This is a genomic window from Amycolatopsis antarctica, from assembly GCF_002262875.1.
In the GTDB taxonomy this organism is placed as follows: domain Bacteria; phylum Actinomycetota; class Actinomycetes; order Mycobacteriales; family Pseudonocardiaceae; genus Amycolatopsis; species Amycolatopsis antarctica.
This window is the reverse complement of sequence record NZ_NKYE01000004.1, coordinates 1-56520: the sequence shown is the minus strand read 5'-3', so window position 1 is coordinate 56520 and position 56520 is coordinate 1. Positions and strand designations below refer to the sequence as shown.

Below are 56520 nucleotides of genomic sequence, written 5' to 3'. Positions count from 1 at the left end.
TCCACGAGGCGGTTTCCTTCGCCTGCTCGATCTGGCTCTGCCGCAGGGACTCCAGCGCTTCGGCGACCGAGACGGGTTCAGGCTGCGACCACATGTCGAAGTCCTTGTTGACCGACACGGAGAGGCTGCCGCCGAGCAGTCCGGAGAACCAGCCGCGGCCCACCTCGGCGTCGGCGGCACCCGGTGCGGTGCCCTTCATCTCGGGCATCGGGCCGTCGTCCACGGAGATCGAACCGCCCGGCAGGTCGACCTCGATCCCCGGCACGTCGGGCAGGTCGTGGGTGACGTTGCCGAGTCCGTCGATCTGGATGCCGCCGCTGGCGGAGATCCCGACACCGTTGGCCTTCAGGCCGCCGCTGCCGGTGATGCCGCCGCTGACCGTCCCGTCGAAGGACACGTTGACCTCGCCCTTCACCGAGGCCTCGCCGATGTCCTCCTGGCCGATCTTGCCGTTGACGGCCGCGTTGAGGCCTTCCTCGGGGGCGGCGATGCCGGTGAACTGGGGGGCGGCGGGCTCACCGACCTTGAGGCCCGCGCCGACGTGCAGGGTTCCGCTGTACGGGTCGTAGGCGACGATGCCGGTGCCGCTGACGCCGGAACGGACGGGGACGTCGCCCTGCACACCGATCGCGCTCGGCCCGGGCGAGTTCTCGAAGAACGATTCGCCGCGCGCTTTCATCTCACCGACGACCTGATCCCGGCGTGAATCGTCGATACCGGGGTTCGCCAATTCATTTCCGAGTTCGCTGCGTGTCATCGATTCGACGTCTCGCGGTGACTCCGCGTAACTCGCGCCCGGTCCGACCACCAGCACCAAGATCGCCGAGGCGCTGAGAACCTTCGCCCCGACGGTCGTTCGCCTGCCCATGCGCCACCAGCCCCATGTTCTGTTCCGGAAGGGTCCACGAATCGTGGACGGAACGAACATTAGCGCGATTCCCGGAGGTGGGTTGGAAAACAACCGGAATGGCCGATTGAGTGATATCCGGGTAACGATACGGCGTCAGCCGGACAATCGGGAGCGCATCAGGAAAACGTTGTACGGCCCCCATTGTGAGAGCAGGAAGCAGAGATCCGTGCCCTCGGAGAACCACGGGTGCAGGTAACCGCCGTAGAGGGCGGGGTATTCGGCGCCGGAGACCACCACCTGCCCTTCGGTCCACGGCCCGTGCAGCCGTTCGGCCATACGGAGCACTATCGCGCCGCGCGCCTCGTCCAGATGCATCGCCATCCACTGTCCGAAGTGGACGTTGTAGGCCACGGACAGCTCGCCGACGGGGCCGCTGAACACCGGTGCGGCGAGGAACTCGTCGCGCACCCAGCCGTTGCCCGTCCAGTACGTGTAGGCCCTGGCGTCGGCGACGGAGCCCGGATCGACGCGGGCCAGATGCGCGTCGCCGAACCGGCCGTTGGTGGTGCCGAGCAGGTAGACGTGGTCCTCGTCGCGGGTGAACGCCCCGATCTGGAACGGGTGGTCGCGTTCGGCGCGGTTGATCCAGCAGGCCCGCTCCGGCTTCGCCCAGGTGACGCCGCCGTCCCCGGACACGGCGATGCCCGCGTAGTTGGTGGTCCAGTGCCCTGGCCTGCCCCACTGCTTGACCGACATGTACTGCACGTACTGGGTGCCGTCCACCGCGATGCCCGCGTTCGGGATCACCGTGGCCTCGTCCCGGCGTCCGGGATCGCGGGCGATGACCTGGGTGGCCAGGCCGTCCGCGCCGGGAACGACCGCGTCGAGCACGAGGCCACCGGAGAGGTCCTGCCGTTCGCTGGTGAAGGCGAGTACGTTGCACCGCCAGTCGGCGTGGTCGGGCCCGCCGCCGTGGCCGCCCCAGCCGGGACCGTAGGTGTCGCCGAAGAGCACGAACACCCGGCCGTCGCCACCGTCCCACATGATGCCGAGGTCGGTCGCGTGGATGCCGAAGCGCTCGTCGGTGCGGCCTGCCGACCCGGCCCCGGTCACCCGGCCGACCCTGGTCGTCTCGATGACTCGAACCATGCCGTTCACGGTACGCATGGACACGCACGGGGCCGGGCAAGTGAGAATGACCCGATGCGGTTGATGCGCAGGTCGCTGCGCTCCGGGGTGGACGCGGGCGAGGCCCTGCTGCGGCTCGGCGAGCGCTCGTGTGATCTGGGGCTGGCCCCTCCCGCCGCGCTGTGCGGGGAGTGGTTCGGTTCCCGCGCGGTGCTGGCTCCCGCGCTCGCCGCGGTCCCGGTCGGCGCGGATGAAGCCCTCGCGATGTTCACCGGCCTGCCCGAGGTCGCCGGTGCGGTGCCGGGCGCGGTGGGCGGCGGCTGGTTCGGCTACCTGTCCTACGACCTCACCGATCCGTCGGGGCGGGCGGGTCCGCTGCCGGTCGCGGTGCGCGGCTGGACCGATCACGTGCTGCGCCTCGATTCCGGCGGCCGGTGGTGGTTCGAGGCGCTCGTCGCGGACGGGCAGCCGGATCCGGACACGCTGGCCGGTGACCTCGCGGCGCTGCTCGACGGACCGGCCGCCAAACGGGCGGGATGGACCCCGGTGCGGCTGCGCAGGCCGCCTGCCGAGGGCCACCGGCGGGCGGTACGGGCGTGCGTGGAGGCGATCGCGGCGGGCGAGCTGTACCAGGCGAACGTCTGCGCCCGGTTCGACGCGCCGTTCGACGGTGCGCCGATGGAACTGTTCGCCGAGGGCGCCGGACGGCTGCTGCCCCGGCGCGCGGCGTACCTGGAGGGCGACTGGGGCGCGGTGGCGTCGATGTCACCGGAGCTGTTCCTGGCCCGGCGGGGGGATCGGGTTCGCTCGACGCCGATCAAGGGCACCCTGCCGCGGCGCGGACCCGCCGACGACGGGCTCGCGCAGCGACTGCGCCGGTCGGCGAAGGACGTGGCGGAGAACGTGATGATCACCGACCTGGTGCGCAACGACCTGGGCCGGGTGTGCGCGGTGGGCTCGGTGCGCGTGCCGGAGCTGCTGCGGGTTCGCGCCGCGCCCGGCGTCTGGCATCTGGAGTCCACTGTGGAGGGACGAACGCTGGTGCCGGACACCGAACTGCTACGGGCGACGTTTCCGCCGGGATCGGTCACCGGGGCGCCGAAACTGCGGGCGCTCGACCTGATCGCCGAGCTCGAACCGGTGGCCAGGGGGGTCTACACCGGCGCGATCGGGCTGGCCTCGCCGGTGGCGGGGCTGGAGCTCAACGTCGCGATCCGGTCGTTCGAGCTTCACGCGGGCCACCTGCACGTCGGCGTCGGTGGCGGCATCACCGCGGGCTCCGATGCCGTGGCCGAGTGGGAGGAGTGCCTGCACAAGGCCGCACCGCTGGACGACCTGCTCGACGCGCCGCCCCGCTGAGCGGCGCACGGCCGTGCGGCGCAGCGTCAGGGGGAATCCTTGCGGGCGAGCAGGACCGCGTCGTAGAGCTCCTTCTTCGACACCCCGGTGGCCTCCGCGACCTCGGCGGCCGCGCTCTTGAGCCGCTCGCCCGCGTCGGCACGGGAACGGACCTCGGCCACCAGATCGGCCACGCGCACCTCCGGCGGCGCGGCGCCGTCGAGGACGACGGTGATCTCACCGCGTACGCCCTCGGCGGCCCAGGCCGCCAGCTCCGCGAGCGTTCCCCGGCGGCACTCCTCGTAGGTCTTCGTCAGCTCCCGGCACACCGCGGCCCGCCGGGCCGGCCCGAGTACCCGCACGGCGTCGTCGAGCAGGCTCCCCAGCCGGTGCGGCGACTCGAACAGCACCGTCGTCCTCGGCTCGGTCTCCAGGGCCGCCAGGAAGCGCTGCCGCTCGCCGGGCTTGCGCGGGGCGAACCCCTCGAAGCAGAACCGGTCCGAGGGCAGGCCGGACAGCGCGAGCGCCGTGGTCACCGCGGACGGCCCCGGCAGGCAGGTCACCGGCAGGTCCTCGGCGACGCAGGCGGCCACCAGGCGATAGCCGGGATCGGACACGCTCGGCATGCCGGCGTCGGTCACCAGCAACACCGTCCGCCCGTCGCGGATCGCGTCCAGCAGCCGTGGCAGGCGGGCGGTCTCGACGTCCTCGTAGAAGCTCACCAGCTTGCCCGTCATCGTCACCCCCAGCGCGGTGGCCAGCGAACGGGTGCGGCGGGTGTCCTCGGCGGCGATCACCTCGGCCTCCCCCAGGGCCGTGACCAGGCGCGCGGAGGCGTCCCGGGAATCGCCCAGCGGGGTGGCGGCGAGCACCAGCCCGCCGCGCTCGGTCGGGGTCTCGCGCCGGGTGCTCACCCCGGGAAGCCTAGGTGTAACGCCCGTGGCATCCGGCGGCGGCGCCGTACCGCGGGGACGCACCACGAACTCACGGCGGTACGCATAACATCGACGCCCGTGACCGCTCTGCTCACCCGCTCGTCCGGCGACGGCGTGCGTCCCGGCGGGGATGCCGTCCGGCCGCCGACCGATCGCGAGGCAACGCTGCTGGGCACCCCCATGCCCGCCGACCGGCTGCGCGGCTGGATCGTCACGATCACCCTCGTCGTCATCGGCGGCTTCCTGCGCCTGCAGAACCTGGGCTTCCCGACCGACAAGGGTGCCCCGGTCTTCGACGAGAAGCACTACGTACCGCAGGCGTGGCAGATGCTGCGCAACGGCGGCTACGAGGACAACTACGGTTACGAACTCGTCGTCCACCCACCGGTGGCCAAGCAGCTCATCGCGATCGGCGAGTGGCTCTTCGGCTACAACGGCTGGGGCTGGCGCTTCACCGCCGCGATCGCGGGCGCGCTGATCATCCTGCTGGTCGTGCGCATCGCCCGCAGGCTCACCCGCTCGACGCTGCTCGGCGGCATCGCGGGCGTGCTGGTGATCTGCGACGGCGTGCTGCACCTGCAGTCCCGCACGGCGATGCTGGACATCTACATCGCCGTCTTCGTGCTCGCCGCGTTCGGCTGCCTGCTGCTCGACCGGGAACAGGTGCGCGGCAGGCTCGCCGAGGCCGTTCGCGAGGGCTGGGTGAACGAGACCCCCTTCGGGCCGAGGCTCGGCTTCCGCTGGTGGCGCTTCGGCGCGGGCGTGCTGCTCGGTATCACCACCGGCGTCAAGTGGTCCGGCATGTACTACGTCATCGCGTTCGGCCTGCTGTGCGTCGCGTTCGACGTCGCGGCCCGGCGCGCCGCGGGGGTGGCCAGGCCGTGGGTCGGCATGCTGCGCCGCGACCTGCTACCCGGGATCTGGGCGATCGGCGTGGTCGCCGTGCTCGTCTACCTGAGCACCTGGTGGGCGTGGTTCGCCAGCGAGACGGCCACCGACCGGCATCTGGTGGAGATCGACGGCATGGCGTCCGGGCCGTTCGGTTTCGTGCCGGAGGCGTTGCGCTCGCTGGTCGGCTACACGTTCAACGTCCTCGACTTCCACTCCGGTCTCTCCACCCCGGACGGCGACCCGCACCCGTGGGAGTCGAAGCCGTGGACGTGGCCGATGGGGCTGCGGCCGATGCTCTACTACTACGAGTCCGGTACCTCGGCGACGGGCTGCGGGCAGGCGGAGTGCGTCCGCGCGACGATGCTGATCGGCACCCCGGCGATGTGGTGGCTTGCGCTGCCGGTGCTGGCCTGGGGTGCGTGGCGGTCGATCTTCCGGGCGGACTGGCGCTACGCCGCGGTGCTGGTGGCCTACCTGGCGGGACTGCTGCCGTGGTTCGTCAACCTCGACCGCCAGATGTACTTCTTCTACGCCACGCCGCTGGCCCCGTTCCTGATCCTCGGGCTGACGCTGGTTCTCGGGCAGATCCTCGGCAGATCCGGCGTCGGGTTCGAGCGCCGGGGCACCGGTCTGCTCGTCGTCGCGCTGTACGTGGGCCTGGTGGTGGCCAACTTCGCCTGGCTGTGGCCGGTCCTCAACGGTGACTCGATCACCACCGAGCACTGGCAGTCCGAACTCTGGTTGCCGTCCTGGCGCTGACCGCCCGCTCAGCACGCGGCCCGGCCACCCGGGCGGCGGCCTGTCCGTTCTGTCCGGTGGACAGGTTTCCCGTCGTGATCCCCGGGTATCGGCCCTGACCAGGTAATCCGACTTTCGTCTTCGCTCGATGGGCCTATTGCGCAGACCGCCGCGCTCGGTCACTTTGGTCTAGACCATTAGCGCCGACTTCCCTCCCACGCCGAAACCCCGCACGCCGAAGGAGCCGAGATGCCGAGCCGGAAAACCCTACTCGCCGCCATCGCCGCAGCGTCGCTGCTGACCGGTGGCCTTTCCGTCACCGCGGCGGCCGCCGCCCCCGCCCCGGCGGATCCCGCACCGTCCGCCGCTGCCGTGCCGAACAAACACCTCACCGGGTACTGGCAGAACTTCGTCAACCCGGCCACCCCGCAGAAGCTGTCCGAGGTCTCCGACAACTTCGACGTCATCGTGCTGTCCTTCGCCGGACAGGACACCTCCCGCCCCGGCGGCATCACCTTCGGCGTCGACCCCGAGCTGTCCACCGCGCTCGGCGGCTACACCGACGACGACCTGAAGGCCGACATCGAGGCGAAGAAGGCCGCAGGCAAGTCCGTGGTGCTCGCCATCGGCGGCGAGCGCGGCAACGTCGACTTCTCCAGCCCGGAGAGCGTCACCAACTTCGCCGCCGACTTCTCCGCGATCGCCGCCGACTACGGCATCCAGGGCCTCGACATCGACCTCGAACACGGCTTCGACGTGCCGAACGTGGCCGCGGCGGTCACCCAGCTCCGCGAGGAGATCGGCGAGGGCTTCCTGCTGACGATGGCGCCGCAGACGATCGACCTGCAGCCCACCGGCACCTACATGCAGCTCATCGCCGAGGTGAAGGACCTGGTCACCGTCGTGCACCCGCAGTTCTACAACTCCGGCAGCATGAACGGCTGCGACGGTTCCGTCGTCGCGCAGGGCGACGTCGACTTCATCACCGCCCAGGCCTGCCTGCTGCTCGACGTACTCGAGCCGGAACAGGTCTCGCTCGGCCTGCCTGCCACCTCGCAGGCCGCCGGCAGCGGCTACGTCGAGCCGAGCATCGTCATCGCGGCGCTGGACTGCCTGACCAAGGGTGAGAGCTGCGGCGACTACAAGCCGGAGACGACCTGGCCGGGCCTCGGCGGCGTGATGACCTGGTCGACCGCGTGGGACGCGGGCAGCGGCAACTCGTTCTCCGACCCGATCCGCGCCCACCTCGACGCGCTGGGCTGATCCGCCCCGGCGCGTGGTTCCGGTCCGCGAACGGGCCGGAACCACGCGCTCAGAACGCCGGAAAAGCCGCGCCGGAAGGATGGAACGGCGCCCGGACACCGCGGAACGCGCTCGTCGCCTCGGCCACGGCACCGGCCCGCAGCTCGGCGACCCGTCCCGCGGCGGCGAGCGTGGCCATACTCGTGCCGCCGAGGAAGACCGCGCCCAGCTCGGCCACGGACAATCGCAGGTCGGCAGTCGCCCGGGTGCGCTCGCAGGTGGCCTCGCCGCCGTCGGAACGCAGCCGGAAGCGCCCGGCATTCCATGGGCAGAAGTCGTCCGTCACCTCCAGGACCACGTCCACCGGTCCCGCGTAGCGACGGGACACCAGCGCACGATCGACATCGACCAGCCGCACCCACAGGTTGTCGACGACGGTGGAATCCAGTCCGCGCGAGTCGAGCAGCAGGTGCGGCAGCGGTTCGTCGACGGCGCCGTCGAAGCTGATCCGGAAGTGACCGTCGATCTCGACGAGGAAACCCCAGACGGCGGCGTAGGCACGCGGGGTTTCCGCCGCCGACTCGATCACCACCACCTCGCTCAGGTCCCGGCCGTTCTCCCAGCACGGGCGGAGCCGGTAAAGCGCGTACCCGGTGGGGATGCCGTCCGGTTCCTCGTGGACGGCGAAGCGCAACGCGGTCGCCCCATGCCGCACGTGCTCCGCATCGTGCAGGCGGGCGTCCCAGAACCTGGCCGGGCGGTCCAGCATGCCGACCGCGTTGGGCCGGACCGACTCGTAGACCTTCTCGATGGCTGTCCGCGCCTCGTCCCGGTCGAGCAGCCGGATACGGCCCGGCCCGCGATCGACGTCGTCGCGGAAGACCATCGACCGCTGCTCACCCCGGCACCGGGCCAGGTACGAGGCGACGCCGTAGCCGAACCGTCCGTAGATCCCGGCCTCGGAGGCGTTGAGCGCGGCGACCGGCTCCGCCGCGGACTCGTGCAGGCCGGTGAGCTGCTCACGCATCATCGACCTGAGCAGGCCTCGCCGCCGATGCGTCGGCGCGACCGCGACCAGCGTGACGCCCGCGACCGGCAGCACCGTACCGGGAACGGTCATGGACCGGGTGAGGATCGCCGCTCCGGCGATGGGCGCGCCCTCATCGAACGCGACGAGGGTGCGATCCAGCTCGAGGGTGAACCGCGCGTCCCGCAGGCCGTCCTCCCGCCAGTCCTGGCCGTAGACGCCCGCCGTCATCCGGGCCCACGCCTCGAACTCGGGCCCGTTCAGGCGACGCAGCGGGTAGCGATCGGTCATTGTCCAGTCGTATCGGCTACGCCGCCCGCTCCGCAATTCCTTTCCGGGCAGTCCCGGCGTCAGGGGCGGTACTGCGGTGGGCGCTGCTGACGCGGCGGGACGACCTGCGTGCGCTGCGAAACCTGCGGCACGATCTGGGTGACCGGCCCGCTGGTGGACGTGCCTGCCCTGGAGAGCCAGCCCTCGACCTCGTTGCGCACGGCGTTGAGCGTGGGCCTGCGGCGCGGCTCGGCGTCCAGCGAGGCGACGAGCAGCCGGGCGTGCGCGCTCTCCCTCGGCAGCTTCGAAGGCCCCTCCGCCCTGGCTGCCGCCATCAGCGCGGCCATCGGCGTCTCCCGGGTACCGCGCGGCGGGTAGCCGGACAGGGCGTAGCTGACCGTGGCGGCGAGCTGCCAGGCGTCCGAGGCCGGGCTGGCCGCCGCGCCCGCCGCCGTCTCCGGCGCGGTGAAGTCCGGCGTGCCGATCATCATCCCGGTGGCCGTCATGCTGGAGTCGCCCTTGCTGCGGGCGATGCCGAAGTCGATCAGGTGCGGGATGCCGGTCGGGTCCACGATGACGTTCGACGGCTTCACGTCCCGGTGCAGCACGCCCTTCTCGTGCGCGGCGACCAGCGCACCCGCCATCGTCGCCCACAGCCGTCCGGCGCGGGTGTCGTCCAGCGGGCCGACGGTGTCCACCGCGGCGCCGAGCGGCTGGCCATCCAGGTACTCCATCACCAGCGCCAGCCCGTCCGGCTCCTCGACGAGGTCGTAGACCCGCACGCAGTTCGGGTGGTTGATGGTGGCCAGCGCACGAGCCTCGCGCTGCATCCGCTCCTCGGTGTCCCGGTCCGGCGCGTGCGCGATCTTCAGCGCCACGGTACGGCCGAGCTGGTTGTCCACCGCCTGCCACACGGTGCCGAACCCGCCGTGGCCGAGCCTGCGGATACGGCGGTAGCGGCTGCTGCCCGCCTGGCCGGAGCCGAAGGGCACCGGTACCGGGCCGGGCGCGGCGGCCAGTTCCTGCTGCTCCTGCACCGGGGCCACCGAGGTCGCCGGGTACTGCTTCGCCGGTGCGGGAGGCGGCTGCTGCGGTGGCGGTGGCGGCGGGGTTCGCTGCGGTTCGGGTTGCGGCGGCGGGCTCGGATCCTGGTGCGAACGCTGGATCGTCGACCAGCTCGGCGCGCCGACCAGCGCCACCGGGATGATGCCGAGCACGGCGATCGGCAGGAACCCGAGCCACAGGTGGACGGCGGTGTTGGCGCCGACGTTCACGCTGCACAGCACCATCGCGACGAACGGGATCCAGAGCAGGCGGCCCGGCCACTTCGGCCCGCGGCGCAGGGCCGTGCGGGCCTGCAGCATCACGAAGACCAGCGAGAGCGCGGGGAGCCCGACGAGGGCCCCGACGTAGTAGCCGTAGGCCAGCTTGTTGCCGGAGGGGTAGAACAGCGTCTCGTAGACGTTCTGGCCGCTGCCCAGGTACTCCTTCTGGACGCCGATGAAGGAGCAGTACTCACGGTCGAGCGTCGCGGTCTCGCCGATCGAGAGGCCGGAGGAGGACCCGGTGAACACCGCGCGGTAGGTCTCCGACACGCCCGTGTTCAGCAGCCACGGGATCAGCAGCACGGTGACCAGGCCGATCCCGGCGAACACGGCGATCGTCGCGCCGTTGTACCGGTTGCCGGTGCCCTTGCGGATCACCGCCACCACGACCGCGCCGAGCACGGGGAACAGTGCGATCAGCGCGCCGGCCGCGCTGGTCGCCCACACCCAGTCCCCCGGGCAGAATCCCGGCTGGAAGAGCTGGTGCGCCAGCGACAGCAACGCGCTCGCGAATGAATCCACCCCTCGCTCCTAACGAAGTCGTCTCCTGGCGGGACCACGGAACCACAGTATGTCGGCTCCCCCCACGGCAGGCCGCGACCGCCCACCGGGCGTCGCCTTCCCGGGCCGTGGACCACCCGGTTCTCCGGCCCGGCCTCCTCCGCTGCTTGATCCCCGTCGCGGGTCCATGATGGGCTCACTCGAGGACGAGGACGAGGAGGCCGTGATGGGCGCGTACGCGGAGAGCTTCCGGCAGAGCCTGGCCGACCCCGAAGGGTTCTGGCTGGACGCCGCCCGCCTGATCGACTGGACGCGCGCGCCGACCCGCGCCCTGGACGACGGCGCCGCGCCGCTCTACCGCTGGTTTCCCGACGGGGAGCTGAACACCTCCTACAACGCCCTCGACCGGCACGTCGAGAACGGTCGCGGCGACACGGCCGCCCTGATCTGGGACTCGGCCGTCACCGGCACCCAGCGCACCTACAGCTACCGCGAGCTGCGCGACGAGGTGGCCACCTTCGCCGGGGCACTGGCCGGACTGGGCGTGGGCAAAGGCGACCGGGTGATCATCTACATGCCGATGGTGCCCGAGGCGGTGATCGCCATGCTCGCCTGCTCGCGGATCGGCGCCGTGCACTCCGTCGTCTTCGGCGGGTTCGCGCCGAAGGAACTCGCCGCCCGCGTCGACCACGCCAAGCCGAAGGTGATCGTCGCGGCGTCCTGCGGCATCGAGCCCACCCGGACCGTCGAGTACCTGCCGATCATCAACGCCGCACTGGATTCGGCGGAGCACCAGCCGGACCGGGTCGTGGTGCTGCAACGCGAGGCGCACCGGGCCGAACTGGGCGAGCGCGAGGTCGACTGGCACGAACTCGTCTCCGGCGCGCCCCCCGCCGAGCCGGTACCGGTCGCGGCGACCGACCCGCTCTACGTGCTCTACACCTCGGGAACCACCGGGAAACCGAAGGGCGTCGTCCGTGACACCGGCGGGCACGCCGTGGCACTGGCCTGGTCGCTGCGGGCGGTCTACGACATCGGGCCGGGCGACGTGTTCTGGACGGCGTCCGACGTCGGCTGGGTCGTCGGGCACTCCTACATCGTCTACGCGCCCCTGCTGATGGGTGCCACAACCGTGCTGTACGAAGGGAAACCGGTCGGCACGCCGGACGCGGGCGCGTTCTGGCGGGTGATCGCCGAACACGGGGTAACGGCGTTGTTCACCGCGCCGACCGCGTTGCGCGCGATCAAGAAGGTCGACCCCGAGGCGAGGGAACTCGGCAAGTACGACCTGTCCGGCTTCGGCACGCTGTTCATGGCCGGCGAGCGCCTGGATCCCGAGACCTACCACTGGGCGCACGAGAAGCTGGGCGTCCCGGTGATCGACCACTGGTGGCAGACCGAGACGGGCTGGCCGATCTCGGCGAACCTGCGCGGGCTGGAGAAGATGCCGGTGAAGCCCGGTTCGTCCACGATGCCGGTGCCCGGCTGGGACGTGCGGATCCTGGACCAGTCCGGCGCGGAACTGCCCGCGGACACCGAGGGCGCCATCGCGATCAGGCTGCCGCTGCCGCCCGGTTCGCTGCCGACGTTGTGGGGCGACGACGAGCGCTACGTCGAGGCGTACCTTTCCCGCTACGAGGGCTACTACCTGACCGGCGACTCCGGTTACCGCGACGCCGACGGCTACCTGTTCGTCATGGGCCGCACCGACGACGTGATCAACGTGGCGGGGCACCGGTTGTCGACCGGCTCGATCGAGGCGGCGCTGGCGACCCATCCGGCCGTCGCCGAGTGTGCCGTCATCGGCGTGCGGGACGAGCTGAAAGGCCAGTTGCCACGGGGTTTCGTCGTACTCAAGTCCGGGTGGGAGGTCGACGAGAAGACCCTGCACGAGGAACTCGTCGCCGCCGTGCGACGCGACATCGGGCCGGTGGCGGCGTTCCGGGACGTCTCCGTCGTGGACGCGCTGCCGAAGACGCGGTCCGGCAAGATCCTGCGCAAGACGATGCGCGGTATCGCCGACGGACGCGACGAGCCCGTCCCGTCGACGATCGAGGACCCCGGCGTACTCGACAAGCTCCGTTCGGTACTGCGCTCCGGCTGACCGCCCCTGTCCGCATTCGGTGACGCTGCGGCATCATCTGGGCACATGGGGAATCCGGAAGCACGTCGCGTCCTGTCCACCCGGACGATCGTGCTGTGGGCGATCGGCCTGCTGCTGCTCGCGTGGCCTCGGTCGTGCTGCTGCTGGCGGCGCTGGGCGGCGGCGATCCGCGCGCGTCGGTCCGCCTCGACGTCATTCGCACGGCGTCGAGCATCGTCATCGGCACCGGGGGCGCCGCCGCTCTGCTGCTGGCCGCGCGCAGGCAGCGATCGACCGAGCTCGACCTGCGGCAGCGCGACCACGACGCCACCGAACGCCGGGTCACCGAGCTGTACGGCAAGGCGGCGGACCAGCTCGGCAGCGAGAAGGCACCGGTCCGCCTGGCCGGACTGTACGCGCTGGAACGGCTGGCACAGGGCAACCCCACACACCGGCAGACCGTCGTCGACCTGGTGTGCGCGTACCTGCGAATGCCGTTCGACCCGCCGGGTTCGCGGCGTCCGGAGCCGGTGCGGCTGCGGCCCTCGCGCCTCGCCCCGCCCGGCTGCGCGCGGACCGATCCACCGCCCGCCGACGACCGCGCCCAGGAGCTGGAGGTCCGGCAGACCGCGCAGAACCTGCTCGCCGGCCACCTCGACGCCACCGATGAGGCGGGCTTCTGGCCGGCGGTCACCCTGAACCTCGCCGAGGCCACGCTGGTCCGCTTCGCGCTGGCCGGGTGCACGATGCGCTCGGCGTCGTTCCGGGGGGCCAGGTTCGCCGGTGCGAGCACGTTCCGGGAGGCGAGGTTTCAGCGAGGGGGCCGACTTCCGGGCCGGGGAGTTCACCGAGTCCGGCGACTTCCGCGGCACCGACTTCGGCGGCCGCACCACGTTTCGCGGCAGTCGTTTCGCCGGCGGCGCGGATTTCCGCAAGGCACGGTTCGGCCGGCTGGCGGATTTCCGCCGGGTCACCGCGGGCGAGGGCGTCACGCTGACGCGCTCACATTTCGGCGGGGAGGTCAATTTCGGCGTCCACACGATCGCGGATCTGGCGGAGGCGACCGTGTCGCGCAGTCCGGGAAGCACGCGGAAATGGCCACTCGGCTGGACGGAACCGGACTCCGGCGGCGATGGCAGCGTCACGCTCCAGCGGGCAGGGGAATCGGCGTCTGGGCCGGAGATGGTCACGAGTGGTGAACGTTTACGACATTCGGCTGAGCGTGGAAACCAATTCCCCTAGGCTGCGGCTGAGGTTACAGAGCGAGTTCTGCTGATGACGAAACGGAGGTAACACCGATGCGTACGAACTTCTGCTACCCGGTGCTGCCGGCCGGCCCGTCGTGGAAGCCGGTGTGCCGGACCGCCGATGGGCGGCTACGCCCGGCAGCGCCGGGCGCGCCGCCCGGTGGCGCGGACCGGCGGCCGGGACTCGCGGTGCGGTAGGCGGCTGGAGGGTCGCCCGCACGGCGACCCCGGCCACGTACACCGCGCTATTGCGGCGTGCATTACGTACCGCCCGACCGGGAGCGTGCGGGCGGCGGCTTGCCGGCCACCGCCCGCACCACCCCATCCCCACCTCCACCAGCCCCCGTGTCGCGCGCTCCAGCACCCCGTGTCGCGCGGTAGGGCACCCCGTGTCGGGCCCCTCGGCACGCCGTGTCGGGCGTTTCGGCAGGCCGTGTCGGCCGTTTCGGCTAACGATGTGGATCGTCCCGGCCCTGGGGCATCCCGAATCTGGCGATCCGACGTGACTTCGGCTTCTGCTCGTCCTGCCGAACCCGGCCACGGCAGGCCATACCGCCCGACACGGGGTGCCCAGGCGCGCGACACGGCATGACGTACCGCCCGACACGGGGTGCCCAGGCGCGCGACACGGTGGGGCGTCAGAGGTTGATGGTGAGGTCGGCGCGGGGTTCGGTGGCGGCGATCAGCTCGGCGTTGTGCTGGTCGGGGCCGAAGGCGCGGTACCGAGCCTCGGCGTCGGAACGGCCGTAGTGACGATGACGGGTGACCAGACGGTCGAGCCGGACGGGCTCCGGTGGCGCGAGGAACCAGGTCTCGTCCAGCAACGGCCGCACGCCGGCCCAGGGGCCATCGGGCAACAGCAGGTAGTTGCCCTCCGTGATGACGAGCGGGACGTCGGGACCGACGGGGACCGCCCCGGCAACCGGTTCCTCGATCTCCCGGCGGAACTCCGGCGCGTAGACGATCTCCCGCCCCGAACGGATGCGCCGCAGCAGCTCGACGTACCCCTCGGCGTCGAAGGTGTCCGGCGCCCCCTTGCGTTCCGCGCGCCCCAGCCGCCGGAGTTCGGCGTGCGCGAGGTGGAAGCCGTCCATGCCGACGACTACGGCGTCCGTGCCGAGCCGTTCGGCGAGCGCGCAGGCGAGCGTGCTCTTGCCGGACGCGGGCTGCCCGGCGATGCCGAGGATGCCGCGCCCCGGGCCGGCGGCCAGGCCACGAGCGCGTTCCAGCAGCAGACCGAAGGAGGTCACCGAATTCGCCAAGGCTTGTGCCGCAACGCTTTCACCTTCCCAGACCGGTTCGCACCGCGGCCTCGACCTCCTCGACGGCACCGTCCTCGCCGAGTCGCAGCGCCCCGGTGATGAGACCGACGACCTCGTTCATCGAGTGCGTCGCCGGGGAGACGACGCCGACCCTGGCACCGAGCCGGTGGACGTGGATGCGGTCGGCGATGTCGAAGACGTGCGGCATGTTGTGGCTGATCAGCACGACGGGCAGGCCGCGCTGCCGGATACGGTCGATCAGCGCGAGCACCTTCGACGCCTCGGCGACACCGAGTGCCGCCGTCGGTTCGTCCATGATCACGGCCTTGGTGCCGAACGCCGCCGCCCGTGCCACCGCGACGCCCTGCCGCTGCCCACCGGACAGGGTCTCGACCGGCTGGGTGATCGACTTGACCTTGATGTCGAGTTCGTCGAGCACCCGTCGCGCCTCGGACCGCATCGAGGTGTAATCCAGTGACCGCAACAGTTTCCCCGCGATACCCGGACGGCGCTTCTCCCGGCCGAGGTACATGTTCGCCGCGATGTCCTGTGCGGGCGCCAGCGCCAGATCCTGGTAGACGGTCTCGATACCGAACTTGCGGGCGTCGATGGGGGTACGGAAGTGCACGAGTTCGCCGTCGACACGGATCTCCCCCGCGTCGGGCACCAGCGCACCGGACAAAGCCTTGATGAGACTGGACTTCCCGGCACCGTTGTCGCCGACCACGGCCAGCACCTCGCCGGGCAGCAGGTCGAAGTCGGCACCGCCGATGGCCGTGACTCGCCCGTAGCGTTTCACCAGCCCGGTCGCGGAGAGCGTGGGTTCGCCTGTCATTTCTGCCTCCTGGCGAATCGGTCCAGCGCGACGGCGGCGATCACCAGCGCACCGGTGGCGACATCCTGGAACAGCGCGTCCACGCCGATCTGGGTGAGCCCGGAACGCAGCACCGCGACGATCAGCGCGCCCATCATCGTGCCGATCACCGAACCGCGGCCACCGAAGAGGCTGGTGCCGCCCAGCACCACGGCGGTGATCGAGTCGAGGTTTCCGAGCATGTAGGCGTTCGGGTCGGCGTTGGGCACGCGGCCGAGTGCCTGCCAGGCCGCGATTCCGACGATCAGCCCGGCCACCGCGTACACCGACAGGATCGTCCGGTTGACCTTGATTCCGGACAGCCGCGCGGATTCCGGGGCGTTGCCGACCGCGTAGACGTGCCTGCCCCACGCGGTGCGGGTGAGCGCATACCAGACCACGAGATACATCACGAGCGCCAACGTCATGCCGTAGGTGATCTCGATGCCACCGAACAGGTAGCGCCGGGTGCCGAGCCAGTTCAGCAGACCGTCGGCGACGGGCACCGCCTCGCCGTCGGCGAACAGTTTCGCGGCGGCGGTGAGGATCGTCAGCATGCCGAGCGTGACGATGAACGGCGGCAGCTTGACGCGGGTGACCAGCGAGCCGATCACCGCGCCGATCACCACGGTGGCCGCGATTCCCAGCAGCAGAGCCAGAATCCCCGGTGTTCCGCCGACGAGCAGCTTGGCCATGATCAGCGTCGCGAGTACCGCCGCGGCCGCGTTCGCCAGGTCGATGCCCGAGGTGAGGATGATCAGCGTCTGACCGAGAGCGAGCGTGCCGATCACCAACGACTGCTGGACGACCAGGGACATGTTGTCCAGGTTGAGGAAGGTGTCGCTGGCGACCGAGAAGATCGCGATGGCCACGACGAGCGCGATCGCCGGGCCGACGGCCGGGGCGCGCAGGAAGAAGTCGCCGACGGTCGACTTGTCGGCGTCGACCTCGTCGTCGGGACGGGACATCACCGTCGTCATGACTGATCACCCCAGCAGTTCCGCAGGCCCCACTCGGTGGTCTGACTCTCCACACCGGGCATCGGCCTGTCGGTGACGACGACGGAGCCGGTGCCGACGAAGCCCTCGGGCTTGGCCCCGGTCCGTGCGTACTCGACGGCGGCGGCGACGCCCTGCTCGGCCATCTTCTTCGGGAACTGCATGACGGTGGCCGCGTACTCACCGTCGCGTACCCCGGTGACGCCCTCGCAGCCGCCGTCGATGGAACCCATCGTCAGCCGTTCGGCAAGGCCGCGACCGTCCAGTGCCTGGAAGGTTCCCCGGGCCATCGGCTCGTTCATCGTGTAGACGGCGTTGACGTCGGTGGTGCGCTGCAACAGGTTCTCCACGCCCTGCTGGGCGAGGCTCTGGTCGCCGTTGGCGTTGGTGCGGCCGATGATCTCCGGGGCGTTGTCGGCGAGGCCGATGCCCTCGAGGAAGCCGCTGTGCCGTTCCCGGTCGACGGAACTGCCCGCGGTGCCGTCGACCATCAGCAGTTTCGGTGCCGCACCGGACAGCGCCGCCTTGACGTAGGCGCCCTGTTGCCGGCCGGCCTCGACGTTGTCGGTGGCGAAGGTGGCGTCCACCGCCTCGGCCGGTTCGGTCGCCGTGTCGAGTGCGATCACCAGCACGCCTGCCTGCCGGGCGCGGTCGAGTGCGGCGAGCACACCGGTCGAGGAGCTGGGAGTGATGAGGATGGTGTTCACGCCCTGCTGCATCAGGTTCTCCACGGCACGTACCTGGCCGTCGTTGTCCCCGTCGAACTGTCCGGCGAGGGCGCCGAACTCGGCGCCCTGCGCGGCGGCGGCCGCTCCGGCGGCCTCGCGCAGCTCCACGAAGTACGGGTTGGTGTCGGTCTTGGTGACCAGCCCGATCTTCGCCTCGCCGCTGCCGCCGGATCCGGCGCTGCCGCCCCAGTAACGCTGCACCGTGCATCCCGACGCGGCCAGCAGGGCCACGACGAGGACGGCGAGGCCGACGAAACGTCGTTGTCTCATGTCCGGTGCCACCTCCGAGGCGCACAAGGTGTGCGGTTGACGATCCCGGGAAGGTAAGGCGGCTGGATCGGGGGCGCAAGCGTTCGCAATCTCGCAGGTTGCCCGCCGGTACGTCGTGACGCTGCGCGACCCCCCTCGGCGAATTGCGCGGCGGCCGGGTTCCAGCGACGATCGGGTTGGTGATTTCCTCACCGCTCGTACCTCCGAACGGACGTAGCGCCACTATCGGACATTGGTCTATACCTTTAGGCCTTACCGTCTCGCGCCGGAGGTGCGCAGTGCGTCCACGTAAGCCCGTACTCCAATTGGTCACGGCGTTCGCGCTGTGCCTGCCCCTGGCCGGGATCGGCGGCGCCACGGCGTCGGCCGAGTCCCCGGCGGCGGTCGCCCAGCTCGGCGACGTCGTACCCGTCCCGGTGGAGGTGACCCCGGACCCGGCAGGCGACTTCACCCTGACGCCCGGCACCGCGATCCACACCCAGCCCGGCTCCGAGGAGGCCGCGCAGGTCGGCGAGTACCTGGCCGGGTTCCTGCCGAAGTCCCGGATCGACGCCGGCGGACACGGCCGGAACCCGAAGATCTCCCTGCTGCTGGAAAGTGCCGACGAGCGCGTCGGCGAACAGGGTTACCAGCTCGACGTCGCCAAGTCCGGTGTGACCATCCGCGCGAACACCGCGGACGGCCTGTTCTCCGGCGTGCAGACCCTGCGGCAGTACCTGCCCACGGACGTGGCGGCGCGGCAGGGCGAGCAGGTCGCCACCATCCCCGGCGGCAGCGTCGTGGACCACCCTCGGTACGGCTACCGCAGCGCGATGCTCGACGTCGCCCGGCACTTCCACCCCGTCGACGAGGTGAAGCGCTATATCGACAACATCGCCCAGTACAAGATCAACACCCTGCACCTGCACCTGGCCGACGACCAGGGCTGGCGCCTCGAGATCAAGAAGTGGCCGCGGCTGACCGAGTACGGCGGCAGCACCGAGGTCGGCGGCGGGGAGGGCGGCTTCTACACCCAGGAGCAGTTCTCCGACCTGGTCGCCTACGCGGCCTCGCGGCACATCACGATCGTCCCGGAGATCGACATGCCGGGCCACACCAACGCGGCGCTCGCCTCCTACGCCGAGCTCAACTGCGACGGGGTCGCCCCGCCGCTGTACACCGGCATCGAGGTCGGCTTCTCCTCGCTGTGCGTCGACAAGGACATCACCTACCAGTTCGTCGACGATGTGCTGGGCGAGCTCGCGGCGATCACCCCCGGCGAGTACCTGCACATCGGTGGCGACGAGGCGCACGCGACCACCGAGGAGGACTACCGGACGTTCATGGGCAAGGTCCTGCCGCTGGTCGAGAAGCACGGCAAGAAGGTCACCGGCTGGCACGAGATCGCCCAGGCCGACCTGCCCGCCTCGGCGGTCCCGCAGTACTGGGGCACCGAGGGTGAGGACGCCGACCTGGCCGAGAAGGTGGCTGCGGGCACCAAGGTGCTGGTCTCCCCCGCCAACAAGACCTACCTGGACATGAAGTACGACGAGAACACCCCGGTCGGCCTCTCCTGGGCCGGACTGATCGAGGTGCAGACGGCCTACGACTGGGACCCGGCGACCGCGGTCGCGGGCGTCGGCGAGGAATCGATCACCGGCGTCGAAGCTCCCATGTGGACGGAGACGATCGAGACGCGCGAGCACATCGACCTGATGTCGTTCCCGCGGCTGCCCGCGATCGCGGAGATCGGCTGGTCGCAGCAGGCCGACCGGAACTGGGACACCTTCCGGACCCGGCTCGCCATGCAGGGGCCGCGGCTGGAGGCCCAGGGAATCGGGTTCTACCGCTCACCGCAGGTGGAATGGCCCGGCTGACGGCTCCCGGGCGTCCGGCGTGAGTCCACTGAGGACAGATCGCGCCGGGCGCCCGGCCCCCAGACACGCCAAGGGCGCCCCGTGACTGTGTGCGGGGCGCCCTTTCGCGTGTTCCGGAGGGTCCTACTCGGACTGGTCCGACTGCTCGGCGGCGATCTTCTCCCGCACCTCGTCCATGTCCACCTCGGTGACCTGCTTGATCAGGTCCTCCAGCGCGGGCTCGGGCAGAGCACCCGGCTGCGCGTAGAGCACCACACCGTCACGCACCGCCATCACGGTGGGGATCGACGAGATGCCGAACGTCTGCGCGAGCTGCTGCTGCGCCTCGGTGTCGACCTTCGCGAACGTCACCTCGCCGTGCTTGTCCGACGCCTTCTCGAACACCGGCGCGAACTGCTTGCAGGGCCCGCACCAGGACGCCCAGAAGTCGACCAGCACGGTGCCACCACCGCCGACGATCTCGTCGAAGTTCTCCGTGGTCAGCTCGACCGTTGCCACTTGGCCTCCTCGTTCGCAGGTCTTGCGTCTCATACCTGCCAACGCGCGGGCGCGGACGAGAATTCCGCCGCGCTCAGACCAGGCCCATCTCGGCCACCTCGGCGTCGGTCAGCAACCGGGACCGGATCAGGAAACGCACGCCCTCGGGTGCCTCGAGAGAGAAGCCGCTGCCCCTGCCCGGCACCACGTCCACCGTGAGATGCGTGTGTTTCCAGTACTCGAACTGCGCGGCCGACATCCACATCGGCACGTCGTCGATGCCCTCGGCGACCAGGACGCCGAGGTGCACGTCGGAATCACCGGTACGGAACTCGCCGAGCGGATAGCACATGGGCGAGCTGCCGTCACAGCATCCGCCGGACTGATGGAACATGACGGGCCCGTGGACCTCGACGAGCTGCCGCAGTAGCGCCGCCGCCGCCTCGGTCAGACCCACTCTGCTGGCAGGCATGGAAGAACCTCCTTCTCGCCCCGTGGTGCACCGGGGGCGGCACAGACACCCGCCCGCGCCGCCCCCGGTGAGTTTACCTCTCTAGAAGAAGCCGAGCTTGTTCTCCGAGTAGCTGACCAGCAGGTTCTTCGTCTGCTGGTAGTGATCGAGCATCATCTTGTGGTTCTCCCGGCCGATGCCGGACTGCTTGTAGCCGCCGAAGGCCGCGTGCGCCGGGTAGGCGTGGTAGTTGTTCACCCACACCCGGCCGGCCTCGATGTCGCGGCCCGCTCGGTAGGCGGTGTTGCCGTCCCGGGACCAGACGCCCGCGCCAAGGCCGTACAGCGTGTCGTTGGCGATCTTCAGCGCGTCGTCGTAGTCGTTGAACCGCGCCACCGACACCACCGGGCCGAAGATCTCCTCCTGGAAGATGCGCATCTTGTTGTCGCCCTCGAACACCGTCGGCTGCACGTAGTAACCGCCGGACAGCTCGCCGCCGAGGTCAGCGCGCTCGCCACCGGTGCGGACCTTGGCGCCCTCCTGCTTGCCGATGTCGATGTAGGACAGGATCTTCTCGAGCTGGTCGTTGGACGCCTGCGCACCCATCGTGGTCTCGGTGTCCAGCGGGTGGCCCTGCTTGATCGCCTCGACGCGGGCCGTCGCGTCGGTGAGGAACCGGTCGTAGATGCCGGTCTGCACCAGCGCGCGGGACGGGCAGGTGCACACCTCGCCCTGGTTCAGCGCGAACATCGTGAAGCCTTCGAGCGCCTTGTCGTAGAAGGCGTCGTTGGACGCCGCGACGTCGTCGAAGAAGACGTTCGGGCTCTTGCCACCGAGCTCCAGCGTCACCGGGATGATGTTCTCGCTGGCGTACTGCATGATCAGCCGGCCGGTCGTGGTCTCACCGGTGAAGGCGATCTTGCGGATGCGCTTGTTCGAGGCGAGCGGCTTGCCCGCCTCGACGCCGAAACCGTTGACGATGTTCAGCACGCCCGGGGGCAGCAGGTCACCGATGATCGAGATCAGCAGGTGGATCGAAGCCGGCGTCTGCTCGGCGGGCTTGAGCACCACGCAGTTGCCCGCGGCCAGTGCCGGGGCGAGCTTCCACACGGCCATCAGGATCGGGAAGTTCCACGGGATGATCTGCCCGACCACACCCAGCGGCTCGTGGAAGTGGTACGCGACGGTGTCGCCGTCGATCTGCGAGATGCCGCCCTCCTGGGCGCGGATGGCGCCGGCGAAGTAGCGGAAGTGGTCGATGGCCAGCGGGATGTCGGCGGCCAGCGTCTCACGGACGGCCTTGCCGTTTTCCCAGCTCTCGGCCACCGCGATCTTCTCGAGGTTGGCCTCCATCCGGTCGGCGATCTTGTTCAGGATGTTGGCCCGCTCGCCGACCGAGGTCTTGCCCCACGCGGCCGACGCACCGTGCGCGGCGTCGAGCGCGCGCTCAACGTCGTCGGCGGTGCCGCGGGCGATCTCGGTGAACGTCTGGCCGGTGACGGGCGTGGGGTTCTCGAAGTACTGGCCCTTGGCCGGGGCGACGTACTCGCCACCGATGTAGTGGTCGTACCGGGATTCGTAGCTGACGACGCTGCCTTGCGCGTTGGGTGCCGCGTACTTGGTCATGGCTGCGGTTGCCCTCCTGCCTCGTTGCACGGACTAGCTGCTGGCGGCGAACATATGGGGGGCAAGGTTGCAGCGACGTTGCAGCCGCGTGACACCGGTCTCTAGTCTCGATGGTGTGGCGGAGCTGCCGGCACCAGAACTGTTGCGCGATCCGATCTCGTACGCGCGGCTACTCAAGGCCGTCCACGACGCGGTGCTCTCCGGAACGCCCGCGCCGCGGTCGCCCCGGTCCGTCGTGTCCGCTTCCTGGGACCGTTCGCTGGCCGCGCACGTCGACCCGGACCGGAAGCTGCCACCCGTCGTCTACGAAGGTTCCGAACTCGAGGACGTCCGCGCCGCCCATCCGCTGGCCCCCGTCCTGCCCCTGTTACGGCAGACGCTGGTCAGCATCGCCGACGACGCCGAGCACATCATGATCGTCACCGACGCGGACGGCCGGATCCTGTGGCGCGAGGGCGCGACCGAGGTGCGGCACCGGGCCGACGCGGTGCGGCTGACCGAGGGCACGAGCTGGGCGGAGGAGGCGATCGGCACCAACGCGATGGGCACGGCGCTGGCCACCGGCGAGGCGGTGCAGATCTACTCCGCCGAGCACCTGGTCCGGATGTGCCACTCCTGGACGTGCGCAGCCGCCCCGCTGCGCGATCCGGACTCCGGGGCGCTGCTCGGCGTGATCGACGTCAGCGGTCCGTTGCGTACCGTGCACCCGGCCATGCTGGCGCTGGTGCGGGCGTCCGCCTCACTGGCCGAGGGGCAGTTGCGCGCGCAGCTCGCCGTGCGCGACGAACGGCTTCGGCGCACCAACATGGGGCATCTGAACTCGCTGCGCGGCGCTCCGGGGGCGCTGTTGTCGGCGGGTGGGCGGGTACTGGCGACCGAGGCGTGCGGGGACCTGCCGTCCTCGGTGGACGTACGGCGGCCGTCCGGCGCGGTGACCTTGCCGGACGGCAGGCTCGGTACCGTCGAGCCGCTGGACGAGGGTTTCCTGCTGCGGCTGGGTCACCCGGCGCGACCCGCGCAACGGGTGCCGAAGCTGGCACTGCGCTTCCTCAGCGACGGCGACCCGATGGCCACAGTGGACGGTCACGAGGTACCGATCACCCTGCGGCACGCGGAGATCCTCGCTCTGCTCGCGTTGCACCCGGAAGGCCTCAGCGCCGATCGCCTGGCCCTCCAGCTCTACGGCGAAGCCGGCAACCCGGTGACCGTACGGGCGGAGTTCCACCGGCTGCGCGCACAGCTCGGGGCGACCGTGTTCCGCACCAGGCCGTACCGAATAGCGTCCACTGTGGACGCGGACTTCGTGCGGGCGAGCGTGGCGCTCCGCCGCGGCGACGTCAGCGAGGCGGCGCGGGAGTTCGACGGTCCGCTGCTGCCGCACTCCGAGGCGCCCGCGTTGCGCGACGAACGTGAGTCGCTGACGGCGCTGCTCCGCCGCGTCGTGCTGGACAGCGGCGACGCGGACGCGCTGTGGGCGTACTGGGACACGTCGTGCGGGGTGGACGACCGGGAGATCGTCGAGGAACTGTGCGCGGCGCTGCCACCCGAGGATCCACGCCTGGCGGTGGCCGACACACACCGCGCCCGGCTCGGCTGCTGACCGGCGGCTCAGGCCGGGCCTTCGTACTCCTCCCGGATGCGGTCCCAGGCGGCGTCCAGGTGCTCACGCCGGGTCGTCGGCACGCCGACGGCCAGCCGGAGCAGCACCCGACCGGACACCTTGGTGTGGCTCAGATACAGCGCACCCGAGTCGTTGAGGCGTTCCAGCATCGCCAGGGTGGCTGCGTTCTCCGCGTCCACGTCCAGCCCAGTCCACAGTGGACGGAAGCAGACGAGCCCGAACGGGTGCGGCTCGTGCAGCAGGAAGCGTTCGTCGGCACGGACGTGTCCGGCGAAGCCCGCGGCGAGCGCGATCCCGGAACGGATGTGTGCGCGCAGCCCCTCGGCTCCGTACCAGCGGATCGCCGACCACAGTTTGAGCGCGCGGAAACGTCTGCCCAGCGAGATCTGCCAGTCGCGGTAGTCGATGACCTCGCCCGACTCCGTCGCGGTGTTGCGCAGGAACTCCGGCAGGATCGACAGAGCGTCGACCATCGGTGCGCGGTCGGCCACCCACAGCACCGTGCAGTCGAAGTTCGTCAGCAGCCACTTGTGCGGGTTGGTGGCGTAGGAGTCGGCGAATTCGGCGACGCCGTCGTTGATCCAGCGCATTTCCGGGCAGACGGCGGCGACCCCGGCGTAGGCGGCGTCGACGTGCAGCCACAGTCCGCGGTCCCGGCACACCGCGCCGATGTCCGCCACCGGATCGACGGCGGTGGTGCCGGTGGTGCCGACCGTCGCGCAGACCAGCACCGGAGTGGCACCGGCGGCGATGTCGGCGGCGATCTTCGCGTCCAGGTCGGCGGGGAGCATGGCGAGAGTGTGCGGATCGACGTCGACGATCCGGACGTTCTCCGCACCGATCCCGGTGATCCGCGCGGCCTTCTCCACCGCGGAGTGGGTCTGCGAGGACACGTAGACGGTGTGCCTGCCGGAAAGCCCGGCCGCGGCCGGGACGCCACCGCCCGCACGGTCGAGGGCGGCCAGCAGGGCCACCAGGGCGGCGCTGGACGCCGAATCCTGGATGACACCGCCACCGGCCGAGCCCTCGGCGAAGGTGAAGTGCGCCGGAAGGCCGAGCAGTTCGGCGAGCCAGTCGACGACGACGGTCTCCAGTTCCGTGCAGGCCGGGCTGGTCGCCCACACCATGCCCTGCACACCCAGCCCGGAGGAGAGCAGGTCACCGAGGATCGCCGGCCCACTCGCGTTCGCCGGGAAGTAGGCGAAGAACGAGGGGTGCTGCCAGTGCGTGATCCCGGGGAGCACCACCCGGTCCAGATCGGCAAGCACCGCCTCGAACGGTTCGCCGCGCTCAGGCGGATGTGCGGGCAGAGCGGCGCGTACGTCGCCGGGGGCGGACTGGGAACGCACCGGATGCGCCTCGATCCCGGCGAGGTAGTCGGCGATCCAGTCCACCACCTGCTTGCCGTGTGCCCGGAACTCCTCCGGCGTCATGTGCGCGCTCATCCCGTCACCCTAGGGCGGCCCGACGCTCTCGGCGGCCTCGCGATCGGCTCCCACCCGACGACCGGTGGGCAGTAACTTGTTCACCGTGGCTGAACGGACGAGTGGAATTCGGCCGGACCAGTTCGCGCGCGTCACCGCCGGGGCGGACCGGTGAGCGGCGCCGGCTCCCCCCGGCGGGACGGGCGTCTCGGTGCCGCGCTGGTGTGCACGGCGTTGTCGGCGGCGGTGATCGGAAGCGTCGGGGCGCCGCTCATCACCCCGGTCGCCACCGGCATGCGGGTCTCCCTCGACTCAGCACAATGGACGCTGACGGTGACGCTGTTCACCGGCGCGATCGCCGGCCCCGTTCTCGGCAGGCTCGGCAGTGGCCCGTACCGCCGGGTCACGATCCTGACCACGCTCACCCTGGTCACGCTGGGCAGCTTGCTGACGGTCCTTCCGTTGCCGTTCGCGGCCCTGTTGATCGGGCGTGGTTTGCAGGGGCTCGGCGTGGCGGTCGTGGCGCTGCTGATGAGCGTCGCCCGCACCCATCTGCCCGCGCAGCGATCCGCATCGACGATCGCCGCGTTGTCGGTCGCGTCGACCGTGGGCATCGGCGTCGGCTATCCGGTGGTCAGCCTGCTCGACCAGCTCGCCGGACTGCGCGCCGCGTACGGACTCGGACTGCTGCTGTCGGCCGCCGCGCTCGCCGTCGCATGGTGTGCTCTGCCCGTCGAGGCGCCCGGAGCGCGGCCCCGGATCGACGTGGTCGGCGCGCTCCTGCTCGCCCTCGGGACGTTCGGGATCCTGCTGGTCATCGCGGAGCCCGCGGTTTGGGACGCTCCGTGGCTGGGCGGCGGCATCCTCGCCGCGTCCGCCGCGACCCTCACCGTCTGGGCGGTCGTCGAACTCCGGGCGGCCTCGCCACTGGTCGACCTGCGGATGCTCGGTCAGCGGCCCGTGCTGCGCGCGAACCTGGCGATGCTCATCGCGGGCGTGGGACTGTACCTGCTGTTCAGTCTGTTCACCCGCTACGTGCAGACGCCGGCGGGTGCGCTGTACGGGTTCGCACTCCCGGGTGTCGCGGCGGGCACGGCGTTGATCCCGTTCTCGCTTCTCGGATTCGTCGCGGGAAAATCGTTGCCACGCCTGGTTTCCCGCATCACGGAACGCTGGACGTTCGCGCTGACCGCGGCGCTGGCCATCGTCGCCGCGGTACTGTTCGCCGTCGCACACGGGTCCCTGCTCGCCGTTCTCACGGCGACAGCCCTGCTCGGCTTCGGCGTCGGAGGCGTCTCCGCGGTCATGCCTGGGCTCGTCCTGGTCGGCGTTCCGCCGGCGGAGACCGCCAGCGTGCTGTCGGTCAACCAGATCGTCCGCAGCATCGGTTTCAGCGTCGGAAGCGCACTCGCCGGGTTGCTGCTCGCCGACGCGACACCGGCCGGGGCCGTTCTCCCCGAGGAGGGCGGCTACGTCACCGCGGCACTCTGGGCCCTGGTCCCACTCGCGGCAAGCGCGCTCATCGTGACCGGCAGCCGTCCCAAGACGTCGCCGGGTTTGTGACGGTAGGCAGCGTTAGGGTCCGGGCATGAGGTTCAAGGCAGGCTTGGTCGTGCCCGTACTGCGCGTGTTCGACCTGGTGAAGGCGCACGAGTTCTACGTCGGGTACCTGGGTTTCACCGTCGACTGGGAACACCGCTTCGACGGCGAGGGGCCGGTGTACCAGCAGGTGTCGCGGGGTTCGCTGGTGCTGCACCTTTCGGAGCACCACGGCGACGGCACGCCCGGCACCCTCGTCTACGTCTATGCGAAGGGGGTGCGGGATCTGCACGCCGAGCTGGCGGGCAAGGACTACCCGTACCTCAACCCGGGTATCGGGCCCAGCGCCGGCGCGGAGTCCGGCGGGGCGTGCCTGGAACTGCGGGACCCGTTCGGCAACACCCTGCGCATCGACGAACGCGAGGACTGACCAGCGGGGCGCGGCCGGGCGTTACGGGGGCGGGAACTCCTTCGCCACCTCCACCACGGCTCGCATCATCGCCTCGTCGGCGCCACCGTCGGCGGGCGTGGCCTCCGCGATGACCGTCATCGATCCCCGGCGATCCGAGTCGTAGTACTCGCCGGTGAATTCCACCCCGGCGATATCCAGGAGGGATGTGGCGAGCGGGGTGACATTGCCGGTGCCCTGTACGTGCGCGAGGTCCTCGAGTTCCTGTGCCACACCGGCGGTGGGCATGCGGACCCACGAAATGGCGACGAGGATGGTGCCGCCGCTACCGTCGCCGAGGGCCAGCAGGGTGCGATCCAGTGCTGTGCACGGGTTCCGGGCGAAGAACTCCTGTACCTGTCCGAACGAATGGGCGACACAGGTCGCCGCCTTCTGGCCGGTCTTCTTGAGCTGTTTCCAGCCGAGCCGGTTCCAGGCCGGTTCGTACCGGCCCTTCTTCGCTTCGCCTTTGCTCTGGCTGGTTTTTCCGCGCAGCGCCTGCGTCGCGGCGGAGTCGGCGGCGGTGCCTGCCGTTCCCGCCCCTCCGACACCACCGACCGCGACGACGCCGCACGCGAGCGCGCCCGCCACCACGACCACACCGCCGCCCTTCTTCGGCGTGATCGGATAGGCCTTGCCGTTCTGGTTGGTACGAAACCCGGGCATCGCCGCAACCTCCCTCATCGCAGGCGAACAGCAATCGTCGCCGGACCGGTGGAGTCCCGAGGCAGGTTTGTGCCGACACCGCCCGAACGGAGCAGCAGTATTCAAGGGGTGCGCACGGGGCTGTCGCGCCTCGGCCTAAAGGTTCGCCGGTCCGGAACCAACCTCGGAATTGCCCCTGGTAGCCGCCGTCGGACAGCACCGGCCGGCCTGACAGTTGCTGCTGGATTCCGGAGTCGCGGTAGACGGTGCAGTCGCCCACGGTTGCCCGGATGCGCGTCGCCGGTGGCGATCACCAGCCGGTGATCCCGCGTCGGTACCGAAGTCCCGTCGACCATCGCCACCGCGTCGATTCGCCGCGTGCGCACCGGTGCCAGTGCCAGCAAAAGGAGCGCAACACACCAGGCTCATCGCAGCTCGGCCAGCGGGTGTCTCGCGGCCGCCCACTGGAGGTTCTCCTGGAGCAGGCGCGACCAGGACGACGCGGCTCATCGAGCGGCTCACCAGAAGCCGATATCCGCTGATACCTTGCGTGTCCGACTGGGGACTGGCACCACACCGGCCCGAGAACTCGTCAAGATCGTCCGAGCAGAACTCCACGCGAGGAATGCTCCCGAACAATCAGACGAGGTACCCACCGACGAGGCCCGAATCGCTGATCCCGCACCGGCGGCGTGACATGGCCGTCACTTCCCTGCCCAAGCACCGGACACCGGCTACTGCTGTGGCTGAGCGATGCCGAAGCGGCGATGGACCATCGACAGCTTCGCCGGAAGCTACGGCAACTCGTCGTCGAACACGGTGCGATGTAGTCGTGGGTCATGCGCCACGAGACTCCGGTTTGCTCGTCCCTGTTGGTCTGGCATGCCCAGAGCGAGGGCGGCGTCAACGGAAGTGGCGCCATCGCCGGTGAGGCCGGTTCGGTAAATTATCGAGCGAGTGTTGGCCACACTTGAAAACGAGTTTTGGCTACCCGGACACTCCCTGTCTATCAGCGCACGACGGAGCAGTTAAAATCCCTGCGAGGTATTCGACCCACTGCCACTTGATTGCATTTGGATTTGCAAGGGTCGACTGGAGTATGCCTCCCATACTTACCGTTACCTCCACCCACAAACATTTTGTACTTTGCCGCACCTGGCAACAAACCCCACCGATAACCGTTCTCGTCTCTCGACTCGGGATCGTCACCAAGTGCGGACATGACGATCGGAACGTCGAATTGGAGCACACCGATCGACAGGTACGAGCCACGGGTCTCAACATCGAGTGTGCTGCATTTATCCAGATGTTTCTCGGAGAAATCTGCCAGCAGGCCGAGTCGCACGAGCCATTTGACCTTGTTCTTCGGGCGCCGCGGGAACCAGCGCCGACGCGGCTTGGGCAAAGCGAGAGCCTGCGAATAGTAATAGGCATGGACGGCGAATCCCTGTCCGGTCGTACTGCACACCGCAGCCACCTGGTGCGACCCAGTTTGGTTCTCAGGCGTGTAAGCGACCGCACGGGTTTGCGACATCAGCGTACGCAGGGGCTCATCGTCGGCCGACATTTCCGCCGCCAACTCCAATACGATCGGCGCATGTGTCGAGTAGGGCCGCACATAAACTGCCTCCACCCCAGCGGTGCCCGTCACCTCCAACAGGTTGATGGCCGAGCGCAACAAGACACTTGTCGGAGCGACCCGAGGCCGGTCTACCTTCGTGGCAGGGCCGCCGTCGTCGGCGGCGGCCTCGGTAACGGCGCGCCGAAGTTCGACGACATCACGCTCGAACCATTCGCAACTTCTGCGGAACTCGTTATGGCCCGCGAACCGAAGGCGTGCGTCGTGATCGCCGAGATGGGCGATGGCATCCATCAGGATCGAAATCAGTCGCCGATCGTGCGCGTGCTCTTGCAACGGGCCCTGCGACGCGAATCCGAGCTGATCAGGCGAGGCCTCCCTGAGGACGGCGATAGCGGCGGACGGGGTCTCTCTCAGGGCATGCCATCGACGCCGCTGATCCCCATCAGTCGGCTCCAGCACCGGAAAGCCACGCACAACGGCCGCGCACAACAGGCGCTCGGCCTCAGTCGGCGTCCACGTCGTTCGCACACCCAAGGACGAGAGGTCGAGCTCGAATACGAGCTGGGCACCGGACATTGAGCCATAGTAAGCGATCTTCGGGCACGATTGGCGGTCAATGATTCCCCCGGCAGTGCCTTCGAGAACGGCTCGGCCCGTTCGTCATCCTCGTCGCAGGTCAGAACGAACCGGCCTACAGCCTGAATCTCGGATGCCGCGGTCCCTGTTCGACCACGAGGACGACTACTTGCCGAGCACCCGGCACGTTCAGCCGGCCACAGCATGTGATCTTGGTGTTCGGCGGGGAAGGATTCTCTGCTGTGCGCAGGATATTGACGTCGGTTGATCGGGTGGACTTCCCATTCCACACGCGCCAGTTGGGGCGCGGTCGGTGTCAGCGTCGGTGAGGTTCACGTCTCGGGGTGGGCGCAGTGACCGGCTTTCGACAGCCGCGGCCCACAAAGTCTGCGCTGTCTTCCCAAAGGCGGTGGGCATTGGGCACCAGATGAGTCGGGAAGCGCCATGTGCGTCGCTCCGACTCAGGACTCCGGATCAGTGACGAACGTCGCGATCCGCCCGACGTCGAGAAGCTCGCCAGGGTCCTCATCAGTCCCGCACGAGACCAGGCGGCCAACCAGCCGGAAGTCGCCACACAGAGTGGTCACCGGCGACACCCTCGGGAAAGGCGACACCCTCGGGGAAACAGAACCTCTAAACACCGCTCTGGCCTGGCGTTCTGTCGAACGCCAGGCCAGAAACGGGACACTACGAAAGGTCGAACACGAAGGTCAACAGCGATGAGAACCCTTGTGTGGAGCTGAGGGGAATCGAACCCCTGACCTTCTCGATGCGAACGAGACGCGCTACCAACTGCGCTACAGCCCCTGGTGAAGCCCGCATAGCGTAACAGGACGACCATGCGGGCCGAGCGGGAGGGTGGCTACTCGCCGACCGCCCGCCGGTACGGCAGTTGCCCGGGCTCGTCGAGCTCGTGGAACGCCGGGTCCTCGTCCTCGACGTCGAGGACGACGCCGTTGCGGTGCGGCCGCTGGGGAACCAGCGGGGGCCTGCCGGGACGCCGCTGCGGCTGCTCCTCGACCTCCTCGTCGGCACCCTGACGGTCGTCGTATCGGTCCAGGTCGCCGTCGAGGTCGTCGGTGGGCGCCGCCTCGTGCCGGACGCGGCGGCTGCCGCTGAGCCGGGACGATCGCCGCGTGCGGATCTCGTCCTCGATGCGGACCTGCCTGCGCAGGTAGCCGAGGTAGGCGACGAGCGCCACGTCGACGGCACCGTGCACCCACCAGACGACCGGCCACAGGAACCCGGCCAGCGCCGCGGTGACGACGGCGGTGACGATCAGGCCGAGAACGACGCGCTGACGGAAGGCGTACTTGGCTCTGGCCGCGATCTCGGCCGCCTCGGGGTCGTACCCCCCGCGGCCCGGACGGTACCGGCGTGCGGAGCCGGACCCCTGCGCTCCGACGCGCTCGGGCGCCCGCCGGACCTCGTCGTCGAACCGGCCCTCCTGCTCGTCCCGGTCGGCGTCGAGTTCGTCGTCGACATCCTCGTCCAGTTCATCGATCTCGACGGCGTCGTCACGGTCTGTGTCCTCGTCCCGCAACGGCACGTCCCGCGAACTATGCGCCGTCGCGGCCGGCTGTGCCTTGTCGGACATGGCGAACTCCTCCGGTCCCTCGTCGCGAGCGCCCCCCACCCTGACGACGCGGGCTGCCAGCGCGGAATCCGTCGTCCGCGCGATCTCCTGGCGCTTGCGCGCGATCATCGGCACGAGGACGACAAGCCACGCCGCGGCAAGCGCGACGATGATCAGCGAACTCGGCATCTCCCGTCACCTCCCCCGAACATTACTGCTGTAGTCACGCTAGTCACAGGAGTAACAGAAAACCGGGTGCCACGCCGACCGGCACAGCGGATTGTGCTCACCGGATAAGGTGAACGTCACACGGTTGCGCGGGCGCCGGATCCCTTTGCACAGACGATCGCGTGGGCTAAACGCGTCGCGCCAGACCCGACCGGACGAGTCGTTCGGCCAGACCGTCACCTATTTCCTCGGCAGTGATCGCGTAGCAGAAATGGTCCCGCCAATCGCCCGCCACATCGAGGTACCGGCGGAACAGCCCCTCCTCCCGAAAACCGGCCTTGGCCAGCACGCGCAGGCTCGCCACGTTCTCCGGGCGGACGGTCGCCTCGATCCGGTGCAACCCGGCGGAAGCGAAGGCGTGATCGACGACGAGCGCGACCGCCGCGGTCCCCACCCCACCGCCCGCGGCACCGGAGGCGACCCAGTAACCGACCCACGCCGAACGCAGCGAGGCGCGGATGATGTTGCCGACCGTGATCTGCCCGGCGAACTCACCATCAAGGGTGATGGTGAACGGAAGACACTGACCGTTGCGGGCGAGGCCGCGCAGCGCCGACCACTGCGACATCCACGCCAGCACGGCGTTGCGCTCATCCCAGCTCCCTGGCGTGGTCGGCTCCCACAACTCCAGGTACGCCCGGTCGCGCCTGCGGACCCGGCTCCAGTCGCCCGCGTCGAGCAGCCGGATCGGCCGCACCGCGACCACACCGCCCGCGACGCGCAGCGGACCGAGCCGCGCGGGCCAGCCGGGGTGACGCCCCTCGCCGTACGGCGATCCCTGCACCACTGCCGACATGACGCCGGTTATGCGCGCTGGGCCAGGAAGGTCACCTGGACCTGGTCGCCCGCGGCGACCTCGGTCAGGTCCTCGTCGACGTTGATCAGGCAGTTCGCCTCGGCCAGTGAGGCGAGCAGGTGCGTGCCGGACGTGCCGAGCGGCTGCACCATGTACTCGCCATTCGTCTCGTCCCGCAGGAGCTGCCCGCGCAGGAAACCCTTGCGGCCCTTGGTGGACTGGATCGGCGACAGCAACCGCGCGCCGACGATGCGGCGGTGCGGGTTACGAGTCCCGCGCGCCGCCCGGATCAGCGGACGCACCAGCACCTCGAACACCACCAGCGCGCTCATCGGGTTGCCGGGAATGAGGAACGTCGGCACGTTGTCCGGGCCGAGCCTGCCGAAGCCCTGCACCGAACCGGGGTGCATGCCCACCCTCGTCATGTCGATGCGGCCGAGTTCGGACAGGGCGGAGAGCACCTCGTCGCCGGAACTGCCGCCCGCGCCGCCCGCGACCACGACGACCTCGGACATCAGCAGCCGTCCCTCGACGATCTCGCGCAGCCTGCGCGGCTCGCTGGAGACGATGCCGACCCGGCTGACCTCCGCGCCCGCGTCCCGCGCCGCGGCGGCCAGCGCGTAGGAGTTGACGTCGTAGACCTGGCCGGTGGTGGGCGTGCGGTCGATGTCGACGAGTTCGTCGCCGACGGTCACGATCGACACCCTGGGCCGCGGGTAGACCAGCACCTTGGCCCTGCCGACGGCGGCAAGCAGGCCGACCTGCGCGGAACCGATCGTGTCGCCCTGCCGGACGGCGACGTCGCCGATCTGCACGTCCTCACCGGTCCGCCGCACGTAGGCGGCGGAAGGCACCGAGCGGTGCACGGTGACGCGGGCGTTGTGCCCGTCGGTGTAGGCATTGGGGACGACGGCATCGGCCAGGGTCGGCAACGGTGCGCCGGTGGCCACCCGCACCGCCTGCCCGGGCTGGAGCCTGCGCGGCTGCCGGGAGCCCGCGGCGATCTCACCCACGACCGGCAGGACGACCGGCTCGTCGCCGCCGGTGCGCACGTCCACGCTGCGCACCGCGTAACCGTCGACCGCGGCCTGGTCGAAGCCCGGCAGCGCGGCTTCGGCGACGACCTCCTCCGCGCACAGCAGTCCCTGCGCCTCGGAGATGGCGGCCCGCACCGGTTGCGGCCGCACGGCGGCCTCGAGCACGAGGGCGAGCTGGTCCTCGACGCCGCGGAACTCGGTGGCCTCGACGGCGCCGCCGGTGTCCTCGTCCGTCGCCACCGGCTCGGTCCCGACGGCGTCGGCCTCGGTCTCGTTCATCAGTGCGCGCTCCCGATCCGGTCGGTCAGCCAGGAACGCAGCCCGGGCCCGTACTCGGGATCCTCCAGGGCGAAGTCGACGGCCGCACGCAGGAAACCGCCCGGGTTGCCCAGGTCGTGCCTGCCGCCGCGGTGCACCACGACGTGCACGGGATGCCCCTCGGAGATGAGCAAGGCGACGGCGTCGGTGAGTTGCAGCTCGCCACCGGAGCCGGGCGTGATGCGGCGGAGCGCGTCGAAAACGGCACGGTCGAGCAGGTAGCGCCCCGCAGCGGCGAAGGTGGACGGCGCGTCCTCGGCGGCGGGCTTCTCGACCATGCCGTGCACGCGCTTGACGTCGGCGTCGGCGGTGTCGGCGACGTCGAACACGCCGTAGGCGGAGATCTGCTCGCGCGGGATGTCGAAGGCGCACAGCACACTGCCGCCGTGCTCGGCGCGCACGGCCGACATGCGGTCCAGGACGCCGGTGGGCAGCACCAGGTCGTCCGGCAGCAGCACGGCGACGGCCTCGTCGGCCTCGTCCAGGTTGCCCTCCGCCTGCGCGACGGCGTGCCCGAGGCCGAGCGCCTCGGACTGGATGGCGACCTCGACGTCGAGCAGTGCGGGCGCCCGGCGGACCTTCGCCAGCATCTCCGTCTTGCCCTTGCGTTCGAGGGTGTCCTCCAGCTCGGGAGCGTCGCGGAAGTAGTCGACGACGGACTCCTTGCCCGGCGAGGTGACGATCACCAGGCGTTTCGCACCGGCCGCCGCGGCCTCGGTGGCCACCAGCTCGATGCCAGGGGTGTCCACCACCGGCAGCAGCTCCTTGGGCACCGCCTTGGTGGTCGGGAGGAACCTCGTGCCGAGTCCGGCGGCGGGCACGATGGCGGTTCGGAACGTCTGGTTGGTCGCAGCGGCCGTCATAGCCGCAGAGCCTAACCTGATCGCGTGGCCCCACCCGGCAATGAGCACGCGAGCAACGCGGAGCGTTCCGAAACCGAGCCCGATCGCGCCCCCGGCCCGTCCGGGACGAAAGCCGAATGGCGGTCGCACCTGACGCGACGACGTGCGGTTACGCCGGATGCCGCGCGTGTCGCCGACGCCGGGCGACTGGCCGTGACCGCTCGCGGACTCGCCGGCTCCGGCACGGTGTGCGCCTACGTGCCGTTCGGTTCCGAGCCGGGTTCGACGGCGCTGCTGGACGCGCTCGCGCACAGCGGCGCACGGGTGCTGCTGCCGGTGATCCCGTCCACTCCGGGTCCGCTGGAGTGGGCGGAGTACACGGGGCCGTCCTCCCTGGTGCCGGGCAGGCTGCGCGGCGTACTGGAGCCCGCCGGACCGCGCCTCGGCAGCACCGCGCCCGCGACGGCGGACCGGGTGCTGCTGCCCGCGCTGGCGGTGGACCGGGTGGGCGTCCGCCTCGGCCGCGGCGCCGGCTACTACGACCGTTCACTGGCGTTCTCGCCGAATGTCGAGCTCATCGCGGTCGTCCGGGACACCGAACTCGTTGACCGGCTGCCCGCGGAGCCGCATGACGTGCGCATGCACGCGGCCCTGACTCCGGGTCGCGGGCTCGTCCGGCTACCCTGCTCTGCCCGGGTGTGACGAAACCGGGTTTGCGCTCGGGGAATACCGTGCCGCAGAATCGCATTAGCACTCTCGGACTTCGAGTGCCAAGCCGCGAAGGAGCACCAGTGCCCACCTACCAGTACGCCTGCAAGGAGTGCGACCACCGGTTCGAGACGGTGCAGTCGTTCTCCGACGCCAGCCTGACGGAATGCCCTCAGTGCTCGGGCACGCTGCGCAAGCTGTACGGCGCGGTCGGCGTGATCTTCAAGGGCAGCGGCTTCTACCGCAACGACTCCCGTTCCTCGAGCACCTCGTCGACGTCCTCCTCGGCCGACGCCAAGGGTTCCTCCGGCGAGTCGAAGGGCGGCGACTCCGGTTCGGGCAAGTCCGAGTCCTCGGGCTCGTCGGGTTCGTCCGGCTCTGGATCGGATTCGGGATCCTCCGGATCCTCCGGTTCGGGGGCCTCGGGCTCATCGGGTTCGTCCGGTTCGGGGGCCTCGGGTTCGTCCGGCTCGGGTTCGTCCGGCTCGGGTTCGTCCGGCTCGGGTTCGTCCGGCTCCTCGGGATCGGCCAAGGCCACCTCGTCCGCTTCCTGAGTCCCGCCGTAGCGGGTCCGCCATCCCCCAGTTGTCCACAGACCCCCAGTTGTCCACAGGCCGCTGATCCGGGCCTTCTGCCTGCCCGTCCGCCTGCCTAACGTCGTTGCCGAGGGCGGGCGGTCCGTCCTCGTGGCGGAAGCGGGGGCGGCAGCATGGGCGGATTCGGTGTGGCCTGCGGGCGGCGATGGCAGGCGTTGCGAGCGCGTTCCCGCTCGCACGGACGGCTGATCCTGCGGCTGCGGCGGGGACTCGCCGTCGCGCTGCTGCTGGGTGCCGCCGCGCTCGCCATGCGCCCGGGCGTCTCCGCCGGCGAGGCCACCGTGCCGGTACTCGTCGCCGCGGCCGATCTTCCGCAGGGCACCACCCTGGGCGCCGAACATGTACGTGTGGCACGGATGCCCGAGTCGCTTCGGCCTGGTGGCGCTTACACCGAACCGGGCACAGTGGACGGTCGCCTGCTCGCCGGTGCCACCCGTACGGGGGAGCCGCTGACGGACGTCCGTGTCGTCGGCACGCACGGTGACCTGGCGGGCCTCGGTGGTCCGGACCGGGCGACCGTGCCGATCCGGCTCGCCGACGCGGGCGTCGCCGAGTTCCTGCATCCTGGGTCCACAGTGGACATCGTGGCGCCGCAAACCCCGGAACAGCAACGTCGGGTGCTCGCCGAAGGCGCGGTGATCATCACCGTCGTGGACGACTCCGGCGAACGGAAACCCGGCGGGAACCCGCGCGGGCCGATGGTCCTGGTGTCCGTTCCGGAGGCTGCGGCCGCACAGGTCGCCGGGGTGTCGCTGACCGATTCCCTTGCGGTTACGCTCCGGTAGCCCGTTTCAGTGACCGAAACGTAATGGGCGACATGTACCGGGACACAAACGAACGTTGGTCCCCTTCCCGAGAAGGAGAGCACGGTGCTCAAGGGCTTCAAGGACTTCATCATGCGCGGCAACGTCGTGGACCTCGCGGTCGCCGTGGTCATCGGTGCCGCGTTCACCACGATCGTCACCTCGTTCACCAACGGTCTGATCAAGCCGCTGATCAACGCGATCGGCGGCTCGGACGCCGCGCAGGGGCTCGGTTTCCGGGTGCTCAGCGCGAACGAGAGCACCTTCCTGGACTTCGGCGGCGTCATCAACGCGACGATCAATTTCCTGCTCGTCGCCGGAGTCGTCTACTTCGTGATCGTCATGCCGGTGAAGCACCTGCAGGAGCGCCGCAAGCGGGGCCAGGAAGCCGGTCCGTCCGAGCCGACCGACGTGGAACTGCTCACCGAGATCCGCGACCTGCTCCGTCAGCAGCAGCAGAGCCGCTGACCGTCCCGCCGCCGGCCGCTCAGCGGTCGTGGTGCGGCGGCCGGTTCTCCAGGTACCAGCGATCCGGCGAGCCGGACGACGGCCGGTCGTCCCGCTCGTCCCTGGTCGTGTCCGGCAGGACCTCCCCGAAGACCTCGTCCAGCGTGCGGCGGTCGGTCTTGCGGGGAGGTTCGTGCGGCTCGTCGCCGGTCATGACGCTCAGTTCTCGTCGAGGCCGGACAGTTCGTCGATCACGTGCGGTACCAGGGACGACAGCGTCGCCATGCCGTCCCGGACCGCTGCCCGGGAACCGGCCAGGTTCACCACGAGGGTGCTGCCGGAGACGCCGACCAGACCCCGGGAGATGCCGGCGTCGATCGCACCGGCGGCCAGGCCGGAGGAGCGCAGTGCCTCCCCGATGCCCGGAATCGGACGGTCGAGCACGCCCGCCGTGGCGTCCGGGGTGACGTCGCGGGGCGAGACCCCGGTCGCCCCGGCCGTGATCACCAGGTCCGCGCCGCCGATCACGGCAGTGTTGAGCGCGTTGCGGATCGCGACGGTCTCGGCATGCACCACCACGGTGCCATCGACGATGAACCCGGCTTCCTCCAGCAGTTCGGTCACCAGCGGTCCGGTCGTGTCCTCGTGTTCCCCGTGGGCCGTGCGGTCGTCGACGACCACGACAAGGGCGCGGCCCAGCCGCTGCGCGCTGCGTTCCATGAACCACACCGTAGTCGGTTTCGGCGCGAGGTGGAGGCGCCGGGACGCCTCCCGTGTCGCAGACCACCGGCGGTTCCGGCGCCGATGTCGGCGCCGTCCACGATGCGCGGTCGCGTTCGCGGCCATAGCGTTGCCGCCGTGCGCGTTCTCGTAACCGGAGGAGCCGGCTTCATCGGCTCCCACATAGCCGACCTGCTCACCGAATCCGGCGCCGAGGTGGTGTTGCTGGACAACCTGCTGCCGACGGCGCACGGCGCCGGCGACCCACCCGGCTACCTCGGATCGCACCGTTTCGTCCGGGGCGACGTCACCGACGCCGGGCTGCTCGGAGAACTGCTGTCCGAGGTGGACGCCGTGTGCCACCAGGCCGCTGTCGTCGGGCACGGCATCGACCCGTCCGACGCACCGTCGTACGCCCTGAACAACGACTACGGCACCGCCGTGCTGCTCGCCGGGATGCACGCGGCCGGACTGACACGGCTGGTGCTCGCCTCGTCGATGGTGGTCTACGGGGAGGGCCGGTACACCTGCGCGGAACACGGGATCGTGCCGCCCTCGCCACGCCGTCAGTCCGATGTGGACGCCGGACGATTCGAACCGCGCTGCGGTACCTGCGACCGGGAACTCGACTCGCTGCTGGTGCCGGAGGACGCCCCGCTGCTCCCCCGCAGCACGTACGCGGCCACGAAACTCGCGCAGGAGCATCTCGCCGAGGCGTGGGCGCGGCAGACCGGCGGGACGGTGTGGGCGATGCGCTACCACAACGTCTACGGCCCGCGGATGCCGCAGAACACCCCGTACGCCGGGGTGGCCTCGCTGTTCCGGTCCGCGTTGCTGCGCGGGGAGCAGCCGACCGTGCTGGAGGACGGTGCCCAGCGGCGCGACTTCGTGCACGTCCACGATGTCGCCAGGGCCAACGTGCTCGCACTGTCGGCCGAGGGGACACCGGGTGAGCTGACGCCGGTGAACGTCTGCTCGGGTGAGCCGCACACCGTCGGGGAACTGGCGGCCGAGCTGGCGCGTGCCTGCGACGGGCCGGCGCCGCGCATCGTCGGGGGTGCGCGGCCCGCCGACGTCCGGCACGTGGTGGCCGACCCGGCACGCGCGACAGAATTGCTGGGCTTCACCGCCGAGACCGGTTTCGCCGAGGGAATGACCGCGTTCGCCACCGCCCGGCTGCGCGACCCGGTCACCCCTTAGCCATCCGAACGGACCACTCGCGCCGGGCGAAACCTGTTGCGAACCGGATCAGGGGGTGGCGAGGGGTAACCGGACCTCGAAACGACAGCCCGCGCCACTGTTGCGCACACCGATACGTCCGCGGTGCGCCTCGACGAGACCCTTCGCGATGGCCAGGCCGAGGCCGCCGCCCGCCGTGGTGCCGAAGCGTTCCGGGGTACGGGCCTGCGTGCCGCGATACGCGACGTCGAAGACCCGGCCGATCTCGTCCTCGGGGATACCGCCGCAGCCGTCGTCGACCGAGAGCAGCGCCTCGCGGCCGTCGACGCCGATTCGCACCGCCACGGTGCCCTCCGGTGGGGTATGCCGAATCGCGTTCGCCACCAGGTTCCGCACGATCCGCGCCAGCTCCGGATCGCTGCCGGACACCACCGGCCGCGCCTGCGCGCTCGCCCGCAACAGCACCTGGTTCTGCTCCGCGACCGGGGTCTGCCCGGCGATCGCGTCGCTGACCACGTCGGACAGCGCGACCGAGGACATGCTCAGCTCCAGGGCACCCGCCGTGATCCGGGACAGCTCGAACAGATCCTCCACCATCGCCGAGAGCCGAGTGGTCTCCCCGCTGATCCGATGCGCGTACCCGGCCACCTCGCCAGGCTCCGCGACTACACCGTCCGCCAGCGCCTCGGCCATGGCACGGATACCGGATAGCGGGCTGCGCAGGTCGTGGCTGATCCAGGCGACAAGCTCACGCCGGGAGGCTTCCGCGGCACGCTCCCGTTCCCGCGCATCGCTCTCCCAGACGCTGCGACGAGCGATTCCGTGCCCGAGAACGATCGCGGCCGGCACGATCACCAGACCGACGAGCAGGCAGACGAGGAGCATCGTGGTCAACGTCGGGGTGAACATGAAGCCGCTGACGCCCAGTACCCCGGTGATCGTCGCGGCGATCGGGACGATCACGAGCAGCGTGAGCGAACTCGCCAGGGACCTGTTGCGCAGCAACCAGAGCAGCAGACCGCCGAGGACGACGACGGGCAGCGCGAACGTGAGCGCGTACGGCAGTATGTGCCAGACGTGCTCGAGCATCTCGGCGAATGTCTCGCCGGAGGTGATCACGACGCGCCCGCGTCGTAGCGGTAGCCGACGCCCCACACGGTGGTGACCCGGACGGGTTTGGCCGGTAGCGGTTCGATCTTCTCCCGCAACCGTCGCACGTGAACGGTCACGGTGGACTGGTCGCCGAAGTCCCAGCCCCACACCTGTTCGAGCAGGTCCTGTCGGGAGAACGCGGTGCCAGGGTGGCTGAGAAAGTGGGCGAGCAAGTCGAACTCCCTAGCGGTGAGAGGAAGTTCCGCACCTCCGAGCGACGCCTGCCGGGCGTTCATGTACAGCACGAGGTCACCGTCGCGGAGTTCGGGGGCAACGCCAACGGGGTACGGCATACGAGCCCGCCGCAGCACCGAGACGACGCGCAGGGTGAGTTCGCGGGGGCTGAACGGTTTGGTGACGTAATCGTCCGCGCCGAGTTGCAACCCGGCGATCCGGTTCTCCTCCTCCCCCAACGCGGTCAGCAGAACCACCGGTACCGCGCTGACCTGGCGCAGCCGGCGGCACACCTCGAGTCCGTCAAGGCCGGGCATCATCACGTCGAGCACGACGAGATCTGGTGCTCGTGCGGTGAACTGGCGAAGCCCCTCGGCCCCGTCGGCGGCCACCGCGACGGAGAAGCCCGCGACCTCCAGATAGCGCCGGACCACATCGCGGACGGTGTCGTCGTCATCGACGACCAGCACCAGCCCCGTCCGCACATTCGTGCCTGTCCCGCTCATGCCGCCCCTCGTCAGATCGTCCGCACACGGTGGCCCGCCGCCGACAGAGTCGTGACCACCGGCGCGGCAGCCGCGGGCGACGCGAGACCGCATACCGGACGCGCGTACAGGCGGGACCGACACCGGGCGGGAAGACTCGCCGGGCACCCAACGCCACACCCGGCGCACGGTAGATCCTATCGGCCGGTACCAGCGGCTCAGGCCCCGGAACGTCACGACTCGGTAAGACCTCATCCCCCATCCGGGCAATGTCATGCTTCGGTAAGCCGAGTACGGGTTTCCGACCGTCCACGGTGGACCTACTGTCAGGCCGGTGAGTGCTGACGAAGTCGATGTGATCTTCCCGTGTCTCGACGAGGCGGCCGCGCTGCCCGCCGTGCTCGATGCCCTGCCCCCCGGTTTCCGTGCGATCGTCGTGGACAACGGCTCCACGGACGGTTCGCAACGGATCGCGGCCGACCGGGGCGCGACGGTGATCGACGAGCCCCGGCGCGGCTACGGCGCGGCCGTGCACACCGGACTGGAGTATGCGAAGTCGGAGATCGTCTGCTTCCTGGACGCGGACGGCTCGCTCGATCCCGGGGAACTGCCCACGCTGGTGGCGGAGGTGCGCGGTGGGGCCGATCTGGCGGTGGGCCGGAGAGTGCCGGCCTCGGCCGGAGTGTGGCCGTGGCACGCGCGGGCGGGCAACCTGCTGCTCGCCGCCATCCTGCGCCGCAAGGGCCTGCCGGTGCGCGACATCGCCCCCGCCCGTGCGGTCCGGCGCGCCGCGCTGCTGGAGCTCAACGTCACCGACCGGGCCTTCGGTTACCCACTGGAACTGCTGATTCTCGCGGCGGACGCGGGCTGGGACGTACGCGAGTTCGACGTCGGCTACGGTCCGCGGGCGGCCGGGACGAAGTCGAAGGTGTCCGGTTCGGTACGCGGAACGCTGCGTGCCGTGCGCGACATGGCAAGGGTGCTGAGCCGATGACCGCCGGATACTGCCTGCTCGTGGTGGCGAAGGCACCGGTGCCAGGGCTGGCCAAGACGCGACTGTGCCCGCCTGCCACCCCGGACGAGGCCGCGGAGGTGGCGGCGGCGGCGCTGCTGGACACCCTGGAGGTCGCACTGTCCACTTCGGACGCAAGCGTGGTGGTGGCGATGACCGGCGATCTCGGTGCGGCCGCTCACGGCAAGGAACTGCGTTCCCTGCTTCGCGAGACCACCGTGATCACTCAGCGAGGCCCGGATTTCGCCTGGCGGCTGGCATACGCGCACGCCGACGCGGGCAGGCGGAACCCGAGTCTGCCGATCGTGCAGATCGGAATGGACACCCCACAGGTGACGCCGGACGGACTGGACGCGGTCGCCGAACTGCTGACCGGCGCCGACGCCGCGCTGGGCCCCGCCGAGGACGGCGGCTGGTGGGCGCTCGGCCTGCGCGACCCGGCCGATGCCGCCGCGCTGACCGAGGTGCCGATGTCCCGCGCGGACACCGGCGAACGGACGCTCGCGGCCCTACGGGCGGCGGGACTGCGCACCGCCACGGGGCACACACTGTCCGATGTGGACACCATCGCCGACGCCCTGGCGGTCGCGAAATCCCTGCCGCACAGTCGGTTCGGCGCGGCTGTCGCCGCGCTCGCGAGCCGGATGGGGACCACGTGACCGTCACCGGAGCCTTCGACTGCGGACTGCTGGGACGCCGCTGCTGGCTGGAACTGGCCGGCGGTGACCATCTTCCGCTGCCCACTGATCGCTGGCGTACCGACCCGGACCCTGCCGACGAGCTGCTACTGGGAAGGTGCGCGGGGCCGACCCTGGACGTGGGCTGCGGTCCCGGCAGGCTCACCGCGGCGCTGGCCGGACGCGGGATCGTCACGCTCGGGATCGACTGCTCGGAGGTGGCCGTGGACCTGACGACGCGCCGAGGTGCGGCGGCGCTGCGCCGGGACGTGTTCGGCCACCTGCCCGGCGAGGGACGCTGGCGGCACGTACTCCTCGCCGACGGCAACATCGGTATCGGCGGGGACCCGGTGGCACTGCTGCGCCGTATCGCCGGGCTGCTGGCCGCGGAGGGCAGCGTGGTGGTGGAACTCGAAACCCCCGGACGCGGATTGCACCGCGAACGGGTGCGGGTGTCCGAGCCTGCCGTCAGCGGTACCTGGTTTCCGTGGGCGTGGCTCGGCGCGGACGCGGTACGGGGCGTGGCCTCGGCCGCGGGCCTGCGCGTCGGCTGGACGGCGGCGCACGACCGGCGCTGGTTCGCCGAACTGGAGCCGGCATGAGTACGTCATTCCGGTTTCGCGGGTTCTCCAGCCTCGCGCACGACGAGCGGGTGACCGCGCGGATCGGCCGCTGGCTGGGCATCGCGTTCACCGTCTGTTTCGTCACCGGCCTGATCAGCCACTTCATCCAGCACCCGACGGGCCTGTTCGCCTGGCCGAGCCGTCCGGTGAACCTGTACCGGGTTACGCAGGGACTGCACGTGATCTCCGGGATCGCGGCGATCCCGCTGCTGCTGGCCAAGCTGTGGAGCGTGTACCCGAAGCTGTTCTCCCGGCCGCTGGTGCGGTCGCCGCTGCACGCGCTGGAACGCGGATCGATCCTGGTGCTCTCGGCGGCGGCGTTCTTCCAGTTGTTCACCGGCCTGTTCAACGTCGCGCAGAACTACCCGTGGAACTTCTACTTCCCGGCGGTGCATTACGCCGTCGCGTGGGTGGCGATGGGTTCGGTCCTGGTGCATGTCGCGGTGAAGCTACCGGTGATCCGCACCGGATTACGCAAGGACCCGGACGCGGCGGCGAAGCCGGACGACCATTTCGGACTGTCCCGGCGCGGATTCCTGCGGACGACCTGGTTGACCGCGGGGGTCGCCGTCGTCGCCACGGCAGGAGCTACGGTTCCGTTGCTGCGCAACGTGTCCGGGTTGTCCTGGCGATCGGGCAAGGGCTCGCAGGGCGTCCCGGTCAACAAGACCGCCGCAAGCGCGGGCGTGATCGACGCTGCCCGCGACCCACGGTGGGCGCTCGAGGTGGTGACGCCCTCCGGTTCCCGGACGTTCACCCTCGCCCAACTCGCCGCGCTGCCACAGACCACGGCGGACCTGCCGATCGCCTGCGTGGAGGGCTGGAGCCAGTCGGCCACCTGGACCGGCGTTCCGGTCGGTGACCTGTTGCGCGCCGCCGGTAGCGCACCCGGCGCGGAGGTTCGGGTCATCTCGCTGGAACGAGGTGGCCTCTACGCGACCTCGACCTTGCCCGGCGAGCACACGGCCGACCCGATCAGTCTGCTGGCCCTGCGACTCAACGGCGAGGAACTCGACATCGACCACGGCTACCCGTGCCGGATCATCGCCCCCAACCGGCCCGGCGTCCTGCAGACGAAGTGGGTTCAACGGCTGGAGGCCCGATGAGGATCGCCGTGTTCACCGCCGGTCTTGCGATGCTGGTCTGGGGTGGTTATCTGTTCGCCGAGTTCGCCCTGCCACTCGGGCCACAGGGCCTGGTCGCGGCCGCCTGGCTGTTCGGCGGCCCGCTGGCACACGACCTGCTCGTCGCGCCCGTGGTGGGAGTCGTCGGCCTGCTGCTGATCCGTGCGCTCCCGGCCGCCTGGCGGGCTCCGGTGCGGCTCGCGCTGGTGCTCACGGCGATGCTCGGACTGCTGGCGTTTCCCCTGCTGTGGCGGGAGTTCGGAACGCCGCCGAGTCCGGGCCTGCACGATGCCGACACCACCACCGGGTTGCTGCTCACCCTGGCCGTGGTGTGGACGGTCTCGCTCGCCGCCGGCGCGTACCGGCAGTTGGCCCCGGCCAGGAGCGGCGACTGAACGGTACCGACGAGAAACGCCGCACCGGACTCCAGGACCCGGTGCGGCGCTCTCCCCGCCAGTGTTTCCGGCCCTGGGGCAGTGGGCCGGAGTTGGCCTCGGCCGCGCCTGCGGCCGAGAGTCGAACGGTGTTACTTGGCCTCGACGGGCTGGCCGCCGAGGGTGATCTCGATCTGCCGCGAGTCACCGATGGTGAGCGAGATCTTCTCGCCGGGCGCCCGGGTGCGGATGGACGCCACCAGCGCGTCGGCACTGTCGATCGCCCGGTCGTCGAGCTTCGTCACGACGTCGCCCTGCTTGAGCCCGGCCTGTTCGGCCGGTGCGCCGGGTGTGATCCGGCCCATCGTCGCGCCGCCCTGCGGGTTGTCGCCCACCTCGGCACCGATGAAGGTCTGCGTGGCCTTGCCGGTGCGGATGATCTCCTCTGCCGTGCGCCTGGCCTGGTCGATCGGGATGGAGAAGCCGATGCCGACGTTGCCGGCTTCCTGCTCCTGACCCTGCGCTCCACCGGCACCCGGCGGGCTGTAGATGACCGAGTTGATGCCGATGACCTGGCCGGCCATGTTCGTCAGCGGCCCACCCGAGTTACCGGGGTTGATCGCCGCGTCCGTCTGCACCGCGTCCATCACGGTCTCCTGGCCGGCGCTACCGCCACCGGCGCGCACCGGGCGGTGCAGAGCACTGACGATGCCGGCCGTGACGGTGCCGGTGAGCTCGAACGGGGAGCCGATCGCCACCACGCTCTGCCCGACCCGCAGATCGTCGGAACGGCCGAGAGCGGCAGGGACGAGCCCGTCCGCGCCCTCGATCTTGACGACGGCGATGTCCGAGGTGGGGTCGCGCCCGACGACCTCGGCGGCGGCCCGGCGCCCGTCCTGCAGGACGGCCTGGATCTTGCCGCCGGCGGCCGCGGCCTCGACGACGTGGTTGTTGGTGAGCACGTAGCCGTCCGGGCTGATCACGAAGCCGGAACCGGAGCCCTGGCCGTCGCTGCCCTGCACCTGGAGCTGGACCACGCTGGGCCCCGCCTTCTGCGCCACGGACTCGACGGTGCCCTCCGGCGCGGGAGCGGAGGTCTGCTGACTGCGCGGCGGCTCCTGCAGGGCGCTGACGGCGGAGGAGCCGTCGTTGGAGTCCGAGGCCAGGTAGCCGCCGACTCCGCCCGCGGCGCCGCCGACCAGCAGCGCGAGCACCGCGACACCGGCGACGAGCTTGCCGGTTCCCTTGCCCTGCTTGGGCTGCCGCTCCGGCGGGGTCGGGTAGGACATGCCCGGGTAGCCGTAGTACGGCCCCTGGTGACCGGGTCCGTAGTGCGGACCGGTGTGCTGCTCGGCGCTGGGCGCGGCACCCGCGCCCAGCGGGTGCTGCGGCGCGGCCTGCGTCTGCCACGCCCCCGGAGCGGACTCCGCGGAGGCGTACTCGCCGGGAACCTGCGAGCCAGGGACCTGCGTGCCGGGGGCCTGCGTGCCGGGGGCAGGGGTCACCGGATCGCCGGACTGTGACCATCTCGCCTGGTCCGCGTTCTCGTACGGTGCCGGGTTCTGGCGCGGTGCGGCGGACTCGCGCCACCCGTCACCGTCTGCCTGGGTGCCGGGATCGCGCTGAGCACTGGGGTCGTTCTCGGTCATGTCACCACCATGCGCTTCGGGCCTGAGAGCTTGCTGAGTCGAACCTGTGCTTACCCGGAGAGTTCGTACCCGAGGGGCCGCCGGATCGAAACAACGCGGCGACTCTACGCGGGGGACGCCGCCTGTGCGGAGGTGACGGCGTCGCGCAGGCGTCCGGCGATCTGCTCCGGGGTGGTGTCGTTGACCCACACGGCCATGCCCGACTCGGAACCGGCCAGGTACTTGAGCTTGTCCGGGGACCGCAGCACCGAGAAGACCTCCAGGTGCAGCCAGCACAGTTCACGGTCGCGGCGCACCGGCGCCTGGTGCCAGGCGGCGATGTAGGGCAGCGGGCGGCCGTACAGCGCGTCGCAGCGGCGCAGCACCTCCAGGTAGACACCGGCGAAGTCGTCCCGCTCGGCACCGGTCAGCGCGGTCAGGTCGGGCACCTGCCGGTGCGGGACGAGCTGTACCTGGACCGGCCAGCGGGCGGCGGGCGGGACGAACGCCGTCCAGTGCTCGCCGGAGGCGACGACCCGGGTTCCGGATGCCCGCTCCGCGGCCAGTACGTCGCCGAGCACGTGCCTGCCGTGTTCGGCGTGGTATTCGCGGGCCACCTCGATCATCCGCGCGGTGCGCGGGGTGACGAAGGGGAAGCCATAGATCTGGCCGTGCGGGTGGTGCAGCGTCACCCCGATCTCCTCGCCCCTGTTCTCGAAGGGGAAGACCTGCTCCACACCGTCCATCGTGGACAGTTCGGCCGTGCGGTCGGCCCAGGCGTCGACGACGGTGCGCACCCGGCTCGGCGCGAGGCCGGCGAAGGAGCGGTTGTGGTCGCTGGTGAAGCAGACGACCTCGCAGCGTCCCTTGCCCGGTGCGATCGGCACGACACCCGCGTCGTCCACAGTGGACGCTTCGCCGTGGACGCCCTGGGCGAACGAGGGGAAGCGGTTCTCGAAGACGGCGACGTCGTAGTCGGCCTCCGGGATCTCGCTGGGCTTGCCCGGTTTCGTCGGGCACAACGGGCACAGGTCCGCGGGCGGCTTGTAGGTGCGGGTCTGCCGGTGGGCGGCCATGCCCACCCATTCGCCGGTCAGCGGGTCACGGCGGATCTCCGAGGTCGCGGCCACCGGGGGCAGATCGCGCGTGTCCCGCGCGGTGCGCTCCGGTGGGGCTTCCTGGTCGTCGAAGTAGATGATCTCCCGGCCATCGGCGAGATGCCGAAGGGTGCGCTTCACTCGTCGTCCTCGTCCACGTTCGCGACCATCAGTTCCCCGGACTGTTCCGCCAGCGTCTCCCTGGCGTGCTCGGACAGGCCGTCGTCGCTGACGACCACGTCCGCCTCGTCGAGATCGGCGATCGTCGAGATGCCGACGATCCCCCACTTCGTGTGATCGGCGAGGACGACCAGCTTGCGGCCCGCCTCGACGAGCGCGCGGTTCGTCTCGCTCTCGGTGAGGTTCGGCGTGGTGAACCCCGGGCCGTCCGCCATGCCGTGCACGCCGAGGAAGACCAGGTCGAGATGCAGGCTGCGCAGGCTGTGCACGGCGACCGGGCCGACCAGCGCGTCCGAGGGCGTGCGTACCCCGCCGGTGAGCACCACGGTGCGGTCGGCCTCGCCGGAACCGCGCAGCACGTCGGCGACCTGGATGGAGTTGGTGACGATGGTGAGGCCGGGGATCGACTCCAGTGCGCGCGCCATCGTCCAGGTCGTGGTGCCCGCGGAGATGCCGATGGCGGTGCCGGGACGGACCAGGCCGGCCGCCAGCGAGGCGATGGCCTCCTTCTGCGTGCGCTGCCGCACCGACTTCGCTTCGAAGCCCGGCTCGTCGGTACTTTTGCCGCCGACCGAGGTGGCGCCGCCGTAGACCTTCTCCACCAGGCCGCGGCCGGCGAGCACATCGAGATCGCGGCGCACCGTCATGTCGGAGACGCCGAGGCGCAGCACGAGGTCACTGACCCGGACCGCGCCGGAGCGCCGGGCCTCCTCGAGTATCACCGCTTGCCGCTGCCGCGCGAGCACGTTCACCCCGTCCGTTCACACCTGCGAAACACACAAAATCCTACACGATCAAACACGCACGCGAGGTGGGAACTGGATTTCCGCCGTGTGAACGTGTTCGGTCAGCCCGGCACTCCCGGCAGGCGGATGGTGAGCAACGCACCCCCGCCGGGCACGTTGCCCGCATACGCGGCGCCACCGTGCCGTTCCGCGGCCTGCTGCACGATGGAGAGGCCGAGTCCGGACCCGGGCAGCGTGCGCGCCTCCGAGGAGCGGTAGAAGCGGTCGAACACCTTCGGCAGGTCGGCATCGGCGATGCCCGGCCCGGAGTCGGACACCTCGACCACGGCCGTCCCGTCGCCCAGCGGCCGCAGCCGCACCCCGACCACGCTGCCGTCCGGGGAGAACTTCACCGCGTTGTCGAGCAGGTTGAGCACGGCACGTTCCAGTGCGCTCGGATCGCCGGTGAGCACCCAGGGCCGCAGGTCCACCTCGAAGTCGATGTCCCCGGCCCGGCGGCGGGCCCGGTCCAGCGCGCGTTCGACGACCTCGCCGAGTTCGACTCGTTCGAACTCGGTCCTCGGCTCGGCCTGTCTGGCCAGCTCGACCAGGTCGCCGATGAGCTGGGTCAGTTCGTCGAGTTGCCCGCCGATGTCGGCCTCGATGTCCGAGCGGTCCTTCTCGGACAGCCGGGACGTCTCCGACCTGCTCGCCGCCAGCAGCAGTTCCAGGTTGGTACGCAAGGAGGTCAGCGGCGTCCGCAGCTCGTGGCCCGCGTCGGCCACCAGTCTTCGCTGCCGCTCCTGCGATTCCGCGACGGCGTCCAGCATCGTGTTGAAGCTGTGCGAGAGGCGGGCGAGCTCGTCGTCGCCGCTGACCGGGATCGGCGTCAGGTCCCCGGTGCGCGCGACGCGCTCGGTGGCCGAGGTGAGCCGCTGCACCGGTGTCAGCCCGGCCCGCGCGACGGCCGTGCCCGCGATCGCCGCCACCAGGATCCCGGCGCCGCCGATCAGCAGCAGCACCACGGAAAGCTCGTTCAGCGTCCGCTTCGTCGGGCCCAGCGGGAGGGCCAGCACGAGGGCCTGGCCCGCGCCGGACTGGACCGCGATCACCCGGCTGTCGGTCGCCGTGTCGGTGCGCAGCGAGCGGTCCGCGTTGCCGCGCGCGACCTCCAGTTCGAGCTGCCCCACCGCGGGCCGGGTCTCCGCGTCCGGCACCTGGAGCTGTCCGCCGCTGCCGAGCAGGCCGATGCGGATGTCGGCGCTGGTCAGGAACGCGGCCGGGATCAGCCGGAGTTCCGGGCCGACGACGGCGGTGCGGACGGCGGCGTTGGCGCGTTCGGTGAGGGTGTCGTCGAGCTGCTGGTTCAGGTTGTCGCGGACGATGACGTACGCGCCCAGCGACACCAGCGCCACCGCACCCGCGACGCAGATCGCGGCCAGCATCGTGACCCTGGCGCGCAGCGAGAACCGCCGGTCCTGCCCTCGCATGCGGGCGCTCACGGAGGGGTGTCCCGCAGGACGTAGCCGACACCGCGCACGGTGTGGATCAGCCGCGGTTCGCCGTCGGCCTCGGTCTTGCGGCGCAGGTAGCCGATGTAGACCTCCAGCGCGTTGCCCGAGGTCGGGAAGTCGTAACCCCACACCTCCTCGAGGATGCGGCCGCGGGTGAGCACGTGCTTCGGGTACGACAGCAGCAGCTCCAGCAACGCGAACTCGGTGCGCGTCAGGCTGATCGCCCGCTCGCCCCTGGTCACCTCCCTGGTACCGGGATCCAGCGTCAGGTCGGCGAAGGACAGCAGTTCGGCGTCACCGGAGAGCGGCTCCGGCTGGGCGCGGCGCAGCAGCGCGCGCAGGCGGGCGAGCAGTTCCTCCAGCGCGAACGGCTTCGGCAGGTAGTCGTCGGCGCCCGCGTCCAGCCCGGACACGCGGTCGGAGACGGTGTCGCGCGCGGTGAGCACCAGGATCGGCAGGTCGTCGCCGGTGCTGCGCAGCCTGCGCGCCACCTCGAGACCGTCGAGGCGCGGCATCATCACGTCCAGCACCATCGCGTCCGGCCTGCTGGCGACGATCATCTCCAGCGCCTGCGCCCCGTCGCCCGCCAGCTCCACCTGGTAACCGTTGAACTCCAGTGAGCGGCGCAGGGAGTCCCGGACCGCCCTGTCGTCGTCGACAACGAGAATGCGCATGCCCACAGTCTTACCCGCTTCACTGAGACCGCCCTGAGAACACCCTCACTCACCGGCGGGTCGGCCGGTGCCGCGAGCCACCGGGGCGTTCCACTTCCGCCAGAGCGACACCAGCCGGATCGTCACCACGACGGCCGCCGCCCCCACCGTCACCGGGATCGGTGGCCAGCGGAGCTGGTGACCCACGGCGACCAGCACCGCGCCGGCCAGCGCCGCGATCGCGTAGATCTCGCGGCGCAGCACCAGCGGGATCTCACGCAGCAGCAGATCGCGCATCGCGCCGCCGCCGATACCGGTGGTCATGCCGATCAGGCAGGCCGTGTAGACCGGGGCGCCCGCGTTGAGCGCGATCGCCGTGCCCGCGGGGGCGAACAGTCCGAGGCCGACGGCGTCGGCGAGCAGGACGGCCCTGCGCAGGCGGGCCAGCACCGGGTGGAAGGCGAACACCAGCAGCGCCGTCGCGGCGCTGACCGCCAGGTAGGGCCAGGTGCGCAGGGTCGTCGGCGGGTTGATGCCCAGCAGCACGTCGCGGATGATGCCGCCGCCGAGCGCGGTGGTCAGGCCGATGATAATGACGCCGAAGACGTCGAGGCGGGCCCAGACGGCGGCGAACGCGCCGGACGCCGCGAAGGCAGCCAGCCCCAGCAGTTCCAGCGCGACCAGCACGGCGTGCCCGTCAGTCCAGCAGGCCGCCGCGGTACGCCAGCAACGCGGCCTGCACCCGGTTGGCGGCACCGATCTTGGACAGCACGGCGGAGACGTAACCCTTGACGGTCGCCTCGGAGAGGTGGAGCTGACCGCCGATCTCGGCGTTCGACATGCCCTGCCCGATCAGCCCGACGACCTCGCGTTCGCGGTCGGAGAGGGAGGACAGGAGCTTGCGGGCGGGCTGGGCGGCGCGCTGCTCGTCGCGGTGCGCGTGGACCATGCGGGCGGCCACGCCCGGGTCGAGCACGGCCCCGCCACGGGCCAGGTCGCGCACCGCGCGCAGCAGCGCGGCCGGGTCGATGTCCTTGAGCAGGAAACCGTTCGCGCCGAGGCGCAGGGCGAGGCTGACGTACTCGTCAATGTCGAAGGTGGTGAGCATGGCGACGGTCGGCGGATCCGGCAGCGCCTGGATCGCGCGGAGCGCACGGATACCGTCGTCGGCGACGCGCATCTTGATGTCGAGCAGCGCGACGTCCGGGTTCACACGTCTGGCCGTCTCGACCGCCGATCTGCCGTCGGTCGCCTCGCCCACGATCTCGATGTCCGGCGCACCGGACATCATCGCGCGCAGGCCCGAACGGACCAGCTCCTCGTCGTCGGCAAACATGACCTTGATCAAAACGCCTCCGGCAGCGTGTCGCGGGCATCCACCACCGCCCGTTCGGGAGAGGCTACCCATGCGCCTTCAGCTTACGGAAACCACACGCGGCTAGCGGCCACCAGGCGGGCGGAGGGTGCCCGCCACGCAGTCGACGGCTCGTGGCCGCCCGGCGAGCGGGCGGCGTGGCCCGCGAACGGGAGAGCCAGCTAGGTACCTACCCCCCCCCCGTCGCCTCGGTGGCCGGGCAGGAGCGGTGCCCGCGGGTGGAGCAGCGGTCAGCGGTTTCGCACCCGCCACGTCGGCGAGCACCGCCGCCAGTTGCGCGAGGCCGGACCGTGTCTCCTCGATCTCGGCACGCAGTTCACCGATCCGCGGCCAGGAGTTCTCGTGCTCGACCGGATCGGCGCCGTCAGTGCGTGCGGCCTCCCAGGACAGCAGCATCGGATGCCAGCGCGTGAGCAACGGACGCAGCGTCGTGTTCAGCACGGCGATGGCGAGTCCGCCGAAGGTGACGTCGCCACGGCTGTCCCGAGGGGCCACCGCGGGACCGTACTTCCGCAGGATCTCCCTGGTGGTACCGAAAACGCTGTGCAGACTGGTGAGTGCCTCACGGGCCAGCCCCTCGTCGGGACGCAACTTCTCGACGGCGATTCGGGTGACGAGTTCGACGTAGAGTTCCCAGGCCGCGTCCGCTTCCGCGCGCTGGGGTGTCCACAGGCCACCGAACTCGCCGACGAACGGCAGCTTGAGCTTGACGCTCACCTCGTGGGGACGCATCGAGCGCCGCTTCGGCCACTTCATGCCGTCTCCGCGACGGGGCGCTGCTCCGCGGGCACGAGCGAGACCACCTGGGCGATGTCGGCGAGACGCCTGGCCACTTCGCGAACCAGCGCCTGCAGTTCGGCCAGTTCCGCTCTCAGCAACGCGCTGTGTTCCCAGACGCTCTCATGTTCGGAGCTGCCGATCCCGTCGGGACGCAGTTCTTCGTAGGCGAGCAGCCGGGGGTGCCATTTGCTCAGGAAGGGCCGCAGCAGGTTGTTCAACAGGCGGGTCACGAGGGCCGGAACGGAGTCTTCCCGGTCCTCGATCTCACGGCTCGGGTAGGCAGCCAGTGCTGCGCGGGCGGTGCCGAACACGGCGTGCAGACTGGACAGTGCCTCGGTGAGCAGCCCCTGTCCCTCGGCGAGTTCGGTCGCCGACACCCGCGTCGCCAATTCGACGTGCAGTTCCCATGCGAGTTGGCGATCAGCTTTTCCGTCGCTGTTCATCAGGTACCTCCGCGTCCGAACGTACCGATCGTAGAGGCGCCCGGCCTCGCCGGCCGGGTAGCGTGCACGACCGATCGACACCGCTGTGCTTGGGGGAACCATGACCTGGGACGTGTTCGTCAGCTACAGCCGGGAATGCGAGGGAATGGTCGCGCGGATCACCGACGGCCTGCGTGCCGCGGGTTTGCGCACGTTCCGCGATGCCGACGGCATCGCGGTGTTCGATTCGATCTCCGGAACCGCGCTCGACGCACTGCGGGACAGCAAGTTGCTGCTGGCGTACTACTCGGCTGGTTACCCCGCGCGGATGGCCTGCCGGCACGAGTTCATGACGGCCTTCGCCGCTGGCCAGGCGGAGGGGCGACCGCTGGCCCGGATCGTCGCGATCAATCCGGAGCCGTCGGTCGACCACGTCGAGCCGGTTCAACTCCGGGACATGCTGCTGCCGTCGCCACCGGCGACCGCGCAGGCCATCGGCCGCCTCGCCGTGGCGATTGCGGAACGCGCCGCCACGTTACGGACCCCGATAGGCAGCCCACCGTCCGCGGCGCCGGTCACGCAGGGGAGGTTCACCGGCAGATGGCGTGAGCTGTGGGCGATTCATTCCGCGTTGCACGCGCATCGGAGCCCTCTCACCGCGCCGCCCGCACCGCCTGTGGCCGTGGTGCACGGCACCGCGGGCATCGGGAAGACCGCTCTGGTCACGGAATACGTCCGACGGTTCGGCACCGCCTTCCCCGGCGGAGTGACCTGGGCGGACCCCGGGGCCGTGCCGGTCGACCGGCCGCCCGGTGACAAACTCCTGGTGTTGGACGGTATCGAGCGGCCGGTCGACGAGACCCGCAAGCTCCTGCCATCCGATCCGGCCACCGCGGTTCTGCTCACGACCCGCGACCCCCGGCTCAAGGACCTGGGCACCGGCATCGAGCTGTCCGACCTGGCGGTGGACGAGGTGCTGCCCGAGTTGATGGCACGTATCGGACCGGGTGAGCAGACGGCGTCTGCCCGCGCCGTCCACCAGGCCACGATCGGCAGTCCTGGGCTGCGCGAACGGGTGACGAGGCTGGCCGGGATCGTCGGCGTCGACGCCGCGCTCAACCGCCTGCACGAGGCGCCGCACGATCTGCTGCAGCCGATCACCGAGCGGGTCCGTCCGAGTTTCGAACGGCTTTCGCCCACGGGCACCGACGCGCTCCGGTCCCTCACGGCGGCACGACCGGCCACGCTCTCGCAGCGGCAGGTGCGCGCGATAACCGGCCTCGTCGACGGCGACGAACACCCTCCGGCGGACGATGACACGTCGAAGGCGCTCGCCGACCTCCGGCACAACGGGGTGATACCGGACCCGGGTTCGCTGGACGGTTTTGGGGTAACCCCGGCGATCGCGCTCGCCTTTCGTTGCTGGGACTCGAATCCGGCACGCACCGAACGGCTCCGCGCGGCCACTCTGCGCACGCTCACCGAGCAGCCGAAGCCGCCCCGAAGCGAGCCCTCCCTGTCGGACCGGGATGCCAGGACGGAGGAGGAACGGCGCGCGGCCCATCGAATCCAGGTCGAGATCCTGAACCGCGTCACCGGCCACCCCCTGCCGTCACAGCAAGGATCTCTCCGTGAAGCGCTGGCTTCCCTGCACATGCTGCTGCGGATAATCCGCCGGACCCATGGCGGGGTGCATCCGGCGTCGGCACGACTGTCGACACCGGTACGTCCCGGGCTTGGCACCATCGCGCACACCCTCGCCAACGACCTGCTCCGGCAGACGCTGACCCGCTGGCACCCGGAGCTCACCGCCCACGAGGACCTCCGGCCGGCGTCCGTGAGCCGACTGGAACACGAGCGCGCCTGGGAACATCACGACCATGTCCGCCAGGAACTGGCCCTGCTGGGCGCCACGGTCACCGAGTACGCCGCCGAACTGGGCGTGATCAGCGGAAACGCGATCGGTCTCGACTGAACGCCCGGCCCCCGGCTCGGGCTCCGCACCGCGTTACGGTGAAAGTCGGCATCGGCTAGGATCGCCCGAAGGTTCCCTTGCCCTCGTAGCTCAGGGGATAGAGCACCGCTCTCCTAAAGCGGGTGTCGCAGGTTCGAATCCTGCCGGGGGCGCAAAACCCCTGGTCAGAGAGTTGACCAGGGGAATCGCGAACTGCCGATCCTGCTTTAACTCCTTTTTTGGTGGCTTGGTCTTCGGAGGCTTTGCCAGCGCGGTGCCGACAGCCTCGCCCACCACGCCGCGCTCCATGTAGTCCTCCTGCGTGGTGCTGATGCGCTCGTGCCCGAGGTAGTCGGCGATCTCCAGGGGCGGTCAGTCCGGCCTGTCGAGCAGCCCTGCGACGTAGTGCCGGAAGTCGTGCGGGTGCACCCCCGTGAATGCCGTCTCCGCAGCAACTTGGCGGAACCGTGCCCTGGTGTGGGCCGCCGGGAGGTCGGCTCTTACGGCTGTGGGGTAGCGGTCGCGGTACGCAGGCCCCACGCCATTTCAAGCACGGGCGGTGCCGAGGAATTGCCAAGAATCCGCCGGGATCGACGGCAAACAGCCCAGGTGACAGCAAGTCCGGTCACGCCGTTGGCGCAGGTGAGACAAGGTGTCGAACGACTATGACAAACAACGGTGCCTACGGAAACCGCATCAGAGGGATCCGTCTTCGACGTGTCTACCGTGCAGCGACCGGCCGGCACAAACCTCGGCGTCAGCGTCGGCCGCTACCGCGCTGCCATAGCGGCAGCTTGACGATCGGACGACGCTACCGAAGGATCGAGCCATGGCCAGTAACTCGCCCGATGAGCTGACCCTTCAGATCATGCGTCACCTCGAAGTCGATGCGCAGTGGGTCCGCCATTTTGATCCGACCGACCTGGTAGGCATCGCCGAGTCCCGAGCGGCAGGGCGACGTGCTGGCCGTGCTCTAAAACTCAAAGTCGTGACGGTTGAGAGCGACTCCGCGGCGCGGGAGGACGGTCGGGGCGTCGTGGTGGTAGCAGTCAACCAGAAGATGGCACCCGAGGACGACGCTCGTTTGGACGAGCGAGCCCGACTCCTCATGGACGAGGCATTCAAAGGACTTGGTGGACCGTAGTCCAACAATCGGTGGCGCTTTACCCTGCTCAATCAACGACAGACTACCTACACAATCCACGACTGACACCCGATTGCAAACGCAATCGATGCAGGTCACAACCAGCATCACCGATCACCGGGACTGTTTCAACATCGGTGTTTCTGGCCCGACACGCCGGACTGAGGTCCGGCGGGATGGGCACTGTGAGTGATGACATCGGACCTTGTGAGTCCACGCAAGAGTGAGAAGTCCGGGCGGCAGCTG

Annotated in this window: 53 protein-coding genes, 2 tRNA genes and 2 pseudogenes (1 of these 57 only partly in view); 22 read left to right on the top strand and 35 right to left on the bottom strand. The window is 70.3% G+C overall.

What is annotated here, in order from left to right; genetic code table 11:
• Both CFN78_RS08175 and CFN78_RS08170 read right to left on the bottom strand, forming a co-directional pair.
• Nucleotides 1–868 carry the 5' end (the start) of a hypothetical protein gene (locus CFN78_RS08175; RefSeq protein WP_094862028.1) on the bottom strand. It extends 1337 nt beyond the left edge of the window, so 868 of the gene's 2205 nt are visible here — the first part of the coding sequence; it begins with the start codon at nt 866–868; its stop codon lies off the left edge, out of view.
• Between the two features lie 135 nt (nt 869–1003).
• Nucleotides 1004–1999, bottom strand: coding sequence for a DUF4185 domain-containing protein (locus CFN78_RS08170; RefSeq protein ID WP_094862294.1), 996 nt, complete (start codon nt 1997–1999; stop codon nt 1004–1006).
• A gap of 54 nt (nt 2000–2053) precedes the next feature.
• Between CFN78_RS08170 and CFN78_RS08165 the strand changes: the two genes are divergently transcribed.
• Nucleotides 2054–3337, top strand: coding sequence for an aminodeoxychorismate synthase component I (locus CFN78_RS08165; RefSeq protein WP_094862027.1), 1284 nt, complete (start codon nt 2054–2056; stop codon nt 3335–3337).
• 26 nt (nt 3338–3363) lie between these two features.
• Here the strand turns inward: CFN78_RS08165 and rsmI are convergent, their stop codons facing one another.
• Nucleotides 3364–4230: a 16S rRNA (cytidine(1402)-2'-O)-methyltransferase gene (rsmI, locus tag CFN78_RS08160; RefSeq protein WP_094862026.1), complete on the bottom strand. Its 867-nt coding sequence runs from the start codon at nt 4228–4230 to the stop codon at nt 3364–3366.
• Nucleotides 4231–4329: 99 nt separating this feature from the next.
• On the opposite strand from rsmI, the gene CFN78_RS08155 reads away from it, so the two are divergent.
• Together CFN78_RS08155 and CFN78_RS08150 are read left to right on the top strand one after the other, a co-directional pair.
• On the top strand, nt 4330–5901 hold the full coding sequence (locus tag CFN78_RS08155; protein WP_094862025.1) for a dolichyl-phosphate-mannose--protein mannosyltransferase: 1572 nt from the start codon (nt 4330–4332) through the stop codon (nt 5899–5901).
• Nucleotides 5902–6129: 228 nt separating this feature from the next.
• On the top strand, nt 6130–7143 hold the full coding sequence (locus tag CFN78_RS08150) for a chitinase (protein WP_094862024.1): 1014 nt from the start codon (nt 6130–6132) through the stop codon (nt 7141–7143).
• A 49-nt stretch (nt 7144–7192) separates the two neighbouring features.
• Here CFN78_RS08150 and CFN78_RS08145 read toward each other — a convergent pair whose 3' ends face one another.
• On the bottom strand, nt 7193–8440 hold the full coding sequence (locus CFN78_RS08145; protein ID WP_094862023.1) for a GNAT family N-acetyltransferase: 1248 nt from the start codon (nt 8438–8440) through the stop codon (nt 7193–7195).
• Nucleotides 8441–8499: 59 nt separating this feature from the next.
• Nucleotides 8500–10266, bottom strand: coding sequence for a serine/threonine-protein kinase (locus tag CFN78_RS08140; protein ID WP_094862022.1), 1767 nt, complete (start codon nt 10264–10266; stop codon nt 8500–8502).
• Between the two features lie 205 nt (nt 10267–10471).
• Between CFN78_RS08140 and CFN78_RS08135 the strand changes: the two genes are divergently transcribed.
• The gene (locus CFN78_RS08135; RefSeq protein WP_094862293.1) at nt 10472–12349 is read left to right on the top strand and encodes a propionyl-CoA synthetase; all 1878 of its coding nucleotides are present in this window, start codon (nt 10472–10474) and stop codon (nt 12347–12349) included.
• A gap of 762 nt (nt 12350–13111) precedes the next feature.
• Nucleotides 13112–13570: a pentapeptide repeat-containing protein gene (locus CFN78_RS29485; RefSeq protein ID WP_110494994.1), complete on the top strand. Its 459-nt coding sequence runs from the start codon at nt 13112–13114 to the stop codon at nt 13568–13570.
• 643 nt (nt 13571–14213) lie between these two features.
• Here the strand turns inward: CFN78_RS29485 and CFN78_RS08125 are convergent.
• Genes CFN78_RS08125 through CFN78_RS08110 form a run of 4 tightly spaced genes read right to left on the bottom strand, consistent with a single transcriptional unit; the run spans nt 14214 to nt 17686 of the window.
• Nucleotides 14214–14825, bottom strand: a complete 612-nt coding sequence (locus CFN78_RS08125) for a nucleoside/nucleotide kinase family protein (RefSeq protein ID WP_094862021.1) — start codon at nt 14823–14825, stop codon at nt 14214–14216.
• Between the two features lie 31 nt (nt 14826–14856).
• The gene (locus tag CFN78_RS08120) at nt 14857–15672 is read right to left on the bottom strand and encodes an ATP-binding cassette domain-containing protein (RefSeq protein WP_094862020.1); all 816 of its coding nucleotides are present in this window, start codon (nt 15670–15672) and stop codon (nt 14857–14859) included.
• Nucleotides 15669–16670 (bottom strand): ABC transporter permease, encoded by a 1002-nt coding sequence (locus CFN78_RS08115; RefSeq protein WP_240519333.1) that lies wholly within the window; start codon nt 16668–16670, stop codon nt 15669–15671. Before CFN78_RS08115 ends, CFN78_RS08120 begins: the two co-directional genes overlap by 4 nt.
• Entirely contained in the window at nt 16667–17686 is a 1020-nt protein-coding gene (locus CFN78_RS08110; protein ID WP_094862019.1) for a substrate-binding domain-containing protein, read from the bottom strand. Before CFN78_RS08110 ends, CFN78_RS08115 begins: the two co-directional genes overlap by 4 nt.
• A gap of 278 nt (nt 17687–17964) precedes the next feature.
• Here CFN78_RS08110 and CFN78_RS08105 point away from each other — a divergent pair, with 278 nt between their 5' ends.
• The gene (locus tag CFN78_RS08105) at nt 17965–19542 is read left to right on the top strand and encodes a family 20 glycosylhydrolase (RefSeq protein WP_205660460.1); all 1578 of its coding nucleotides are present in this window, start codon (nt 17965–17967) and stop codon (nt 19540–19542) included.
• Between the two features lie 123 nt (nt 19543–19665).
• On the opposite strand, the gene trxA is transcribed toward CFN78_RS08105, so the two are convergent.
• From trxA to adh, 3 genes are all read right to left on the bottom strand, one after another.
• Nucleotides 19666–20040 carry a thioredoxin gene (gene trxA / locus CFN78_RS08100; RefSeq protein ID WP_094862017.1) on the bottom strand — a complete coding sequence of 125 codons (375 nt, stop codon included), beginning with the start codon at nt 20038–20040 and terminating at the stop codon, nt 19666–19668.
• A gap of 73 nt (nt 20041–20113) precedes the next feature.
• Nucleotides 20114–20491: a DUF779 domain-containing protein gene (locus CFN78_RS08095; RefSeq protein ID WP_094862016.1), complete on the bottom strand. Its 378-nt coding sequence runs from the start codon at nt 20489–20491 to the stop codon at nt 20114–20116.
• 81 nt (nt 20492–20572) lie between these two features.
• Nucleotides 20573–22096: an aldehyde dehydrogenase gene (gene adh, locus CFN78_RS08090; protein WP_094862015.1), complete on the bottom strand. Its 1524-nt coding sequence runs from the start codon at nt 22094–22096 to the stop codon at nt 20573–20575.
• A gap of 115 nt (nt 22097–22211) precedes the next feature.
• Between adh and CFN78_RS08085 the strand changes: the two genes are divergently transcribed.
• Nucleotides 22212–23696 (top strand): GAF domain-containing protein, encoded by a 1485-nt coding sequence (locus CFN78_RS08085; RefSeq protein WP_094862014.1) that lies wholly within the window; start codon nt 22212–22214, stop codon nt 23694–23696.
• A gap of 8 nt (nt 23697–23704) precedes the next feature.
• On the opposite strand, the gene CFN78_RS08080 is transcribed toward CFN78_RS08085, so the two are convergent.
• Nucleotides 23705–25150 carry a pyridoxal-dependent decarboxylase gene (locus CFN78_RS08080; protein WP_094862291.1) on the bottom strand — a complete coding sequence of 482 codons (1446 nt, stop codon included), beginning with the start codon at nt 25148–25150 and terminating at the stop codon, nt 23705–23707.
• 162 nt (nt 25151–25312) lie between these two features.
• On the opposite strand from CFN78_RS08080, the gene CFN78_RS08075 reads away from it, so the two are divergent.
• Complete coding sequence (locus CFN78_RS08075; protein WP_094862013.1) at nt 25313–26704, top strand: MFS transporter; 1392 nt, start codon at nt 25313–25315, stop codon at nt 26702–26704.
• Nucleotides 26705–26729: 25 nt separating this feature from the next.
• A complete protein-coding gene (locus tag CFN78_RS08070) occupies nt 26730–27110 on the top strand; it encodes a glyoxalase superfamily protein (RefSeq protein WP_094862012.1) in 381 nt (126 codons plus the stop codon).
• Nucleotides 27111–27131: 21 nt separating this feature from the next.
• Here the strand turns inward: CFN78_RS08070 and CFN78_RS08065 are convergent, their stop codons facing one another.
• From CFN78_RS08065 to CFN78_RS08035, 8 genes and pseudogenes are all read right to left on the bottom strand, one after another.
• Nucleotides 27132–27794 (bottom strand): NADPH-dependent FMN reductase family protein, encoded by a 663-nt coding sequence (locus tag CFN78_RS08065; RefSeq protein WP_094862011.1) that lies wholly within the window; start codon nt 27792–27794, stop codon nt 27132–27134.
• 172 nt (nt 27795–27966) lie between these two features.
• Nucleotides 27967–28177 (bottom strand): annotated as a pseudogene (locus CFN78_RS08060) (IS5/IS1182 family transposase); the annotation flags it as partial.
• Nucleotides 28178–28782: 605 nt separating this feature from the next.
• Nucleotides 28783–29931 (bottom strand): hypothetical protein, encoded by a 1149-nt coding sequence (locus CFN78_RS28690; RefSeq protein WP_133116304.1) that lies wholly within the window; start codon nt 29929–29931, stop codon nt 28783–28785.
• Nucleotides 29932–30665: 734 nt separating this feature from the next.
• Nucleotides 30666–30738: transfer RNA gene (locus CFN78_RS08055), tRNA-Ala, on the bottom strand.
• A gap of 55 nt (nt 30739–30793) precedes the next feature.
• A complete protein-coding gene (gene sepX, locus CFN78_RS08050) occupies nt 30794–31696 on the bottom strand; it encodes a divisome protein SepX/GlpR (protein WP_094862010.1) in 903 nt (300 codons plus the stop codon).
• A gap of 166 nt (nt 31697–31862) precedes the next feature.
• Nucleotides 31863–32531, bottom strand: a complete 669-nt coding sequence (locus CFN78_RS08045) for a GNAT family N-acetyltransferase (protein WP_094862009.1) — start codon at nt 32529–32531, stop codon at nt 31863–31865.
• Between the two features lie 8 nt (nt 32532–32539).
• A complete protein-coding gene (gene glp / locus CFN78_RS08040; RefSeq protein WP_094862008.1) occupies nt 32540–33847 on the bottom strand; it encodes a molybdotransferase-like divisome protein Glp in 1308 nt (435 codons plus the stop codon).
• Nucleotides 33847–34749 carry a UTP--glucose-1-phosphate uridylyltransferase gene (locus tag CFN78_RS08035; protein WP_094862007.1) on the bottom strand — a complete coding sequence of 301 codons (903 nt, stop codon included), beginning with the start codon at nt 34747–34749 and terminating at the stop codon, nt 33847–33849. Before CFN78_RS08035 ends, glp begins: the two co-directional genes overlap by 1 nt.
• Before the next feature lie 24 nt (nt 34750–34773).
• Here CFN78_RS08035 and CFN78_RS08030 point away from each other — a divergent pair, with 24 nt between their 5' ends.
• On the top strand, nt 34774–35430 hold the full coding sequence (locus tag CFN78_RS08030) for a 5-formyltetrahydrofolate cyclo-ligase (RefSeq protein WP_094862006.1): 657 nt from the start codon (nt 34774–34776) through the stop codon (nt 35428–35430).
• Nucleotides 35427–35612, top strand: a pseudogene (locus CFN78_RS30195) (FmdB family zinc ribbon protein); the annotation flags it as partial. The gene CFN78_RS08030 and the pseudogene CFN78_RS30195, both read left to right, overlap by 4 nt.
• A gap of 62 nt (nt 35613–35674) precedes the next feature.
• Here CFN78_RS30195 and CFN78_RS30190 read toward each other — a convergent pair.
• A complete protein-coding gene (locus tag CFN78_RS30190) occupies nt 35675–35968 on the bottom strand; it encodes a hypothetical protein (protein WP_338065518.1) in 294 nt (97 codons plus the stop codon).
• A 177-nt stretch (nt 35969–36145) separates the two neighbouring features.
• Between CFN78_RS30190 and CFN78_RS08020 the strand changes: the two genes are divergently transcribed.
• Together CFN78_RS08020 and mscL are read left to right on the top strand one after the other, a co-directional pair.
• The gene (locus CFN78_RS08020) at nt 36146–36817 is read left to right on the top strand and encodes an SAF domain-containing protein (RefSeq protein ID WP_094862004.1); all 672 of its coding nucleotides are present in this window, start codon (nt 36146–36148) and stop codon (nt 36815–36817) included.
• Between the two features lie 84 nt (nt 36818–36901).
• Nucleotides 36902–37303, top strand: coding sequence for a large-conductance mechanosensitive channel protein MscL (gene mscL / locus CFN78_RS08015; RefSeq protein ID WP_094862003.1), 402 nt, complete (start codon nt 36902–36904; stop codon nt 37301–37303).
• 19 nt (nt 37304–37322) lie between these two features.
• Here mscL and CFN78_RS29085 read toward each other — a convergent pair whose 3' ends face one another.
• The gene (locus tag CFN78_RS29085) at nt 37323–37496 is read right to left on the bottom strand and encodes a hypothetical protein (RefSeq protein ID WP_094862002.1); all 174 of its coding nucleotides are present in this window, start codon (nt 37494–37496) and stop codon (nt 37323–37325) included.
• A 5-nt stretch (nt 37497–37501) separates the two neighbouring features.
• Nucleotides 37502–38002, bottom strand: a complete 501-nt coding sequence (locus CFN78_RS08005) for a MogA/MoaB family molybdenum cofactor biosynthesis protein (protein WP_094862290.1) — start codon at nt 38000–38002, stop codon at nt 37502–37504.
• Between the two features lie 138 nt (nt 38003–38140).
• Between CFN78_RS08005 and CFN78_RS08000 the strand changes: the two genes are divergently transcribed.
• Nucleotides 38141–39202, top strand: a complete 1062-nt coding sequence (locus tag CFN78_RS08000; RefSeq protein ID WP_165777485.1) for an NAD-dependent epimerase/dehydratase family protein — start codon at nt 38141–38143, stop codon at nt 39200–39202.
• Between the two features lie 48 nt (nt 39203–39250).
• Here the strand turns inward: CFN78_RS08000 and CFN78_RS07995 are convergent, their stop codons facing one another.
• Both CFN78_RS07995 and CFN78_RS07990 read right to left on the bottom strand, forming a co-directional pair.
• Nucleotides 39251–40300: a sensor histidine kinase gene (locus CFN78_RS07995; RefSeq protein WP_094862001.1), complete on the bottom strand. Its 1050-nt coding sequence runs from the start codon at nt 40298–40300 to the stop codon at nt 39251–39253.
• Nucleotides 40297–41013, bottom strand: a complete 717-nt coding sequence (locus tag CFN78_RS07990) for a response regulator transcription factor (RefSeq protein WP_094862000.1) — start codon at nt 41011–41013, stop codon at nt 40297–40299. Before CFN78_RS07990 ends, CFN78_RS07995 begins: the two co-directional genes overlap by 4 nt.
• Nucleotides 41014–41326: 313 nt before the next feature.
• On the opposite strand from CFN78_RS07990, the gene CFN78_RS07985 reads away from it, so the two are divergent.
• From CFN78_RS07985 to CFN78_RS07965, 5 genes are read left to right on the top strand one after another with little or no spacing between them, the layout of a single operon-like run.
• Nucleotides 41327–41986 (top strand): glycosyltransferase family 2 protein, encoded by a 660-nt coding sequence (locus tag CFN78_RS07985; RefSeq protein WP_094861999.1) that lies wholly within the window; start codon nt 41327–41329, stop codon nt 41984–41986.
• On the top strand, nt 41983–42663 hold the full coding sequence (locus tag CFN78_RS07980) for a TIGR04282 family arsenosugar biosynthesis glycosyltransferase (protein WP_094861998.1): 681 nt from the start codon (nt 41983–41985) through the stop codon (nt 42661–42663). The genes CFN78_RS07985 and CFN78_RS07980 overlap by 4 nt, the downstream gene beginning before the upstream one ends.
• Nucleotides 42660–43283, top strand: coding sequence for a methyltransferase domain-containing protein (locus CFN78_RS07975; protein ID WP_094861997.1), 624 nt, complete (start codon nt 42660–42662; stop codon nt 43281–43283). The genes CFN78_RS07980 and CFN78_RS07975 overlap by 4 nt, the downstream gene beginning before the upstream one ends.
• Entirely contained in the window at nt 43280–44410 is a 1131-nt protein-coding gene (locus CFN78_RS07970; protein WP_094861996.1) for a molybdopterin-dependent oxidoreductase, read from the top strand. The genes CFN78_RS07975 and CFN78_RS07970 overlap by 4 nt, the downstream gene beginning before the upstream one ends.
• Complete coding sequence (locus tag CFN78_RS07965; protein ID WP_094861995.1) at nt 44407–44823, top strand: hypothetical protein; 417 nt, start codon at nt 44407–44409, stop codon at nt 44821–44823. The genes CFN78_RS07970 and CFN78_RS07965 overlap by 4 nt, the downstream gene beginning before the upstream one ends.
• A 131-nt stretch (nt 44824–44954) precedes the next feature.
• On the opposite strand, the gene CFN78_RS07960 is transcribed toward CFN78_RS07965, so the two are convergent.
• The 9 genes from CFN78_RS07960 to CFN78_RS07920 form a co-directional block, all read right to left on the bottom strand.
• The gene (locus CFN78_RS07960; protein WP_094861994.1) at nt 44955–46451 is read right to left on the bottom strand and encodes a S1C family serine protease; all 1497 of its coding nucleotides are present in this window, start codon (nt 46449–46451) and stop codon (nt 44955–44957) included.
• Nucleotides 46452–46555: 104 nt separating this feature from the next.
• Nucleotides 46556–47668, bottom strand: coding sequence for a galactose-1-phosphate uridylyltransferase (gene galT, locus CFN78_RS07955; protein ID WP_094861993.1), 1113 nt, complete (start codon nt 47666–47668; stop codon nt 46556–46558).
• Entirely contained in the window at nt 47665–48453 is a 789-nt protein-coding gene (locus tag CFN78_RS07950; RefSeq protein WP_094862288.1) for a DeoR/GlpR family DNA-binding transcription regulator, read from the bottom strand. The genes galT and CFN78_RS07950 overlap by 4 nt, the downstream gene beginning before the upstream one ends.
• Before the next feature lie 101 nt (nt 48454–48554).
• Nucleotides 48555–49922, bottom strand: coding sequence for a sensor histidine kinase (locus CFN78_RS07945; protein WP_094861992.1), 1368 nt, complete (start codon nt 49920–49922; stop codon nt 48555–48557).
• Between the two features lie 8 nt (nt 49923–49930).
• On the bottom strand, nt 49931–50620 hold the full coding sequence (locus CFN78_RS07940) for a response regulator transcription factor (protein ID WP_094861991.1): 690 nt from the start codon (nt 50618–50620) through the stop codon (nt 49931–49933).
• Nucleotides 50621–50665: 45 nt separating this feature from the next.
• A complete protein-coding gene (locus CFN78_RS07935; protein WP_094861990.1) occupies nt 50666–51286 on the bottom strand; it encodes a trimeric intracellular cation channel family protein in 621 nt (206 codons plus the stop codon).
• Nucleotides 51287–51296: 10 nt separating this feature from the next.
• Entirely contained in the window at nt 51297–51947 is a 651-nt protein-coding gene (locus CFN78_RS07930; protein WP_094861989.1) for a response regulator, read from the bottom strand.
• A gap of 90 nt (nt 51948–52037) precedes the next feature.
• A complete protein-coding gene (locus CFN78_RS07925) occupies nt 52038–52730 on the bottom strand; it encodes a hypothetical protein (protein WP_205660459.1) in 693 nt (230 codons plus the stop codon).
• Nucleotides 52727–53197 (bottom strand): hypothetical protein, encoded by a 471-nt coding sequence (locus CFN78_RS07920; RefSeq protein ID WP_133116303.1) that lies wholly within the window; start codon nt 53195–53197, stop codon nt 52727–52729. Before CFN78_RS07920 ends, CFN78_RS07925 begins: the two co-directional genes overlap by 4 nt.
• A gap of 100 nt (nt 53198–53297) precedes the next feature.
• On the opposite strand from CFN78_RS07920, the gene CFN78_RS07915 reads away from it, so the two are divergent.
• The 3 genes from CFN78_RS07915 to CFN78_RS28685 all read left to right on the top strand — a co-directional run bounded on the left by CFN78_RS07915 (nt 53298) and on the right by CFN78_RS28685 (nt 56274).
• Nucleotides 53298–55151 (top strand): toll/interleukin-1 receptor domain-containing protein, encoded by a 1854-nt coding sequence (locus tag CFN78_RS07915; protein ID WP_094861987.1) that lies wholly within the window; start codon nt 53298–53300, stop codon nt 55149–55151.
• A 79-nt stretch (nt 55152–55230) separates the two neighbouring features.
• Nucleotides 55231–55303, top strand: a tRNA-Arg gene (locus CFN78_RS07910).
• Nucleotides 55304–55959: 656 nt separating this feature from the next.
• A complete protein-coding gene (locus tag CFN78_RS28685) occupies nt 55960–56274 on the top strand; it encodes a hypothetical protein (protein WP_133116302.1) in 315 nt (104 codons plus the stop codon).
• The last annotated feature ends 246 nt before the right edge of the window (nt 56275–56520 follow it).

Excerpts from the sequence above, each read along its gene's own strand:
- CFN78_RS08170 (WP_094862294.1), bottom strand. The coding sequence starts at position 1,999 with ATGGTTCGAGTCATCGAGACGACCAGGGTCGGCCGGGTGACCGGGGCC.
- CFN78_RS08165 (WP_094862027.1), top strand. The coding sequence starts at position 2,054 with ATGCGGTTGATGCGCAGGTCGCTGCGCTCCGGGGTGGACGCGGGCGAG.
- CFN78_RS08150 (WP_094862024.1), top strand. The coding sequence starts at position 6,130 with ATGCCGAGCCGGAAAACCCTACTCGCCGCCATCGCCGCAGCGTCGCTG.
- CFN78_RS08145 (WP_094862023.1), bottom strand. The coding sequence starts at position 8,440 with ATGACCGATCGCTACCCGCTGCGTCGCCTGAACGGGCCCGAGTTCGAG.
- CFN78_RS08135 (WP_094862293.1), top strand. The coding sequence starts at position 10,472 with ATGGGCGCGTACGCGGAGAGCTTCCGGCAGAGCCTGGCCGACCCCGAA.
- CFN78_RS08120 (WP_094862020.1), bottom strand. The coding sequence starts at position 15,672 with ATGACAGGCGAACCCACGCTCTCCGCGACCGGGCTGGTGAAACGCTAC.
- CFN78_RS08115 (WP_240519333.1), bottom strand. The coding sequence starts at position 16,670 with ATGACGACGGTGATGTCCCGTCCCGACGACGAGGTCGACGCCGACAAG.
- CFN78_RS08110 (WP_094862019.1), bottom strand. The coding sequence starts at position 17,686 with ATGAGACAACGACGTTTCGTCGGCCTCGCCGTCCTCGTCGTGGCCCTG.
- CFN78_RS08095 (WP_094862016.1), bottom strand. The coding sequence starts at position 20,491 with ATGCCTGCCAGCAGAGTGGGTCTGACCGAGGCGGCGGCGGCGCTACTG.
- adh (WP_094862015.1), bottom strand. The coding sequence starts at position 22,096 with ATGACCAAGTACGCGGCACCCAACGCGCAAGGCAGCGTCGTCAGCTAC.
- CFN78_RS08080 (WP_094862291.1), bottom strand. The coding sequence starts at position 25,150 with ATGACGCCGGAGGAGTTCCGGGCACACGGCAAGCAGGTGGTGGACTGG.
- CFN78_RS08070 (WP_094862012.1), top strand. The coding sequence starts at position 26,730 with ATGAGGTTCAAGGCAGGCTTGGTCGTGCCCGTACTGCGCGTGTTCGAC.
- CFN78_RS08065 (WP_094862011.1), bottom strand. The coding sequence starts at position 27,794 with ATGCCCGGGTTTCGTACCAACCAGAACGGCAAGGCCTATCCGATCACG.
- CFN78_RS28690 (WP_133116304.1), bottom strand. The coding sequence starts at position 29,931 with ATGTCCGGTGCCCAGCTCGTATTCGAGCTCGACCTCTCGTCCTTGGGT.
- sepX (WP_094862010.1), bottom strand. The coding sequence starts at position 31,696 with ATGCCGAGTTCGCTGATCATCGTCGCGCTTGCCGCGGCGTGGCTTGTC.
- CFN78_RS08045 (WP_094862009.1), bottom strand. The coding sequence starts at position 32,531 with ATGTCGGCAGTGGTGCAGGGATCGCCGTACGGCGAGGGGCGTCACCCC.
- glp (WP_094862008.1), bottom strand. The coding sequence starts at position 33,847 with ATGAACGAGACCGAGGCCGACGCCGTCGGGACCGAGCCGGTGGCGACG.
- CFN78_RS08035 (WP_094862007.1), bottom strand. The coding sequence starts at position 34,749 with ATGACGGCCGCTGCGACCAACCAGACGTTCCGAACCGCCATCGTGCCC.
- CFN78_RS08020 (WP_094862004.1), top strand. The coding sequence starts at position 36,146 with ATGGGCGGATTCGGTGTGGCCTGCGGGCGGCGATGGCAGGCGTTGCGA.
- CFN78_RS29085 (WP_094862002.1), bottom strand. The coding sequence starts at position 37,496 with ATGACCGGCGACGAGCCGCACGAACCTCCCCGCAAGACCGACCGCCGC.
- CFN78_RS08005 (WP_094862290.1), bottom strand. The coding sequence starts at position 38,002 with ATGGAACGCAGCGCGCAGCGGCTGGGCCGCGCCCTTGTCGTGGTCGTC.
- CFN78_RS07990 (WP_094862000.1), bottom strand. The coding sequence starts at position 41,013 with ATGAGCGGGACAGGCACGAATGTGCGGACGGGGCTGGTGCTGGTCGTC.
- CFN78_RS07980 (WP_094861998.1), top strand. The coding sequence starts at position 41,983 with ATGACCGCCGGATACTGCCTGCTCGTGGTGGCGAAGGCACCGGTGCCA.
- CFN78_RS07970 (WP_094861996.1), top strand. The coding sequence starts at position 43,280 with ATGAGTACGTCATTCCGGTTTCGCGGGTTCTCCAGCCTCGCGCACGAC.
- CFN78_RS07965 (WP_094861995.1), top strand. The coding sequence starts at position 44,407 with ATGAGGATCGCCGTGTTCACCGCCGGTCTTGCGATGCTGGTCTGGGGT.
- CFN78_RS07960 (WP_094861994.1), bottom strand. The coding sequence starts at position 46,451 with ATGACCGAGAACGACCCCAGTGCTCAGCGCGATCCCGGCACCCAGGCA.
- CFN78_RS07945 (WP_094861992.1), bottom strand. The coding sequence starts at position 49,922 with ATGCGAGGGCAGGACCGGCGGTTCTCGCTGCGCGCCAGGGTCACGATG.
- CFN78_RS07940 (WP_094861991.1), bottom strand. The coding sequence starts at position 50,620 with ATGCGCATTCTCGTTGTCGACGACGACAGGGCGGTCCGGGACTCCCTG.
- CFN78_RS07925 (WP_205660459.1), bottom strand. The coding sequence starts at position 52,730 with ATGAAGTGGCCGAAGCGGCGCTCGATGCGTCCCCACGAGGTGAGCGTC.
- CFN78_RS07920 (WP_133116303.1), bottom strand. The coding sequence starts at position 53,197 with ATGAACAGCGACGGAAAAGCTGATCGCCAACTCGCATGGGAACTGCAC.
- CFN78_RS07915 (WP_094861987.1), top strand. The coding sequence starts at position 53,298 with ATGACCTGGGACGTGTTCGTCAGCTACAGCCGGGAATGCGAGGGAATG.
- CFN78_RS28685 (WP_133116302.1), top strand. The coding sequence starts at position 55,960 with ATGGCCAGTAACTCGCCCGATGAGCTGACCCTTCAGATCATGCGTCAC.